The 55,022-nt window shown below is 62.5% G+C and carries 59 protein-coding genes and 1 tRNA gene (1 of these 60 running past the window's edge); 35 read left to right on the top strand and 25 right to left on the bottom strand.

Translation table 11 applies throughout. The features are described from left to right. A partial coding sequence (locus Q1W26_RS09095) for a type I restriction-modification system subunit M N-terminal domain-containing protein (RefSeq protein ID WP_300438779.1) occupies positions 1-222 on the bottom strand: 222 nt, incomplete at its 3' end. Positions 223-661: 439 nt separating this feature from the next. Here Q1W26_RS09095 and Q1W26_RS21500 point away from each other — a divergent pair. Further along, on the top strand, positions 662-964 hold the full coding sequence (locus Q1W26_RS21500) for a DUF4113 domain-containing protein (RefSeq protein ID WP_366143657.1): 303 nt from the start codon (positions 662-664) through the stop codon (positions 962-964). Here the strand turns inward: Q1W26_RS21500 and Q1W26_RS09100 are convergent. The 3 genes from Q1W26_RS09100 to serS form a co-directional block, all read right to left on the bottom strand. Beyond that, positions 950-1,039: transfer RNA gene (locus tag Q1W26_RS09100), tRNA-Ser, on the bottom strand. The genes Q1W26_RS21500 and Q1W26_RS09100 overlap by 15 nt on opposite strands. A gap of 47 nt (positions 1,040-1,086) precedes the next feature. Beyond that, positions 1,087-1,452 carry a carboxymuconolactone decarboxylase family protein gene (locus tag Q1W26_RS09105; RefSeq protein WP_300438782.1) on the bottom strand — a complete coding sequence of 122 codons (366 nt, stop codon included), beginning with the start codon at positions 1,450-1,452 and terminating at the stop codon, positions 1,087-1,089. Between the two features lie 99 nt (positions 1,453-1,551). Continuing rightward, complete coding sequence (gene serS, locus Q1W26_RS09110; RefSeq protein ID WP_300438785.1) at positions 1,552-2,838, bottom strand: serine--tRNA ligase; 1,287 nt, start codon at positions 2,836-2,838, stop codon at positions 1,552-1,554. 258 nt (positions 2,839-3,096) lie between these two features. Between serS and Q1W26_RS09115 the strand changes: the two genes are divergently transcribed. Beyond that, positions 3,097-3,360 carry a hypothetical protein gene (locus tag Q1W26_RS09115; RefSeq protein ID WP_300438787.1) on the top strand — a complete coding sequence of 88 codons (264 nt, stop codon included), beginning with the start codon at positions 3,097-3,099 and terminating at the stop codon, positions 3,358-3,360. Here Q1W26_RS09115 and Q1W26_RS09120 read toward each other — a convergent pair. The 4 genes from Q1W26_RS09120 to Q1W26_RS09135 all read right to left on the bottom strand — a co-directional run bounded on the left by Q1W26_RS09120 (position 3,332) and on the right by Q1W26_RS09135 (position 8,598). Beyond that, positions 3,332-4,684 (bottom strand): replication-associated recombination protein A, encoded by a 1,353-nt coding sequence (locus Q1W26_RS09120; RefSeq protein ID WP_300438790.1) that lies wholly within the window; start codon positions 4,682-4,684, stop codon positions 3,332-3,334. The genes Q1W26_RS09115 and Q1W26_RS09120 overlap by 29 nt on opposite strands. A gap of 21 nt (positions 4,685-4,705) precedes the next feature. Continuing rightward, entirely contained in the window at positions 4,706-5,335 is a 630-nt protein-coding gene (gene lolA / locus Q1W26_RS09125) for an outer membrane lipoprotein chaperone LolA (RefSeq protein ID WP_300438793.1), read from the bottom strand. Beyond that, on the bottom strand, positions 5,335-7,785 hold the full coding sequence (locus Q1W26_RS09130; protein ID WP_300438796.1) for a DNA translocase FtsK: 2,451 nt from the start codon (positions 7,783-7,785) through the stop codon (positions 5,335-5,337). The genes lolA and Q1W26_RS09130 overlap by 1 nt, the downstream gene beginning before the upstream one ends. Positions 7,786-7,926: 141 nt before the next feature. After that, positions 7,927-8,598 carry a Crp/Fnr family transcriptional regulator gene (locus tag Q1W26_RS09135; RefSeq protein ID WP_300438799.1) on the bottom strand — a complete coding sequence of 224 codons (672 nt, stop codon included), beginning with the start codon at positions 8,596-8,598 and terminating at the stop codon, positions 7,927-7,929. A 214-nt stretch (positions 8,599-8,812) separates the two neighbouring features. Between Q1W26_RS09135 and trxB the strand changes: the two genes are divergently transcribed. From trxB to Q1W26_RS09185, 10 genes are all read left to right on the top strand, one after another. Then, the gene (gene trxB, locus Q1W26_RS09140; protein ID WP_300438802.1) at positions 8,813-9,772 is read left to right on the top strand and encodes a thioredoxin-disulfide reductase; all 960 of its coding nucleotides are present in this window, start codon (positions 8,813-8,815) and stop codon (positions 9,770-9,772) included. Between the two features lie 114 nt (positions 9,773-9,886). Beyond that, complete coding sequence (locus Q1W26_RS09145) at positions 9,887-10,921, top strand: Smr/MutS family protein (protein ID WP_300438805.1); 1,035 nt, start codon at positions 9,887-9,889, stop codon at positions 10,919-10,921. 259 nt (positions 10,922-11,180) lie between these two features. Beyond that, entirely contained in the window at positions 11,181-13,133 is a 1,953-nt protein-coding gene (gene nosZ, locus Q1W26_RS09150) for a TAT-dependent nitrous-oxide reductase (RefSeq protein WP_300438808.1), read from the top strand. Positions 13,134-13,240: 107 nt separating this feature from the next. Beyond that, a complete protein-coding gene (locus Q1W26_RS09155) occupies positions 13,241-14,041 on the top strand; it encodes a type IV pili methyl-accepting chemotaxis transducer N-terminal domain-containing protein (RefSeq protein ID WP_300438813.1) in 801 nt (266 codons plus the stop codon). Between the two features lie 168 nt (positions 14,042-14,209). Then, positions 14,210-16,336 carry a NosR/NirI family protein gene (locus Q1W26_RS09160; RefSeq protein ID WP_300438925.1) on the top strand — a complete coding sequence of 709 codons (2,127 nt, stop codon included), beginning with the start codon at positions 14,210-14,212 and terminating at the stop codon, positions 16,334-16,336. Then, on the top strand, positions 16,333-16,755 hold the full coding sequence (locus tag Q1W26_RS09165; RefSeq protein WP_300438816.1) for a transcription regulator: 423 nt from the start codon (positions 16,333-16,335) through the stop codon (positions 16,753-16,755). The genes Q1W26_RS09160 and Q1W26_RS09165 overlap by 4 nt, the downstream gene beginning before the upstream one ends. Positions 16,756-16,840: 85 nt before the next feature. Continuing rightward, positions 16,841-17,869, top strand: coding sequence for an anion permease (locus Q1W26_RS09170; RefSeq protein ID WP_300438818.1), 1,029 nt, complete (start codon positions 16,841-16,843; stop codon positions 17,867-17,869). A 23-nt stretch (positions 17,870-17,892) separates the two neighbouring features. After that, positions 17,893-18,537 (top strand): DUF47 family protein, encoded by a 645-nt coding sequence (locus Q1W26_RS09175; RefSeq protein ID WP_300438821.1) that lies wholly within the window; start codon positions 17,893-17,895, stop codon positions 18,535-18,537. Positions 18,538-18,599: 62 nt separating this feature from the next. Further along, the gene (gene arfB, locus Q1W26_RS09180; protein ID WP_300438823.1) at positions 18,600-19,001 is read left to right on the top strand and encodes an alternative ribosome rescue aminoacyl-tRNA hydrolase ArfB; all 402 of its coding nucleotides are present in this window, start codon (positions 18,600-18,602) and stop codon (positions 18,999-19,001) included. Between the two features lie 402 nt (positions 19,002-19,403). Beyond that, on the top strand, positions 19,404-20,279 hold the full coding sequence (locus Q1W26_RS09185) for a PA4780 family RIO1-like protein kinase (RefSeq protein WP_300438825.1): 876 nt from the start codon (positions 19,404-19,406) through the stop codon (positions 20,277-20,279). Positions 20,280-20,337: 58 nt separating this feature from the next. On the opposite strand, the gene Q1W26_RS09190 is transcribed toward Q1W26_RS09185, so the two are convergent. Together Q1W26_RS09190 and Q1W26_RS09195 are read right to left on the bottom strand one after the other, a co-directional pair. Continuing rightward, positions 20,338-20,829 carry a hypothetical protein gene (locus Q1W26_RS09190; RefSeq protein WP_300438827.1) on the bottom strand — a complete coding sequence of 164 codons (492 nt, stop codon included), beginning with the start codon at positions 20,827-20,829 and terminating at the stop codon, positions 20,338-20,340. Positions 20,830-20,895: 66 nt separating this feature from the next. Beyond that, positions 20,896-21,171, bottom strand: a complete 276-nt coding sequence (locus Q1W26_RS09195; RefSeq protein WP_300438829.1) for a type II toxin-antitoxin system HicA family toxin — start codon at positions 21,169-21,171, stop codon at positions 20,896-20,898. Positions 21,172-21,359: 188 nt separating this feature from the next. On the opposite strand from Q1W26_RS09195, the gene Q1W26_RS09200 reads away from it, so the two are divergent. Together Q1W26_RS09200 and Q1W26_RS09205 are read left to right on the top strand one after the other, a co-directional pair. Continuing rightward, positions 21,360-21,662 (top strand): monooxygenase, encoded by a 303-nt coding sequence (locus tag Q1W26_RS09200; protein ID WP_300438830.1) that lies wholly within the window; start codon positions 21,360-21,362, stop codon positions 21,660-21,662. Between the two features lie 128 nt (positions 21,663-21,790). Further along, complete coding sequence (locus Q1W26_RS09205) at positions 21,791-23,446, top strand: ATP-binding cassette domain-containing protein (protein WP_300438832.1); 1,656 nt, start codon at positions 21,791-21,793, stop codon at positions 23,444-23,446. A 41-nt stretch (positions 23,447-23,487) separates the two neighbouring features. Here the strand turns inward: Q1W26_RS09205 and Q1W26_RS09210 are convergent, their stop codons facing one another. From Q1W26_RS09210 to Q1W26_RS09230, 5 genes are all read right to left on the bottom strand, one after another. Next, positions 23,488-24,117, bottom strand: a complete 630-nt coding sequence (locus Q1W26_RS09210) for a response regulator transcription factor (RefSeq protein ID WP_300438834.1) — start codon at positions 24,115-24,117, stop codon at positions 23,488-23,490. Continuing rightward, positions 24,092-27,361: a PAS domain-containing protein gene (locus Q1W26_RS09215; RefSeq protein WP_300438836.1), complete on the bottom strand. Its 3,270-nt coding sequence runs from the start codon at positions 27,359-27,361 to the stop codon at positions 24,092-24,094. The genes Q1W26_RS09210 and Q1W26_RS09215 overlap by 26 nt, the downstream gene beginning before the upstream one ends. Before the next feature lie 88 nt (positions 27,362-27,449). Next, positions 27,450-28,829, bottom strand: a complete 1,380-nt coding sequence (locus Q1W26_RS09220; RefSeq protein WP_300438838.1) for a sensor domain-containing diguanylate cyclase — start codon at positions 28,827-28,829, stop codon at positions 27,450-27,452. A 205-nt stretch (positions 28,830-29,034) separates the two neighbouring features. Beyond that, positions 29,035-29,544 carry a hypothetical protein gene (locus Q1W26_RS09225; RefSeq protein WP_300438840.1) on the bottom strand — a complete coding sequence of 170 codons (510 nt, stop codon included), beginning with the start codon at positions 29,542-29,544 and terminating at the stop codon, positions 29,035-29,037. Between the two features lie 41 nt (positions 29,545-29,585). After that, complete coding sequence (locus tag Q1W26_RS09230) at positions 29,586-29,837, bottom strand: hypothetical protein (RefSeq protein WP_300438842.1); 252 nt, start codon at positions 29,835-29,837, stop codon at positions 29,586-29,588. An 82-nt stretch (positions 29,838-29,919) separates the two neighbouring features. Between Q1W26_RS09230 and Q1W26_RS09235 the strand changes: the two genes are divergently transcribed. The 9 genes from Q1W26_RS09235 (at position 29,920) to Q1W26_RS09275 (ending at position 36,558) form a co-directional block, all read left to right on the top strand. Next, positions 29,920-30,930: an IS30 family transposase gene (locus tag Q1W26_RS09235; protein WP_300438845.1), complete on the top strand. Its 1,011-nt coding sequence runs from the start codon at positions 29,920-29,922 to the stop codon at positions 30,928-30,930. 276 nt (positions 30,931-31,206) lie between these two features. Then, positions 31,207-31,842, top strand: coding sequence for an HAD hydrolase-like protein (locus tag Q1W26_RS09240; RefSeq protein ID WP_300438849.1), 636 nt, complete (start codon positions 31,207-31,209; stop codon positions 31,840-31,842). A 62-nt stretch (positions 31,843-31,904) separates the two neighbouring features. Beyond that, positions 31,905-33,179: a nitrous oxide reductase family maturation protein NosD gene (locus tag Q1W26_RS09245; RefSeq protein ID WP_300438852.1), complete on the top strand. Its 1,275-nt coding sequence runs from the start codon at positions 31,905-31,907 to the stop codon at positions 33,177-33,179. Further along, positions 33,160-34,071 (top strand): ABC transporter ATP-binding protein, encoded by a 912-nt coding sequence (locus Q1W26_RS09250; RefSeq protein WP_300438853.1) that lies wholly within the window; start codon positions 33,160-33,162, stop codon positions 34,069-34,071. Before Q1W26_RS09245 ends, Q1W26_RS09250 begins: the two co-directional genes overlap by 20 nt. 13 nt (positions 34,072-34,084) lie before the next feature. After that, positions 34,085-34,900 (top strand): ABC transporter permease subunit, encoded by an 816-nt coding sequence (locus Q1W26_RS09255; protein WP_366143658.1) that lies wholly within the window; start codon positions 34,085-34,087, stop codon positions 34,898-34,900. After that, on the top strand, positions 34,897-35,421 hold the full coding sequence (locus Q1W26_RS09260) for a nitrous oxide reductase accessory protein NosL (RefSeq protein WP_300438857.1): 525 nt from the start codon (positions 34,897-34,899) through the stop codon (positions 35,419-35,421). The genes Q1W26_RS09255 and Q1W26_RS09260 overlap by 4 nt, the downstream gene beginning before the upstream one ends. A gap of 2 nt (positions 35,422-35,423) precedes the next feature. Beyond that, complete coding sequence (locus Q1W26_RS09265; RefSeq protein WP_300438859.1) at positions 35,424-35,693, top strand: hypothetical protein; 270 nt, start codon at positions 35,424-35,426, stop codon at positions 35,691-35,693. Further along, positions 35,693-36,064, top strand: a complete 372-nt coding sequence (locus Q1W26_RS09270) for a DUF6516 family protein (RefSeq protein WP_300438862.1) — start codon at positions 35,693-35,695, stop codon at positions 36,062-36,064. The genes Q1W26_RS09265 and Q1W26_RS09270 overlap by 1 nt, the downstream gene beginning before the upstream one ends. Continuing rightward, positions 36,061-36,558 carry a nitrous oxide reductase accessory protein NosL gene (locus Q1W26_RS09275; protein WP_300438865.1) on the top strand — a complete coding sequence of 166 codons (498 nt, stop codon included), beginning with the start codon at positions 36,061-36,063 and terminating at the stop codon, positions 36,556-36,558. Before Q1W26_RS09270 ends, Q1W26_RS09275 begins: the two co-directional genes overlap by 4 nt. A gap of 331 nt (positions 36,559-36,889) precedes the next feature. Here the strand turns inward: Q1W26_RS09275 and Q1W26_RS09280 are convergent, their stop codons facing one another. The 5 genes from Q1W26_RS09280 to Q1W26_RS09300 form a co-directional block, all read right to left on the bottom strand. Further along, positions 36,890-37,678: a hypothetical protein gene (locus tag Q1W26_RS09280; protein ID WP_300438867.1), complete on the bottom strand. Its 789-nt coding sequence runs from the start codon at positions 37,676-37,678 to the stop codon at positions 36,890-36,892. Positions 37,679-37,759: 81 nt separating this feature from the next. Continuing rightward, complete coding sequence (locus tag Q1W26_RS09285) at positions 37,760-38,296, bottom strand: transposase (protein WP_300438869.1); 537 nt, start codon at positions 38,294-38,296, stop codon at positions 37,760-37,762. Positions 38,297-38,552: 256 nt separating this feature from the next. Then, complete coding sequence (locus Q1W26_RS09290) at positions 38,553-39,032, bottom strand: TIR domain-containing protein (RefSeq protein ID WP_300438872.1); 480 nt, start codon at positions 39,030-39,032, stop codon at positions 38,553-38,555. Position 39,033: 1 nt separating this feature from the next. Continuing rightward, positions 39,034-40,464: an SIR2 family protein gene (locus tag Q1W26_RS09295; RefSeq protein ID WP_300438875.1), complete on the bottom strand. Its 1,431-nt coding sequence runs from the start codon at positions 40,462-40,464 to the stop codon at positions 39,034-39,036. A gap of 329 nt (positions 40,465-40,793) precedes the next feature. Further along, the gene (locus tag Q1W26_RS09300) at positions 40,794-41,168 is read right to left on the bottom strand and encodes a hypothetical protein (RefSeq protein WP_300438877.1); all 375 of its coding nucleotides are present in this window, start codon (positions 41,166-41,168) and stop codon (positions 40,794-40,796) included. A gap of 229 nt (positions 41,169-41,397) precedes the next feature. Here Q1W26_RS09300 and Q1W26_RS09305 point away from each other — a divergent pair, with 229 nt between their 5' ends. Then, entirely contained in the window at positions 41,398-41,880 is a 483-nt protein-coding gene (locus Q1W26_RS09305; protein ID WP_300438880.1) for a hypothetical protein, read from the top strand. Positions 41,881-42,060: 180 nt separating this feature from the next. Here Q1W26_RS09305 and Q1W26_RS09310 read toward each other — a convergent pair whose 3' ends face one another. The 3 genes from Q1W26_RS09310 to Q1W26_RS09320 all read right to left on the bottom strand — a co-directional run bounded on the left by Q1W26_RS09310 (position 42,061) and on the right by Q1W26_RS09320 (position 45,049). Beyond that, entirely contained in the window at positions 42,061-42,456 is a 396-nt protein-coding gene (locus Q1W26_RS09310; protein ID WP_300438883.1) for a c-type cytochrome, read from the bottom strand. Positions 42,457-42,773: 317 nt separating this feature from the next. Next, positions 42,774-44,120, bottom strand: a complete 1,347-nt coding sequence (locus Q1W26_RS09315) for a fused MFS/spermidine synthase (protein ID WP_300438886.1) — start codon at positions 44,118-44,120, stop codon at positions 42,774-42,776. 20 nt (positions 44,121-44,140) lie between these two features. Next, on the bottom strand, positions 44,141-45,049 hold the full coding sequence (locus tag Q1W26_RS09320; protein WP_300438889.1) for an alpha/beta fold hydrolase: 909 nt from the start codon (positions 45,047-45,049) through the stop codon (positions 44,141-44,143). Positions 45,050-45,381: 332 nt separating this feature from the next. Between Q1W26_RS09320 and pqqA the strand changes: the two genes are divergently transcribed. From pqqA to Q1W26_RS09375, 11 genes are all read left to right on the top strand, one after another. Further along, on the top strand, positions 45,382-45,456 hold the full coding sequence (gene pqqA / locus Q1W26_RS09325; RefSeq protein ID WP_300438928.1) for a pyrroloquinoline quinone precursor peptide PqqA: 75 nt from the start codon (positions 45,382-45,384) through the stop codon (positions 45,454-45,456). A gap of 81 nt (positions 45,457-45,537) precedes the next feature. Next, on the top strand, positions 45,538-46,455 hold the full coding sequence (gene pqqB / locus Q1W26_RS09330; RefSeq protein WP_300438895.1) for a pyrroloquinoline quinone biosynthesis protein PqqB: 918 nt from the start codon (positions 45,538-45,540) through the stop codon (positions 46,453-46,455). Then, a complete protein-coding gene (gene pqqC, locus Q1W26_RS09335) occupies positions 46,455-47,171 on the top strand; it encodes a pyrroloquinoline-quinone synthase PqqC (RefSeq protein ID WP_300438930.1) in 717 nt (238 codons plus the stop codon). The genes pqqB and pqqC overlap by 1 nt, the downstream gene beginning before the upstream one ends. A gap of 114 nt (positions 47,172-47,285) precedes the next feature. Next, positions 47,286-47,561 carry a pyrroloquinoline quinone biosynthesis peptide chaperone PqqD gene (gene pqqD / locus Q1W26_RS09340; RefSeq protein ID WP_300438898.1) on the top strand — a complete coding sequence of 92 codons (276 nt, stop codon included), beginning with the start codon at positions 47,286-47,288 and terminating at the stop codon, positions 47,559-47,561. 1 nt (position 47,562) lies between these two features. Next, a complete protein-coding gene (gene pqqE / locus Q1W26_RS09345) occupies positions 47,563-48,693 on the top strand; it encodes a pyrroloquinoline quinone biosynthesis protein PqqE (protein WP_300438901.1) in 1,131 nt (376 codons plus the stop codon). A gap of 56 nt (positions 48,694-48,749) precedes the next feature. Further along, positions 48,750-49,238: a hypothetical protein gene (locus Q1W26_RS09350; protein ID WP_300438903.1), complete on the top strand. Its 489-nt coding sequence runs from the start codon at positions 48,750-48,752 to the stop codon at positions 49,236-49,238. A 39-nt stretch (positions 49,239-49,277) separates the two neighbouring features. Then, entirely contained in the window at positions 49,278-49,772 is a 495-nt protein-coding gene (locus tag Q1W26_RS09355) for a GNAT family N-acetyltransferase (protein WP_300438906.1), read from the top strand. A gap of 76 nt (positions 49,773-49,848) precedes the next feature. Then, on the top strand, positions 49,849-51,423 hold the full coding sequence (locus Q1W26_RS09360; protein ID WP_300438909.1) for a peptide chain release factor 3: 1,575 nt from the start codon (positions 49,849-49,851) through the stop codon (positions 51,421-51,423). A 250-nt stretch (positions 51,424-51,673) separates the two neighbouring features. Next, complete coding sequence (locus Q1W26_RS09365) at positions 51,674-52,069, top strand: hypothetical protein (protein WP_300438912.1); 396 nt, start codon at positions 51,674-51,676, stop codon at positions 52,067-52,069. A gap of 46 nt (positions 52,070-52,115) precedes the next feature. After that, a complete protein-coding gene (locus Q1W26_RS09370; RefSeq protein WP_300438914.1) occupies positions 52,116-52,652 on the top strand; it encodes a DUF924 family protein in 537 nt (178 codons plus the stop codon). A gap of 73 nt (positions 52,653-52,725) precedes the next feature. Continuing rightward, on the top strand, positions 52,726-53,217 hold the full coding sequence (locus Q1W26_RS09375) for a hypothetical protein (RefSeq protein WP_300438917.1): 492 nt from the start codon (positions 52,726-52,728) through the stop codon (positions 53,215-53,217). A 161-nt stretch (positions 53,218-53,378) separates the two neighbouring features. On the opposite strand, the gene Q1W26_RS09380 is transcribed toward Q1W26_RS09375, so the two are convergent. Further along, entirely contained in the window at positions 53,379-54,404 is a 1,026-nt protein-coding gene (locus Q1W26_RS09380) for a hypothetical protein (protein ID WP_300438920.1), read from the bottom strand. A 22-nt stretch (positions 54,405-54,426) separates the two neighbouring features. After that, a protein-coding gene (locus tag Q1W26_RS09385) for a hypothetical protein (RefSeq protein ID WP_300438922.1) crosses the window boundary here: on the bottom strand, positions 54,427-55,022 show its 3' portion. 250 nt of this gene lie beyond the right edge of the window; the window shows 596 of its 846 coding nt (coding positions 251-846); the start codon falls outside the window, past its right edge; its stop codon occupies positions 54,427-54,429.

Raw genomic sequence — 55,022 nt, forward strand, 5'->3', positions numbered from 1 at the left:
AGAACGCGGTAATTTTACCAAGGCTGGGCGAGGCGAGGTTTTTCGAGGCGCCCTATAGGATTTGCCCTCCAGCATCACCTCGGAAGCCTTGTCCTGCTCCAGCCCGTCCAGGTATTTCAGGAAGAGCAGCCATGAGGTCTGCTCGGTGTAGTCGAGTTCGGTGGTGCAACCACTCTCTTTCCAGAGCGAGTCGTCGATATTCTTAAAGGCTTGTTCAAACATGAGCTACTGGATTCCAGGCGGTGAAGCATGAGGGCGAAGGCGTTCATTTGCCCACTATCGTTTTGGCATTTTAATGCCCATTCCCAATTAGCCCAAGCGTTACACTCAGCCAGACCAAGCAAGGTGTGAGGGGGCCATACGACGACACTGGTTGAGCCATGGGTGAAACAGTGGCCAGTCATACGGCGCGTGCGGCCGAGAGATTGCGGCCCAGCCCCACGCTGCGGGGGAGCTCACGGCGACGATACGCAGCAATCCGTTCTCAAGCCTTGGGAGCCTCAGTACAGCCGCAGTGAGGTGGTTCCTCTGCCTGAGCCGTAAGCCGATACGCTAGAACTGTTCCGGGCAGCCCTGTGGGGACTACGGGGGCTATGCCTACAAAAAAGTCGACGTGATGCAGGCGATGGACAGCATCAATGCACGATGAGGACGCGGGAGTCTGCGACTCTTGGCGACTGGATTTGATGCAAGTTGGACGATGCGCAGTGAAAAGCTCTCCCCGGCTTGGACCACACGGCAAGACGCCTTACAGAGGGTGACTGGCGAATCAAAGTGTCCCATCGAGACATCTCTGGGCCGGATGTTCATCCCTCACGCCAACACGGGAAGATCAATCACGTCCAAAACCACTCAAATCGAGCCAACATGCCGTGGCAGGCTAAATGGCAGGCTATCGGAGCACAAAAACAAAAAAGCCCTTGATTTTCAAGGGCTTATTCGTTGTTATTGGCGGAAAGGGTGAGATTCGAACTCACGGTACGCCTAAACGTACACCGGATTTCGAGTCCGGCGCATTCGACCACTCTGCCACCTTTCCGCTCGAAGCCCACTATTATATAGAGGCTTTTAGGAAGATCAAGTTTTTTATGCAGGCTTTGCTGCACGCGCTGCGGTGAATTCATCGTAGGCCCGCACGGCTTCGGCAGCGTACATCAGGCTCGGGCCGCCGCCCATGTAGGTGCAGATGCCAAGGGTTTCCATCAATTGCTCGCGGGTGACGCCAAGGCGGATCAGTGCCTTGACGTGAAAGCCGATACAGCCGTCGCAACGAACCGACACCCCGATCGCAAGGGCGATCAGTTCCTTGTCGAGAGCGCTCAGGGCCCCCGCCTTCATCGCCTCCTTGGCCATGCTGCCAAAGCCCTTCATGGTGTCGGGAATTTCAGCGCGAAGGGCTTCCATGCCTTTGGTGAGGTCGGTGGTGATCTGGACGAAGGATTTGCTGCTCATGATATCGGCTCCGTATATTAGATTTATATAATAATCTAATATACACGATCACCGAATCACTGAAAACCGGGCGAGCAGCTGCTCGCCCGGCGTGGTCACTCAGTTCGCAGGCTGAAGAACCGTGATGCCACCCATGTACGCTTGCAGCGCTGCCGGCACGCGCACCGAGCCGTCCGCCTGCTGGTAGTTCTCGAGTACCGCAACGAGCGTGCGCCCCACCGCCAGGCCGGAACCATTGAGCGTGGCGAGCACTTCGTTCTTGCCCTGGGCGTTCTTGAAACGGGCCTGCATGCGGCGCGCCTGGAAGCTTTCGAAGCACGAGCAGGACGAGATTTCGCGGTAGGTATTCTGGGCCGGCAGCCAGACTTCAAGGTCGTAAGTCTTGGCCGCGCCAAAGCCCATGTCGCCGGTGCACAGCACAATCTTGCGGTACGGCAGTTCGAGCTTCTGCAGGATGGCTTCGGCATGGCCGGTGAGTTCTTCCAGCGCATCCCAGGCTTTTTCCGGCTGCTCGATGCGGACGAGTTCAACCTTGTCGAACTGGTGCTGGCGAATCATGCCGCGGGTGTCCTTGCCGTAGCTGCCGGCCTCGGAGCGGAAGCACGGGGTGTGGCAGACGAACTTCAACGGCAGCGAATCCAGCGGCACGATCTCGTCGCGCACAATGTTGGTGACCGGCACTTCAGCGGTGGGAATAAGGTAGAACTTGCTGCCGTCCGCCTTGGGCACCGAGAACAGCTCCTCCTCGAACTTGGGCAACTGGCCGGTGCCGTACATGCTGGCGGCGTTGACCATGTAGGGCGTGTAGAGCTCGGTGTAGCCGTGCTCAGCCGTGTGGGTGTCCAGCATGAACTGGGCCAGCGCGCGATGCAGGCGAGCCAGGCTGCCCTTCATCAGGGTGAAGCGGGCACCGGAAATCTTTACTGCCGTTTCAAAATCCAGGCCGCCCAGACGGGTGCCGATATCCACGTGGTCGCGCACCTCGAAATCGAAGCTGGCGGGCGTGCCCCAGCGGCTGACTTCAACGTTGTCTTCTTCGGACTTGCCAACCGGCACGCTGTCGTGGGGAAGGTTCGGCAGGGCGGCGACGAAGGCATTGAAGCGCTCGAGCAGCTCAGCCAGGGCAACTTCGTTGGCTTTGAGTTCGTCGCCGATACCGGCCACTTCGGCGAGCACCGCGGAGGCATCCTCGCCCTTGCCCTTGAGCTGGCCAACCTGCTTGGACAAGGCATTGCGACGGGCCTGCAGATCCTGGGTGCGGGTCTGGCGCGTCTTGCGCTCGTCCTCGAGGGCCTGGAAGGCGGCGGCATCAAGGCTCATGCCGCGGGTAGCGAGACGCTCCGCAACAAAATCCAGTCGGGCACGGAGCAATTGAACATCAAGCATGACAATCCCTATTCAAATCGGAAAACCGGTGTATCGATAGCGCCACGGCCCGGAAGTTGCTTTTCGCGGACCCGGCTTTCAGTTATATTGCACCGCAACATGCGGCAATCAGCCTGCATAGCAGAAATAATGAGAACCAGAAAGTCCATAGCTCACAAAAGCCAAAATTCTTCTTGATTTTCTCAACTTAAAAACCACACTAAGAGAAAAACGTCCGCAGACGACGTCATTTCTAATTTGACTTATCAGGAGACACCCATGTTATCCATCCGCGACTGCCTGGATTACTGCGACCTGACCGACGAAGACGTCGCCATCATCGCCGAGCACCACGACATCCCCGATGCCGCCGCAGCCCAGATTGCTTGCGGGCTGGTGCAGACTCGGGAAGGCACCTTGATGCTCACGCAATTCATGCTTGATCTCGTTGATGAAGCCGAAGAACGCGGTGACCGCGCAAAGGCCAAGCGCTTCCGCGAAGCCTGCCAGCGCTTCATCGCGAGCCACCCCGTCCAGCACTGAGTTCAGACTGCCCTGCGCGGGCTTCGGCCTGCCTGTCCAGTTCGCGCAGGCGCTCCAGCTTTTCGGCTATTTTGGCCTCAAGACCACGCCCAACCGGTTCATACCAGTTGGGCTTCGTCATTCCGTCAGGCAGATAGTTTTCACCGGCTGCGTAACCGTCGGGTTCGTCGTGGGCGTAGCGATAGGCCTTGCCGTAGCCCAGCTCCTTCATGAGCTTGGTCGGCGCATTGCGCAGATGGATGGGCACCGGACGCGACACGTCGTTGGCCACAAACTTTCGCGCAGCATTATACGCCTTGTAAACCGCGTTCGATTTGGCCGCACAGGCCAGGAAAACCGCCGCCTGCGCCAGCGCCAGCTCGCCTTCCGGCGAACCCAGGCGCTCAAAGGTCGAACACGCATTGAGACAGATTTCCAGCGCCCGCGGATCGGCCAGGCCGATGTCTTCGCTGGCCATGCGCACCAGCCGGCGGCCGAGATACAGCGGCTCGGCACCGCCATCCAGCATGCGGCACAGCCAGTAAAGCGTGGCGTCGGGATCGGAGCCGCGCACGGATTTGTGCAGGGCCGAAATCTGGTCGTAGAAGGCTTCGCCGCCTTTGTCGAAACGGCGCAGGCTGCGTGACAGGGCCTCGTCGATGAAATCGGGCCCCACCGGATTGACGCCGGCGGTTTCGGCCGCCGTCTGCACCTGCTCCAGCAAATTGAGCAGACGCCGGGCGTCGCCGTCGGCAAAGCCGGTCAGTCGATCGCGGGCATCATCCTCAAAAGCCAGTTCCGGGCAGGCATGGGCACGGGCTCGCTCGAAAAGCTCGGTGAGTTCTTCGGCCGACAGCGGCTGCAGCACGTAAACCGCAGCCCGCGACAGCAGCGCCGAGTTCACCTCGAACGACGGATTCTCGGTCGTCGCGCCGACCAGCGTGACCAGGCCCTGCTCCACGAACGGCAGGAAGGCGTCCTGCTGGGCCTTGTTGAAGCGATGGACTTCGTCGACGAACAGGATCGTGTGGCGGCCGCGGGTACGGGCGGCTTCCGCCTGGGCGATCGCCTCGCGGATATCCTTGACGCCCGAGAACACCGCCGACAAGGCCGTGAAATCGGCATCGAAGGCCTTGGCCATGAGCCGCGCGAGGGTTGTTTTGCCAACCCCGGGCGGGCCCCACAGGATCATCGAATGCAGCTTGCCCGACTGGAAGGCCAGCGCCAGCGGCTTGCCCGGCCCGAGCAGGTGACGCTGGCCGATGACGTCGGCGATGTGCTGCGGGCGCATCGCCTCGGCCAGGGGAAGGCGCGGCGGGTCGAGAGAATCGAAGAGATCGGCCATCAGTTGGAAGGCGGGCGCAAGCTACTCGCCGACCACATCGGCGCCCTTGGGCGGCACGAAGCGGAACTGCCCGGCGTCCAGCGCCGGGTTGCGCTCGATCTGGCCGAACAGCAGGGTCGTGGTCTGGCCGAAGTTGTCGTGGAGCACCATGGCCTTGAGCTGGCCTCCGGCAAAACCCATGCGGATGCGCTCGAAGCTGCTGTCCTCGGCCTTGGGGGTGGCCTCGACCCATTCCAGGCCTTCCGCGCTGCCGGCATCCTTCAGCACGAAATTCTTGTCGAGGGAATTGTCGCCGGCCAGGATGGCCGCCGGCGTGCTGCCGAGCGCCTGGCCGAGCTTTTTGGTGGTGACCTGGTTGAGCTCCTGGTCGTAGGCCCACAGCTTGCTGCCGTCGCCCACCAGCACCTGAGCGTAGGGCTTTTCGTAGACCCAGCGGAACTTGCCGGGGCGCGAGAAGGCAAAGGTGCCGCTGGCCTGCTGCGGCTTGCGGCCGGATTTGGAATAGACCTGCTGCGAGAACGTCCCCCGCGCCGTGCGGGTGCCGTCCATGAACTGCTTGAGCTGGGCCAGCCCGTCGGCGTGGGCCGAGCCAGCAGAAACCACCAGCGCCAGCCCGAGGGCACGCAGGATGTGGGCAGGTTTGCGAATCATCATTCTCCTTCGCGGGGCGGCGTGACGACGTCCCGGTTGCCATTGCTACCCATCGGCGTCACGAGACCGGCGCGCTCCATCTGTTCGATCAGGCGCGCGGCCCGGTTGTAGCCGATGCGCAGGTGACGCTGAACCAGCGAAATCGATGGCCGACGGGTCTTGACGACGATTTCCACGGCCTGGTCGTAGAGCGGATCGGCCTCGCTGCCCTCCCCGCCGCCTTCGCCGCCACCGAGCAGGTCGCCGCCTTCTTCTTCATTGGGCGCAAGAATGCCCTCCACGTAGTCGGCCTCGCCGGTGGCCTTGAGGTATTCGACCACCTTGTGCACTTCATCATCGGCCACGAAGGCGCCGTGCACCCGCACCGGCAGGCCGGTGCCCGGCGCCAGGTAAAGCATGTCGCCCATGCCCAGCAGCGCCTCGGCCCCCATCTGGTCGAGAATCGTACGGGAGTCGATCTTGCTGGAAACCTGGAAAGCCATGCGGGTCGGGATGTTGGCCTTGATGAGGCCGGTGATCACGTCCACGCTGGGGCGCTGGGTGGCGAGAATCAGGTGGATGCCGGCCGCCCGCGCCTTCTGGGCCAGGCGGGCGATGAGTTCTTCGATCTTCTTGCCGACGACCATCATCAGGTCGGCCAGCTCGTCGATGATCACCACGATGTAAGGCAGCTTGCCGAGGGGCTCGGGGCTTTCCGGGGTGATCGAGAACGGGTTCTTGAGCGGCGAGCCGGCCCGGGCCGCGTCGGCCACGGCCTTGTTGTAGCCGGCCAGGTTGCGCACGCCCAGCGCCGACATCAGCTTGTAGCGCTTCTCCATCTCGGCCACGCACCAGTTGAGCGCGTTGGCGGCGTGCTTCATGTCGGTCACAACAGGCGCCAGCAGGTGCGGAATCCCTTCGTAGATCGACAGTTCGAGCATCTTCGGATCGACGAGGATCAGGCGCACGTCGGTGGGTTCGGATTTATAGAGCAGCGACAGGATCATCGCGTTGATCCCTACCGATTTGCCCGAACCCGTGGTGCCCGCCACCAGCAGGTGGGGTGTTTTTGCAATGTCGGCCACCACCGGCTGACCGCCGATATCCTTGCCCAGCGCCACGGTGAGCGGCGAGTGCATGTCGTGGTAGGCCTTGGAGCCAAGAATCTCGGACAGGCGCACGGTCTGGCGCTTGGGGTTGGGCAGCTCGAGCGCCATGCAGGTCTTGCCCGGCACGGTTTCGACAACGCGAATGCTCACCACCGACAGCGCACGGGCGAGATCCTTGACCAGGTTCATCACCTGGCTGCCCTTGACGCCCACCGCAGGCTCGATCTCGAAGCGGGTAATCACCGGGCCGGGGTAAACCGCCAGCACCTTTACCTCGACGCCAAAATCGGCGAGCTTGCGCTCGATCAGGCGGGAGGTGAATTCCAGGGTTTCGGGCGGCGGCGGTTCCACGTCGTGAGACGGCTCGTCCAGCAAGGCCAGCGGCGGCAACGGCCCGCCGGGGATTTCAGTGAACAGCGGCTTCTGGCGTTCCTTCTCGACGCGAGGAGATTTTTCGATCTCGATGTGAGCCGGCTCGACCCGCACATGCCGGTCGATCTCGACAATCGCCGGGTCGACGCGAACGGCTTTTTCAAGCGCACCGATCGTCGGCTCGGCGTGCACCGGGGTGTCGGCATCGTCAAACACCGGCTCCTTGCGCACCGCCATCTCGACCTCGGTGAAAGCAGGCTCAATGCGCAGCGGCGAGGCCGGCTCGGCCTCTTCCTTCTTGCGCTTGATCTCGACGACCTCCTCACGCTTGTGGGCCACCTCGCGGCCGATGCGGCGGTCCTGCCAGCCCTGGTAGACATTGGTGACAACGGCCCACACCCTCTCGAGGACGGTGCCGAGGGCTTCGGAAGCCTCCACCCAGCTGATGCCCGAAAAAAGGCTCAAGCCGCCGGCGATCAGTGCCAAAAGCAGCAGGGTGCCGCCAGTGAAGCCGAGGTACTGGAAGATCAGCGTGCCCAGCTCCAGGCCAATCAGGCCGCCGGGTTCGAGAGGCAGGGTTGCCTTGATCGAATGGAAACGCATCGACTCCAGCCCACTGCTCGCCAGCAGCACCATCACAAAGCCGATCACCACGATGACGAACGAGCGCCGGTCGGCGCCGAAGAATTTGTGCAGGCGCCGAAAACCGACCGCCAGGCCGAGGCCCAGGAAAGCCACCCACCACCAGGCCGACAGGCCGAAAAGGTAGAGCAGCAGGTCGGACAGCCAGGCGCCGAAGCGTCCGCCGGGGTTGCTGACACGCTCCAGCTGCACGGCGTGGGACCAGCCCGGATCACCCTTCGAGTAGCCGAAGAGAATCATCGCGACATAGAGGGCCAGCACACCGAGAAGCAGCCAGCGAGCTTCCTGCAGCAGGCTGGCGATTTTTTCCGGGAGGGGAAGCGGACGAGTGGAAGGACGATTGAGCATGAGTTGGCGGTACAAGGCCTTGCAGGGCGCAGCAAAAAACAAAAGCGCGGTGAAGCACCGCGCTTTTGATTATAAACCAGGGTCTCTGGTTGCCCCCTCCCCGTCTCTATCCGAAAGAGTGAGGAAGGATTTCCGGACCAGTCACAAATCGATGATTTTTTCCCGGAGGATGATGCCGCCGTCGGTTTCCTCGATGAGGCCGCGCAGGCCCAGATCTTTCATGACCCGGCTGACCATCTCGCGGGAGGCGCCGATCATCTTGGCGATATCCTGCTTGGAGATCTTTTTCTTGACGACCTTGAGACCGTCGATTTCCTCGGACATTTCGAGCAGCAGACGGGCCACACGGCCATAAACATCCATCAGCGCAAGGCTTTCGATCTTGCGGTCGGCGTCGCGCAGACGGCGAGTGAGATTGCACATCACGTGCCACGCGAGTTCGAAGTTATCCTGCATGAGGCGCTTGAAATCGGTTTTGGCGATGGTCACCAGATCGGACGGGGATACCGCAACCACGGAAGCCGAGCGCGGGCTGTCTTCCAGCACACCCATTTCGCCGAACATCTCGCCCTGACCAAGAATGGTCAGGATGACTTCACGACCATCCTCGTCGCTCACCATTACCTTAAGGTTGCCGGTAAGAACGAAGTAAACGAAATCGGTGCGATCACCCTCGTGCACCACCGCGGCACCCCGCGGCACCCGTCGCATCATTGCGCAACGCGCAACGGCCGCCAGCCGGTCATCGCCCAGGCCCTGGAAGATGGGAAAAGTTCGCAGGGCGATCGTGGACACGGAGCTGGTAACGGTCATAAAGCCTCTCCTCAGCAAGAGCTAGATTGTTTCTTGGCGTCGTGACGAAATTGTCATGCGCTTACTACGGACAAGTATAAAGCAAACTTGAGGTTCTCCGGACGGGAGGGGCCGTGGCCCGGCGTGATCGCGGCCCCATTTCGGGAAGTCACGGAGGAAGCCGGCGCCTTATAATCAGCCCTTCCTGCCCCAGACCTCAGAGAGATCCACCACGATGGCCACTCGTCACATCAAGCTGCTCATCCTTGGCTCCGGCCCCGCCGGCTACAGCGCCGCCGTCTACGCTGCCCGCGCCAACCTGAACCCCGTGCTCATCACCGGCATCGCCCAGGGCGGCCAGTTGATGACCACCACCGAAGTGGACAACTGGCCCGCCGACGCCGACGGCGTGCAGGGCCCGGAGCTGATGGCCCGCTTTGAAAAGCACGCCGCCCGCTTCAACACCGAAATGATTTTCGACCACATTCACACCACCTACCTGGCCGAAAAACCGATCCGCCTGGTGGGCGACGAAGGCGAATACACCTGCGACGCGCTGATCATCGCCACCGGCGCCAGCGCCCAATACCTGGGCCTCCCCTCCGAGGAAGCCTTCTCCGGCAAGGGCGTGTCGGCCTGCGCCACCTGCGACGGTTTCTTCTACCGCAACCAGGAAGTCGCCGTGATCGGCGGCGGCAACACCGCGGTCGAAGAGGCGCTCTACCTCGCCAACATCGCCAGCAAGGTCACCCTGGTGCACCGCCGCGACAAGTTCAAGGCCGAGCGCATCCTGATCGACAAGGTCAACGAGCGCGTTGCCGCCGGCAAGATCGTGCTGGAACTCGACTCCACGCTGGACGAAGTCCTTGGCGACAACACCGGCGTGACCGGCATGCGCGTGAAGAACGCCAAGACCGGCGCCGCCAAGGATATCGCGCTGAAGGGCGTGTTCATCGCCATCGGCCACAAGCCCAACACCGACATCTTCGAAGGCCAGCTCGAGATGGAAGGCGGCTACATCGTCACCCAGGGCGGCAGAAAGGGTAACGCCACCGCCACCAGCGTGCCCGGCGTGTTTGCGGCCGGTGACGTCCAGGACCACATCTACCGCCAGGCCGTCACCAGCGCCGGCACCGGCTGCATGGCTGCGCTCGACGCCGAACGCTACCTCGACAGCCTCGGTCTGGCTGGCTGACAAGGTCGAACAGATCTACCGCGCGGCCAGATCCCGCACTCTCGTTGCAGGTTCGGGCCGCTCAATACGATTTCTTCGCCCTGTTCATCATTTGAAAAAACCAAACCGCGTTCCATGAGCCATCGCAAGCAGCCTTCCGGGCTCGACGCCCTCAAGGCCATCCGGGACCGCGTCCCGAACAGCGTGCTGAAAACAGTCATCGGCCGCCCCGGGCCGGCAACCGGAACAGCGCCCGCCAAGACCTCCAAGTCACCCGCAACCACCGAGCCCGCCCCACCCGCCGAACCCGACGACGGCGCGCTGTTTCGCAGCCAGGTCGGCCGCATCCAGCCGCTCAAGACCGCGGCCCACGCCGAAATCGCACGCCCCAAACCGGCTCCGGTGCCGCGCCCGCGGCAGCTCGGGCCGGAACCCGAAGCGCCGCGGCGCGCCCCGCGCATCGACGAAAACGATCCCATGGCGCTGTTTCGCGCCTCCCTTGGCGACGTTGCCCCGATCCGCGACTTCAATCGCGTCGATCTCAGCGCCCAGCGCCAGCAGGTGCATCCCCAGGTCCGGGCAATGAGCCACGTGGAGCCGGCTCCGCTGGCCATCGACGAGCGCCTGCTGCACGACCCGCAGGCACTCTTCCGTCACGCCGCCGGCGAGGTGGCGCCGCTCAAGGACAAGAACCTGGCCAGCGTTGACCGGCCGCTGCCGGCACCGCTGCCGATCAAGCGCGAACAGGACGAACGGAACGTGCTGCGCGAAGCCCTCGAATCGCCCATCAGCTTCGAGGATCGCCTCGACATGGGCGACGAGGCCGCCTATCTGCGCGTCGGCCTGCCCCGCCGCGTCCTCACCGACCTGCGCCGCGGGCGCTGGGTCGTGCAGGGCGAACTCGATCTCCACGGCCTGACCCGCGACGAAGCGCGCGCCAGCCTCTCCCGGTTCATTGCAGCCGCGCTCCAGCAGGGCCGCCGCTGCCTGCGCATCATCCACGGCAAGGGACATGGTTCGCCGGGGCGCATTCCGGTGCTCAAGCACCTTTCCCGCGGCTGGCTGGCCCAGCGCGAAGACATCCTCGCCTTCTGCCAGGCCCGCCCCCACGACGGCGGCGACGGCGCACTGCTGGTTTTGCTTCAGGCCGGCAGCGCCGGCAACGGCTGAAACCGGGCGCGTCCTGCGCCTGGCATTTGACGCAAAACGGGGTGCCCAACCCCGTCAATTGGCCTGTTTACAGGGGTAAATCAGCAGTTCTTGTGCCTCGTCAATTTTTTTCCCGCCACCTGGATCTAGAGTGACCTGCGACAGATTGCCGCAGGGGCAAAGTGCCGCAGGGCGCGCTTTCCTCCCTGCCTGATCTTGGCGCCGCAGACTGAAGTTCGCGGCCTTATCGCTTTAGCCCAGGGAAGAACGGAGACCAATAATGAGCACCGATGACATCAAGCACGACGACCAGACCCTCGTTCCGGGACGTCGCAAATTCCTGAACACCGCCGCCCTCGCCGGGCTGGCCGGTGCCGGTCTGTCCGTGGGCCTCTCGTCCTGCAAGCAGGAAGCCGCACCCACCGCTGCAGCGCCTGCCGCCGCCCCGGCCCCTGCCGCCCACACGGCCGGCGCGGGTGACCTGAACCTGCACCCGGCCCCCGGCCAGCTCGACACCTACTACGGCGTGTGGTCCGGCGGCCACTCCGGTGAAGTCCGCGTCCTCGGCCTGCCCTCCGGCCGCGAAATCAAGCGCGTGCCGACCTTCAACATCGACTGCATGAGCGGCTGGGGCATCACCAACGAATCGAAGGCCATCATCGGCACCAAGGCCGACGGCAGCCTCAAGTACAAGACCGGCGATACCCACCACATCCACGGCTCGTACGTCGACGGCACCTACGACGGCAAGTACTTCTTTGTGAACGACAAGATCCACGGCCGCATCGCCCGCGTCCGTGGCGACATCTTCGAGTGCGACAAGATCACCGAGATCCCGAACATCCAGGGCTTCCACGGCATCTTCCCCGACAAGCGCGACCCGGTCGACCAATCCATCAACCGCACCACCCGCGTGTTCTGCGGCAACGAATTCCACATCCCGCACCCCAACGACGGGCGCGACATGGATGACCCGACCAAGTACAAAACGCTGTTTACCTGTGTCGATGCCGAGACCATGGAAGTGCGCTGGCAGTGCCGCGTCGATGGCAACATGGACCTCGTCGCCACCTCGTACAACGGCCGGCTGGCAGCCGCCAACCAGTACAACGTCGAAGGTGGCGCCCACTACGAGGACATGATGTCCGCCGAAAAGGATGCCTGCGTGTTCTTCGACGTGGCGCGCATCGAACAGGCGATCAAGGACGGCAAGTTCGTCACCATCGGCGACAGCAAGGTGCCCGTTGTGGATGGCACCAAGGACGCCAACAAGGATCCGAAGACCGCCCTCACCTGCTACGTGCCGGTTCCCAAGAACCCCCACGGCGTCAATGCCAGCCCGGACGGCAAGTACTTCATCTGTTCCGGCAAGCTCTCGCCCACCGCCACCGTCATCGAACTGACCAAGGTCGAGGAATTCCTCGACGGCAAGCTCGACGACCTGAACAAGAGCATCGTCGCCGAAGTGGAAATCGGCCTCGGCCCCCTGCACACCACCTACGACGGCCGCGGCAACGCCTTCACCACCCTGTTCCTCGACAGCCAGATCGTCAAATGGAACATCGACGCCGCCATCAAGTTCCACGCCGGCGACAAGGCCGCCAAGTACGTGGTCGATCGCATCGACGTGCATTACCAGCCCGGCCACATCAGCGCGGACATGGGTGAAACCAAGGAAGCCGGCGGCCAGTTCCTCGCCGTGGGCTGCAAGTTCTCGAAAGACCGCTTCCTGCCGGTCGGCCCGCTGCACCCCGAGAACGAACAGCTCATCGACATCCGCGGCGAAAAGATGGTGATGCTGGCCGACCACCCGGTCTACCCCGAGCCCCACGACTTCGTCATCGTCAAGCGCGAGAAAATCAAGACCCGCCAGGTGTTCAACGTCGATGACTTCCCGCTGGCCATCAAGGATCCGAAGGATTCCGGCGTGTTCCGCACGGGCAACAAGGTCACCGTCAAGCTGGTGTCCCAGGCCCCGGCCTACAGCCTGCGCGAGTTCAAGGTGAAGAAGGGCGACGAAGTCACCCTGATCCTCACCAACCTGGACAAGGTGGAGGATCTGACTCACGGCTTCGCGATTCCGAAGTACGACATCAACTTCATCGTCAACCCGCAGGAAACCAAGTCCGTCACCTTCAAGGCCGACAAGCCGGGTGTGTACTGGTGTTACTGCACGCACTTCTGCCACGCGCTGCACCTTGAAATGCGCACGCGCATGATCGTCGAGAAGTAATCGACGCCTCTGCAACAGATCGATAAGTGAAGTGATTGGGGGAGGCGCTTGCGTCTCCCCATTTTTTTACAGCGCCCCACCGCCTACCGACGCCAGGAGATAGACCCATGCGCCTTGCCCCTGTTTTTGCCACCGCCGCCACCGCGGCCTTTCTCGCCCTGGGCTGCGCCTCCACGGCCCTTGCCAGCACAGGCGCCGCCCACGAAGCGACGGCCGAACTCGCCGAGCAAGGCCGCATGCTCGGCCAGCGGGCCACCAAGGCCTACCTGATGACGCTGCAGGGCGTCAGCCCCGATGCCGGCCGCAGCATCCTCGCCGACTCGGTATCCCGCTTCGAGCGCAACCTGGCCGCACTCCGGGCCGGCAAGCTCGACGACAGCGCACGCGCCAAGCTCGCCGCCGTGGACAGCACCTGGATCGAAGTGCGCGCACTGCTCACCGCAGCGCCCAGCGCCAGCGGCGCCAAGGCGCTGTACGACAGCACCGCCGCCCTCGATCAGGCCAGCCAGCATCTCGTGATGGCGATCAACGACCGGGGGCCCGAAGAGTCACGCCGGCTGATCCTCGCCTCCCGGATGCGCATGCTGTCCCAGCGCATCGCCATGCATTACCTCTACCGCGCCAGCGGCCTGATGACGCCCAACGCCCCCCAGATGGAGCTGACCTACGCCCGCAGCGAATTTGCAGCCAACCTCTCCCGCAGCACGCAGAACAACGCCTTCCCCGCCGAAACCCGCGAGGCGGTCGCCAAACTGGCCGGGATCTGGCCCGCCTACCAGGGCGCCGCCGGCAAGACCGGCGAACCCGTGGCCATGCTCAGGAACGCCCCGGCGGTGATGGAAATGAGCGAACAGGTTCTCGGCGCCACCGATAAGGTCGTCGGCAGCCTGCTCGCCCCGGCCCGGTAGAAAAAAGCTTTCGCGGCGGATTGACTCAGCTTAAGGATAAGGCGACGCAGCTACATCAGAATTCCATGAAACGCTGATTTACCGGAGCACCCCATGAGATTCGATCTTTTATCCCGCCTGCGCCACCGTGGCACCGCCCTGCTTGCGGCAACGCTGGCAGGACTCGCCATGAGCAGCGGCGCGCTTGCCGACACCTACGAAGTCAAGCTGCCGCCCGAGCTGTCATCCTCGCCAAAGATGTGCGACTACGCGCCGTGCAAGGACGTGATGCCCGGCGCCACGTCCTTCTCCGAGCGCAAGGGGCAGCCGCCCTTCGTGGAAGCCTACAAGGATGAAGCCGGGCAGAAAAAGCTCCTCGGCTACGTGATGCTGTCCACCGACATCACCGACACCCCGGCCTATTCCGGCAAGCCGGTGGTCACCCTGATCGGCATGGACACCACCGGCAGGTTCACCGGCGTCAAGATCCTCAAGCACTCCGAGCCCATCCTGCTGCTGGGCATTCCCGAGTCGGCACTGATCAAGTTCAACAACCAGTACCTCGGCCAGTTCGTCGGCGACAACATCGAGATCGGCAAGTCACGCTCCGAAGAACACCTCATCGGCCTGGATGCCATTACCGGCGCCACCGTCACCGTCATCGCCCAGAACCAGGTGATGATGACCTCGGGCAGCGCGGTGGCCAAACAGGTCGGCATCCTCAAACCGGTGATCCGCCCGCAGGCAAAATTTGCGGCCACCACCGCGGCGCCCACCTGGGCGCAACTGGTTGAAGACGGCAGCGTGCAGCGCCTTGTCGTAAAGGCCGAGGAAGTCGGCCTCAAGAGCGACGGCCGTCCCTACATGGATCTGTGGTTCGGCTACCTCAACCAGCCCACCATCGGCCAGGCCATTCTCGGCAAGGACGGCTACGCCGGCCTGATGGCCCGCCTCAAGGAAGGCGAGCACGCCATCTTCATCATCAAAACCGCCGGCATGGACTCCTTCAAGGGCTCCGGCTTCGTGCGCGGCGGCATCTACGACCGCGTGCAGGTGCGCCAGGATTCCGACAGCTTCACCTTCCGCGACCTCGATTACGTCAACCTGTGGGGCGTGTCCGCCGCCGGCTCGCCGGCCTTCGACGAATCGGCCATCTTCATCATCCGCGGCAAGGGTTTCTCGGGCGCCTTTCCCTGGAAACTGGTTTTTCTCGGTAACAAGATCGACAAGGAAACCTCCACCAAAACCTTCGCCAACTTCGACAAGGAATACTGGCTCGACGCCAAATATCTCGAAGGCGGCCGCCCGGTGGTCATCAAGCCCGACCCCACCTGGCTCAAGGTGTGGAAGGAGCGCGCGCTGGAGATCGGCGGCTTCATCGCCTTCCTGCTGGTCATTGCCGCCGCCTACGCCAGCCGCGACGCCCTGGTGCGCCGTTCGAGCCGCCACAACAAGTGGCCGGTCAATGTCTTCAAATACACCGGCTGGGTGGTGAGCATCGGCTTCGTCGGCTTCTACGCCATGGCCCAGCCATCCATCACCCAGGTCCTCACCTGGTTCCACTCCTTGCTGTTCCAGTGGAAGTGGGAACTGTTTTTGTCCGATCCGCTGATCTTCGTGTTCTGGATATTCATCATCCTCAGCACCTTCCTGTGGGGCCGCGGGCTCTTCTGCGGCTGGCTCTGCCCCTTCGGCTCGCTCTCCGAACTGCTCTACAAGATCGGCGGCGCCATCGGCCTCAAGCGCTTCCAGTTCCATCTGCCGCAGGCCGTGCACGACAAGCTCAAGTGGGTGAAGTACGCGGTGTTCTTCGGGCTTCTGGCGGTGTCCTTCTTCAGCATGGGCCTGGCCGAAAAGCTCGCCGAAGTCGAACCCTTCAAGACCACCTTCCTCGTCGGCATCACCAACCGCAGCTGGCCCTACAGCCTATTTGCCGCCGGCCTGCTGGGCCTGGCGATCTTCATGGAGCGGCCCTTCTGCAAGTACCTCTGCCCGCTGGGCGCCGCGCTGGCCATGCCCACCACGTTCCGCTGGTTCGGCCTCAGGCGCAAAGACGAATGCACCAGCTGCAAGGCCTGCGCAAAGGGCTGCGGCTCGCTGGCCATCGACACCAAGGGCAACATCGACCAGCGCGAATGCATGCTCTGCCTCGACTGCATGGTGCTCTATTACGACGACCACGCCTGCCCGCCGCTGGCCCAGGAGCGCAAGCGCCGCGACAAGGCCGGCCAGCCGCTCACCCCGATCAACGGCAAGGGCTACTTCATCCCGATCCACCCGGTTCCGGCCGACACAAAGAAAGGCGCCGCAGCATGACCATCGCCGACAAGAACGAACTGCGCCAGCCCGCCTACGGCAACGCGAGCGGCCCTGGCTGGCTGATCGCCGAAATCGTTGATCACCTGTGGCCCTGGGCCGGCAAGGGTCAGCCGGCCAAAAAATCCATCCAGCTGGCGGGCTTCGCCCTCGCCATCGCGGCCACCATCGCCTGGGTGCTGGCCGCCCTCGGCCGCCTCGAAGCCGGCGCCATCATCGGCTGGTGGTTCGGCTGGAGCGTCTTCGAAATCTTCGTTCGCCTCGACGCCAAGCCCTACGTGAAGGAAGGTCCGTGGTGGGGCCACCTATACCGCCGCGCCACGGTCATGGACATGATCTGCTACGTGAGCTTCAAGAACCTGCTGATCGGCGCCGCGCTGTTCATCGGGCTCAGAACGCTGGGCATCGTTCAGGTGTAAGACACCCCGCCCCCGCTGCACCGCAGCATGTGTCGCCCGCCGGACAGTCGTAAGATGAAGCACTGACTCTGCCGCGAGGCCACGCATGGACCCCCTTCTGTGGCTCACCCTGTGCGCCGTGCTGACGGTGCTGCTCTTCGATTACACCAATGGTTTTCACGACGCGGCCAACGTGGTCGCAACGGTGATCGCGTCGCGGGCGATGAGCCCGGCGATGGCTGTCAGCGTGGTTGGCGTGTTCGAATTTCTCGGCCCCCTGCTGGGGGGCACGGCCGTCGCCAACACCATCGGGGGCGTCGTCGATCTGGCGCCCCTGCCCCGCCCGCTGGCGCTGCTCGTGCTGGTATCCGGGCTGCTCGGCGCAATCATCTGGAACCTGATTACCTGGTGGAAGGGAATTCCGTCCTCGTCGTCCCACGGCCTGGTGGGGGGGCTGGTCGGCGCGGTGCTGCTCGCTGCCGGCAGCGGTCACGTGGTGTGGGGCTGGCCGCCCGAAGGCCATCTCGTCGGCGTGGCAAAGGTGCTGCTGGCCCTGGTGCTCTCGCCGGTGCTGGGCTTCGTCGTGGGTTACACGGTGCATAAGCTGTCCCACCTGCTGACCCGCGCCGCCCACCCCCGCATCAACCAGAAGCTGCGCCTGGCCCAGTATGTAACCACCGCGGCCCTGGCGTTTTCCCACGGCGCCAACGACGCCCAGAAAAGCATGGGCGTGCTCACCCTCGTGCTGGTGCTGGGCGGCTTCATCCCCCGCTTCGAAGTGCCGTTCTGGGTGATGCTGGCCTGCGCCACCGCGATCACCGCCGGCATCCTGTCCGGCGGCTGGCGCATCGTGCGCACGCTGGGTTTTGCCGTCTTCAAGGTGCGCCCCCTGCACGCGCTGGATTCCCAGCTCACCTCCGGACTGGTCATCCTTTCCGCATCAATGATGGGCGCCCCGGTATCCACCAGCCACGTGGTCGCGACGTCGATCATGGGCATCGGCGCCTCCGAGCGCCCCCGCCGCGTTCATTGGGGCAAGGCCGGCGAGATCGCAACAACCTGGCTGATTACCCTGCCCGCCTCCGCGGCCATGGGTGCCCTGGTGCTGCTGGCCCTGCGCCCCTGGGTGGGCTGAAGCTGCAAAACGGAGAGCAAACAATGGACAACAACCGCCACCGTTCCATCGTGCGCCGCGTGCTGGAACGCATCTTTCCCTCCGCGCCGGATTTCTACTCCCTGCTGGCCAGCCAGGCCCAGCAAGTGGAGCACACCGTCAATCTGCTGGTGGACTTCATGGAATCACCGGAGGCGGCCATTGCCAAACAGATCAAGAAGGACGAGCACACCGCCGACACCCTCAAGGTCGAAAACATCCACACCCTCAACGAAGCCTTCTCCACCTCCATCGACCGGGAGGACATCTACCGGGCGATCATGGCGCTGGACGAGGTGGTTAACTACTGCAAGACAACGGTCAACGAGATGGACATCCTCGGCGTCAAGCCCGACATCTACACCCACGAGATGGCGGTGTGCCTTGCCGAAGGCGTCAGGGCGCTGACGGCCGGCTACCACAAACTCGGCAAAGCGCCGCTCGAGGCCGCCACCCATGCGGACATCGCCCGCAAGGCCGAGCGACGCGTGGAAAAAATCTACCGCAAGGCCCTCGCCGCGCTGTTTCAGGGCGACGACTACCTCAACATGCTCAAGCGCCGGGAGATCTACCGCCACCTCTCCAACGCCGCCGACCGCATGGCCGCCTGCGCCAACACCCTGCACGACATCGTCGTCAAGCTCACCTGACCCAGGCGGCCTTGCGCGCCGGACATCGCAGGCCCGGTGGCCCGTGCGGTAAAGTGCCACCCATGCGCTCCGCCCACCCCATCTCTGAAAACGAAGTCGAGCTCACCGCCATTCGCGCCCAGGGCGCCGGCGGACAAAACGTCAACAAGGTTTCCAGCGCCGTACATCTGCGCTTCGACATCCTGGCCTCGTCCTTGCCCGAACACCTGCAGGAGCGCCTGCTCAAGCTGGGCGACCAGCGCATCAGCAAGAGCGGCGTCGTCATCATCAAGGCCCAGGAATACCGCAGCCTCGAAAAGAACCGGGCCGAAGCCCTGTGCAGGCTGCAGGAGCTGATCGACAGCGTCTCGGTCGTACAAAAGGCCCGGCGTGCCACCAAGCCCACCCGCGGCTCGGTCACCCGTCGCCTCGAAGGCAAGGCCAGACGCAGCACCATCAAGGCCGGCCGGGGGCGTGTCGAATGACAAGCTCCAAGAGCTTGTCCCTGAATAGGAGGCCGAGGCCTGGGAGGTGAATCGCCGCCAATGCCAGGCGCGCTTTCGCAGCTTGGGTGGTGCCCAAGCAAGGAAGCGCAACAACGCAGTGGCGGTGATTCGGCCCCAGGCCGACGCCGGGTTATTTACGGACAAGCTCCACAAGGCCAGAACCCGGCCCGATAGGCGATAATCACGGCCTCGGTTTTCAACTTGGCGCCCTCCGGCTTCACACCCGAACTCCCTGTTTCGCGCCCACCCGGCGCCCCTCGCCACGTCGGCCACCCCGACAGGCGGTTTTCCCCTTCACGCCCTACCGGGCAGGAACATCACCGTGCTCCCAAAAACCCTGCTGGCCCTGGCCATCGGCGACGACAACGCAAACGCAAACGCATGAAAACACCTGAAAGACTCGAACCGCTGGTCACCGACGGCCTGGTGGACAGCGTCCTGCGCCAGCTCATGAGCGGCAAGGAAGCCACGGTATATGTCGTTCGCTGCGGCGACGACATACGCTGCGCCAAGGTCTACAAAGAGGCCAACAAGCGCGGCTTTCACACCGCGGTGGATTACACCGAAGGGCGCAAGATCAAGAACAGCCGCCAGGCCCGCGCCATGGCCAAGCGCTCCCGCTACGGCCGCCAGGAACAGGAAGCCGCGTGGCAAAGCGCCGAGGTCGACGCCCTGCGCCGCCTTGCCGCGGCCGGAGTGCGCGTGCCCACGCCCTACAACTTCCACGAAGGCGTGCTGCTGATGGAGCTGGTGGCCGACGAGGACGGCGAACCTGCGCCGCGCCTCAACGACCTCTCCCTCAGCGAGGAAGATGCGCTGGCCTACCACGCCGTGCTCATCCGCCAGGTGGTGCGCATGCTGTGCGCCGGCATCGTCCATGGCGACCTCTCCGAGTACAACGTGCTCGTGGATGCCGGCGGCCCGGTGATCATCGACCTGCCCCAGGCCGTGGATGCCGCCGCCAACAACAACGCCAAGCGCATGCTCGGCCGGGACGTGGACAATCTGGCCGACTACTTCGGCCAGTTCGCCCCGCAACTCCTGACCACCCGCTACGGCGACGAAATCTGGGCGCTCTACGAATCCGGCGCGCTGCATCCGGATAGCGAACTCAGCGGCCACTTCGAGGAGGCCGCCGGCGACGTGAACCTGGACGAAGTCATGCAGGTCATCGAAGCCGCCGACGAAGAGGAGGAAGAACGCCTCGCCCGCCAGGCGGCTGCCCGGGCAGAGGGCGAATGGCGCGAAGGGGAATGATTCAACCCTGACCCGCCGGCCGGGGGCATCCACAGCTCCCGGCCGCTGCAACGGGCATTCAGTTGCCCGGTGCGCGCAGGCCGGCTTTGTCCAGACGATCTTCCAGCTCGCCCACACACGCGGCGAGACTGTTGGCAGACTGCTCGATCACGACCCGAAGATCCCGGTCGAGCTGCCCGACCCGTTCCAGCACCGCATCCTGCGACTCGCCCTTGTGGCCGCCCCGCCGTGCAAACTCCGCCTCCAGAAAGCTGCGCAGCTCGGTAAAGCGCGATGCCTCCGCCTGGTCCGCCAGCTCCCGGCTGGCCTTGATCTCGCGGGCCTGACGACGCGTTTCAAGCAGAACAGAAGTCTGCAGATACACCACGAACACCAGAAACAGCGCGGTAATCAAAACCAGCAAACCCACCAGCACCAGCCCCAGAGGCATCTTGACGATGGCGATGCCAATCGACAGATCAGCCGGCGCCACGACGGCTTCCCAGTTCAGCGTGACAAAGGCGGCCGTTGCGGCCAGAACCAGAAACAGTAAAAGCGTGCCAGCTTTCATGTCGGACTTCCTCGGAAAACTACGGTTGATCTACGGTTGATGAAAGCCTGGCCGTCAAGCCGGGCTTCATGCCTGTGCGTCGTAAGTCGACAGCGACACCCCCGACGCAGCAAGGCATTCACGCAGATGCTTGATCTCCGTCTTCGCAAATTCGTTGCCGTGGTGCGGGTGATGCACAAAGAACTCGTGCTTGTTGAGCAGGACACGAAAACGGGCGCCATGGCTGGCTTCGACCGTGGCGCCCAGATGGGTCAGCAGGGATTCCACCTCGCGCCACTGGATGTTGCTGCTGACAGGGTCGCGAAAAATCGCTTCGAGAACATTCCGGTGCTTGTGGCTCATGGCTTGATCCTCCCGTTGATTGTCCCCGACATTCTTGCACCATGACGGCAGCACAGGTATTGCCGCAACCAAAATTGAGCAAACTGTTGACCTGAAGCCAATCCAGTTCCGGCCCGTTCAGACTTTGCCCGCCCGCCCCCATCCGGGGTAGCCTTGGCGCCGACATTCACGCAACCGAGGACGCATCCATGCCCGTACTCCTTCAAGTCGATTTTCCGTTTTCCGGCCCCTGGGGCGACGACATGACCCATACGCTCAAGGGCCTTGCCGAGTCCATCGCACAAGAGCCCGGCCTGATCTGGAAGATCTGGACCGAAAACGCCGCCACCCATGAGGCGGGCGGCATCTACCTGTTCACAGACCGCGCCAGCGCCGAGGCTTATCTGGCGATGCACACCGCACGGCTCAAGGGTTTCGGAGTGCCGCAGGTCAATGGCAAGCTGTTCGACGTGAATGCCGATCTATCGGCAATCGACCGGGCGCCGCTGTAAAGTTTTTTCTACCCGGCCTGGCGGGCGGGGCCGATCAAGGCCCATTCCGCCCGCCTCCCGGAAATATTCATAGGCCAGCCTCCCTCCGGTCGCTATCATGCTCGGTTCTCCGCAGCATTTCCCCGCTCATGATCACCCTCAAAAACGTCACCTTGCGCCGCGGCGCCAAGGTGCTGCTCGACAGCACGTCCGTCACCCTCAACCCCGGCGAGAAGGTCGGCCTGGTCGGGCGTAACGGCGCCGGCAAGTCCACGCTCTTCGGCCTGCTCAACGGCAGCCTGCATGAAGATGGTGGCGACTACTCCATCCCGACCCAGTGGCGCATGGCCCAGGTTGCGCAGGACATGCCCGAGACCGAGCAAAGCGCCACCGACTTCGTCATCCAGGGCGACACCGTCCTGCTTGCCGCGCAAGAAGAAGTGAGCGCCGCCGAGGCCAGCGACGACGGCATGCGCATGGCGCACGCCTACATGGAACTCCATGACGCCGGCGCCCACGATGCCGAAGCCCGCGCCCAGGCGCTGATCCTCGGCCTCGGCTTCAAGATTTCCGAGCTGTCCAATCCGGTCAACAGCTTCTCCGGCGGCTGGCGCATGCGCCTGCAACTGGCCCGTGCACTGATGTGCCCGTCGGATCTGCTGCTGCTCGACGAACCCACCAACCACCTCGACCTCGACGCCCTGGTGTGGCTGGAAGCCTGGCTCAAGCGCTACACCGGCACCCTCATCGTAATCAGCCACGACCGGGAATTCCTCGACGCCATCACCACTGTCACCCTGCACATCGACAACGCCAAGCTGGTGCGCTACGGCGGCAACTACAGCGCGTTTGAAGACATGCGCGCCGAACAGCTGCTGCTGCAGCAATCGGCCCTGGCCAAGCAGGCCGAAAAGATCGCCCACCTCAAGAAGTTCATCGACCGCTTCAAGGCCAAGGCCAGCAAGGCCAAGCAGGCCCAGAGCCGGGTCAAGGCCCTCGATCGCATGGAGAAGATCGCCCCGGTGCTGGCCGATGCCGAGTTCACCTTCGAATTCCAGGAGCCCGCCAACCTGCCCAACCCCATGCTGTCGATGGTGGATGTGAGCTTTGGCTACCCGCCCGCCGACGATGCGCCCGCCGGCACGCCGCCCACCACCATCGTGCACAACATCAACCGCTCGGTGCACGCCGGCCAGCGCCTCGGCATTCTCGGCGCCAACGGCCAAGGCAAATCGACGCTGGTCAAAACGGTGGCCCGCGCGCTGGCCCCGATCAGCGGCGAAATCACCGAAGGCAAGGGCCTCAACATCGGCTACTTCGCCCAGCAGGAACTCGACGTGCTGCGTCCGCTGGATACGCCGATGGAGCACATGATCCGTCTCGCCAAGGACACCATCGCCGCCGGCCGCAGTGGCTGGGTGGCCGGCCGCGAGCAGGATCTGCGGGGCTTTCTGGGCACCTTCAATTTCAGCGGCGACATGGTCAAGCAGCCGGTGGGCACCATGAGCGGCGGCGAAAAGGCCCGTCTCGTGCTGTGCATGATCGTGTGGCAGCGCCCCAACCTGCTGCTGCTCGACGAGCCGACCAACCACCTCGATCTGTCCACCCGCGAAGCGCTCAGCGTGGCCCTCAACGAGTTCGAAGGCACCGTGATGCTGGTCAGCCACGACCGCGCGCTGCTGCGCGCCGTGTGCGACGAGTTCTGGCTGGTGACCCGCGGCGGCATCGAACCCTTCGACGGCGACCTGGACGACTACCAGCGCTTCCTGCTCAACGAAGCCAAGCGCTCCCGCGAGGCAGGCTAAGCGCAGCGCCCCCGGCTTGGCCGGGGGCCGCTAAGGCCCCGTCACCCCAGGCGGTGCTCGACGACGTAGCGGGTCAATTCGGCATTCGATTGCAGGCCGAGCTTTTCGATGATGCGGGCCCGGTAAGTGCTCACCGTTTTGACACTCACGTGCAGAATTTCGCCGATGCGCGTCAGCGGGGTGCCCTTGCTGAGCATCAGCAAGACTTCGGTTTCGCGGCGGGACAGGGTTTCGTGGGCCAGCTTGCGACCGGACGGCGCAACGCCCGCCAGCAGTTTTTCGGCCAGGGTCGGGCTGAGGTAGCGCGCCCCGCCCACCACCGTGCGAATCGCGGTAAGGATCTGGTTCGGCGGGCTGTCCTTGTTGAGGTAGCCGGACGCACCGGCCTCGAGGGACGGAATGGCGAATTCGTCCTCCGAGAACATGCTGAAGATCAGCACCGGCAGGTTCGGGCGCAGGCGCTTGATCTGCTTGAGCACCTCCAGCCCGTTGAGATCCGGCAACGCAATATCCAGCAGCACGAGGCTCCAGTCGCCGTCCTCGACCAGCGCCACCGCCTCGAGCCCGCTCGCCGCTTCGGCCGTTATTTCCAGGTCGTCGGTGTCGGCAAGAAACTGCCGCAGCCCCCCACGCACCACCGCGTGGTCATCGACTATCAGTACGGTCGCCATCACCTGTTCTCCAGCCTTGTGCCCAGTCTTCAAGCGGAATGTGCAGGGTCAGGCACGTGCCCTCGCCCGGCTGGCTGCATATCGACAGCCAGCCGCCCAGATACTGGGCCCTTTCCTGCATTCCGATCAAACCAAAGGAATCGTGTTTGTAGCGTTCGCTCTCGGCCAGACCAATTCCGTTGTCCCGGATTTTTACGTCCAGCATGCCCTTGACGATTTCCATGCTGATCGAGGCCTTGCTGGCCCGGGCGTGCCGGGCGATGTTGGTCAGCGCCTCCTGGACAATCCGGAACACCGCGGTGTCGCGGACCACCGAAAGCTTGAGGTGCTCCGGCATGCTGACTTCCGTCGCGATGCCGGTCATGCGTGAAAAATCAGCGGCGTACCAGTTTACCGTCGCCACCAGTCCAAGCGTGTCGAGCAGGGCCGGTCGCAGGTTGGCCGAAATGCGCTTCACGGTTTTCAGGGCGGAATCGACCTGTTCCAGCAATCGCTCGAAGCGTGCCTGCGTGTTTGGCGGCAATTCAAGCCCGCTCACCGTGGTGGCAAGGCCGAGCTTGAGCATGGTCAGTGTTCCGCCGAGTTCATCATGCACTTCGCGCGCGATGGTCGCGTTCTGTTCTTCGCGCACGGTTTCCAGGTGGGCGCCCAGCCGCTTGAGGCGCGCCGCACTCTCGGCCTGCTCTTCAGCCGAACGTTTGCGCTCGGAGATGTCCTTGTGCATGGCAACGACACGCAATGGCCCGCTCCCCGGAAAGCAGCTCAGGCTCAGGAGAAACCAGCGCCGCTGGGTTGGAGAGGAACATTCGTATTCAATCGAGATCTCCTCCCGGCTCCCGGCGCAGGCCGCACGAATCGCCGCCGCCACCTCGCCGGCAACCTGGCATTCGGCCTGCGCGGCCACATCGCAGACCGCCAGATAATTTGCCCCCTCGCTCACCCGCTCCGGAACTCCGCCATTGGCGAGGGCGAAGTCACGCCAGGCCTTGTTGACCGCAATGATCGTTCCGCCGGCATCGAGCACGCACAGCGGCACGTTGAGCGCATCGATCGTCGCCCGGGTGAAACGCTCGGACTCCAGCAACGCACGGGCGCGCGCCTCAGCCTCGGAAGTCCGTTCGGCAACCTTCTCTTCGAGCGTGTCGTTCATGCGCAAGAGCGCGGCCTCGGCCTCCTTGCGGGCGCTGATGTCGGTCAGGCTGCCCACCAGGCGCACCACCCGCCCGGCGGCGTCCCGGATGATGCGGGCGCTGTCCGAAACGTGCACCCACTTTCCGTCATGGCGCCGCACCCGGTATTCCACGTGAATACGATCGCTGCGCGCCTTGAGACAGCGGACGACTTCCGGCCGGATCAGGCGCAGATCATCCGGATTGACCCGCGCGCGCCACCCGTGCCGGCCAAATTGCGCGTCCGGCCCGCCCTCCCCGAACACCTGCCTGAGCCCCGTCGAGCAATACACCGAATCGGCCTGCCGGTCCCAGTCGTAGACCACCCCCGCAACCGCCTCCATGGCCAGCCGGAAACGCGACTCGCTGGCCGCCAGGGCGGCATCGGCACGCTTCTTCTCGGTAATATCCTGGGTGCAGCCAAGACCCCCAAGCAGCGTGCCCTCGGCATCGAACTCCAGCTCGACCCGCTCCCTCACCCATCGAATCTCGCCATCGGCAACGACGCGATGCTCGATGTCGTAGGGCTCGCCACGCAGGGCGGCCTGCCAGGCTTGATCGACGAAGGCCCGGTCATCGGGATGAATCGTCGCCAAAAAGATTTCGTAAGTCAGCGGCACCCCTTTGGGAACGCCGAAGATGCGATGGCTTTCGTCCGACCAGTGCAGTTCGTTGCGCCTGACATCCAGCCGCCAGCTGCCTGTACGGGCAACGGCCTGGGCGCTCTGGAGTTCGGCCTCGCTGTCACGCAGCGACTGCTCAACCCGCTTGAGACGCCCGATGTCGAGGTTGATGCCGGCCCAGTGGGTGATCTCGCCGCGCTCGTTGCGCACCGGCACCCCTCGGGCCAGCACATCGTGCCAAAGTCCGTCGGCGCCGCGAAAGCGGTGTTCCACATCCCATACCGCGCCGTTCAGGACGCACTCCATCCAGGCCTTGAGGGTGCGCTCGGCATCGTCCGGATGCAGCAGGCTGGACCAGCCGAAATCCGAACACTTTTGCTGGCTCATCCCCACCAGCTTGAGGAATGACTCACTGGCGTAAATGTTCCGGCCATCCGCGGCGCACACCCACACACCGTAATCGATCGACTCGCCAATGGCGCGATACAGGCGTTCGCTGTCGCGCAGGGCCGCCTCCATCCGCTTCCTCTCGGTCACATCCATGAGGAAGCCATGCCACAGGATGCTGCCGTCCGGCTCGCGTTGCGGCATCGAATGGCCTTCGACCCACAGCGTCCCCTTGCGCGGATGCAGCACCCGATACTCCGCGCGCCAGGCGGTCATGCTCCTGGCCGACGCAGAAATCGTTTCCTGAACATAGCCGATGTCGCCGGAATGAATCCGTTCGAGCAAAGGCGTCGCGTCCTCGCACACGTCTTCCGGCCGCAGTCCGTAAAGCGCGTCCAGCGCCGCGGTGGCGTAGGGCATGGCCACGCTGCCGTCCGGCCGCAACTTGAACGAGCAGATCACGCCAGGCACCGTTGCGGCGATCTTGGTCAGCTGCCCCTGCAGGTCGAGGTTCTCGCGCGTCACCGCCTCGGCCTTCTTCCTGACGCTGATGTCCTGGATCACCGCAATCGTACTCAGCGGCCGGCCCTGCTCGTCGCGCAGCGCCTTCACCTGCACATTCACCCAGACGATTTCGCCGTTCTTGCGCAGGTAACGCTTGTCGCTGATGTAAACATCCAGCTTGCCTGCCACGAGATCGAGAAGGCCGCTCCAGCACGCCTGCCGGTCATCCGGGTGGGTGATCTCGATAATCGACTTCCCGAGCAGCTCGTCCGCGTCGTAGCCGGTGATCTCGCACAGCTTGCGGTTGACGTGCAGGAGACACCCGGTAAGTGGATCGGTTTGTGCGCTGCCCACCATCGACAGCTCGAACAGATTGCGGAATTCGGCTTCGCTGCGATGGAGAGCCCCTTCCGTCGCATTACGCTCGCCCTCTGCCTGACGCAAACCGGCGTTCTCGATCTCCAGCTCGGCCTGGCGCGCGCGCAGCGCATCCAGCACACCGCCGGCCTCCCCGACGCCCGCCTCGAGAGCGTTTTTGTCAGGCTTGTCTTCCTTGGTCATTCTGCGCATCCGTCGTTCGCCCAATCGTAATTATCTCGCTGATTCGACTCCGATCGGTGGAACGCGCGGCCCGCGTGATGCAGCGCGCTCAGCTCGAGCAGGCCTCATGGCATAGCACCACCTTGTTGCGCCCTTCGTGCTTGGCCGCATAGCAGGCAGCGTCGGCGGCCTTCAAAACGGCGGCCGTGTCGGGCACGGTGTCGTTGATGACGGCCATGCCAAAGCTTGCGCTCACCTTGAAACACCGGCTTTCCCAGTTAAAGCACAATGCCGCGATCGCCTCGCAGAGCCCCTCGACAAGACGCCGTGCATCGTCGGCGCTGCAGGCTCGCAAAATGATGGCGAACTCGTCGCCCCCGACGCGGCAGACCAGATCCTGGGCGCGCACCCCTTGCAGGATCAATTCAGAAACCTCGCACAGCAGGGCATCCCCTGCCGCATGGCCCCCCACGTCATTGACGGTCTTGAAGTAGTCGAGATCGATGAAGCACAGCACGCCTTGATCCGACATGCGCCGCGCGTTCGACACCGCGTCGTCCAGCGCCCTGTCGAACGCGCGCCGGTTGGGCAGCCCGGTCAGGTGATCGTGCAGGGCCTCGTGGGCAAACCGGTCGGTCGCCTCTTCCATTCTGGCCTGCATCGTCCGGCGCACCTCGTCGATGCCCCCGGCCAGCGTATTGAAGCCTTCCTGCAAGCTTCGCAATTCGCGGCTCGCGGCATCGACGGGCACCCGCGCCTCTTCCTGGCCGGCGCGGATGCGTCGCGCCGCTTCGGCCAGCCGCGCCACCGGGTCTCCCACCGCATGGGCCAGACGCAATGCGGCATACGCACCGCCAAGCAAGGTGGCAAAGGCGAAAAACAGATTGACCAGCACGAATTTATCGCCGTAAAGCGTCGTGGCGCCCGGATCGATTTCCAGATAAACCCAGCCAATGGCCGGCAAGGCCGCATACGTGCCGGGTGGCTCGTCGTGGCGGTCCAGCCTGGCAAGAAGAATCTGTCCGGGCTCCACGGGCGCGGCAAAGGCCAATCGCCCGGCCTGCTCGTGCAGGAACCCGGCGCTGCGAACGCTGGCAATGCGGCCCGGTGCCGGAAGATCCGGGTGCCCCCTGACCACCAGGGGTTCGCCCGATCGCTCGTAAATGGCTACGGCCGCCACGCCATCCAGCGCACGCACGGCTTCAACCATGTGCTCGAGCTGCCGCGGGCTTTTGAAATAAACGCCGGATTCGGCCGCCGACGCCAGCAGGCGGACGGAGGCCAGGCCACGCTCCAGGTCGCCCTGCTCATGCGGGCGGGAACGCGCCATTTCGTGAAGCATGAGCAGCGCCGCCAGCAAAAAAGGCAGCGGCGCAAGCGCCATCAGCAGAAGGTGCTGGGTCAGCGAGCGCCCCTCTATCCATCGGGTGCAGACCGCAAGGAAAGTGCCGGGCCATTTGTCATCATGAACAAACTTGAGCAATTCCATCGCCTTCACGGCCTCCTGCAGCACTTCCGAAGCGCTCTGGGGAACTCCCGGCACGCGAGCGCGCACCTGGAGTGAGCCCGGCCCCGGGTTCGTCGATCGAGTAGAACCCTTGTTTGAAAGTAGCGCGACAACACGGGGCCTCACGCCCCTCGCATCACACGCCCCGGCCGTGCGCCGAGCCGTGTGACGCGACGATCTGGCGGTGTTACGCAGCCGCTCTGGTGTCGGAAGCCTGAGCCCGCCCTTTAGCCACGAGCGTGGTGCCGGAAATCTGGCGAGAGGTGTCGATCACGTTCTCGCACGCCTTTTTCGCTGCATTCAATGCCGAATTCAGCACTTCCGAATACTTTGAAGGGTCTGCCGGCAGCACGTTGACCAGTTGCTCGAATTGCGCAGCCAGTTGCCGGGCAAACACTTCGGCATTGGCCGAACCTAGCGTAAAGACTTCGACCTGGGACTTGACCCAGACATCGCTGATATCCCGAAAGTAAGCGCTGGCAAGCTCAAGCTGCTTGGCTTGTGCAGCAAACTGCTCCTGATAATTCGAGCCGCCTTGATGCGTCACGGCCCCTTCAAAAAAAGAACGGGCAAAATCAGTGTTCAGCGAAAAAACCTGTTCGCTCGCCTTCAGCGCCACTTCGTAAATGGACTTGAAGGCATTTCCGTGGCCGGCAGCAGCTTCGGAAAATTTTTGCAGGGTATCGGTGAGGTTCATATTGCGGTTCTTTTCCATAAAAATGAAATAAATGCAGTTGTTTAAAGCAGGCCCAGAGCGCGTGCACTGGTCCGCATGAAACTCACTGCGTAACGGTTGCTATAAGGGCCGAACGCACACAATGCCGTCAAATTGGTGCCTCCTTTTTTCTGTTTTCGATGCTGGATCGGAAACAGGAAAAAATAACGGTTCAACACGCGTATATCAGACTCGTCGGGTAATTCATCGCCCATCATGGATGCGATGAAACCCATCTTCGGCACGCTGGCCACCGGATTGCCATGTGTGTGCAAGGCTGTCTCCTCCACCGTTCACATTTTTTGATCGGCGCGCTCTAGACTGAAGTGCAACACCCCGATTTGGTAGGGTGTATGCATGGGAAATCACTACAGCCAGTTGTCGATGGACGAACGTAATCAGATTCATCGGTGCAGCAATGAGGGATTGAGTCTTCGGGCAATTGCCCGAAGACTCAATCGGCCGACCTCCGCAGTGTCGCGCGAAGTGGCGCGGAACACGGTGGGCAAGAGCTACGATGCCGCCCGTGCCGAGCGCGCGACGCTGGCGCGCAGGCGGCGCGGAACGATCAAGCTGAAGAGCGGTTCTGTGCTGCTCAACCGGGTTCGCGCGCTGATGGCCGAGGGCTGGTCGCCGGAGCAGGTTGCGGGCAGACTGCGCCGGATGAACCCTGACGATCCTGCCTTGCACGTCTCACACGAAACGATCTACTGCGCCATCTATGCCGTGCCACGGGGCGAGCTGCGCGCCGAACTCATCGCCCAGCTGCGCTTCGCCCACAAGGCACGCATGCCTCGCGCGCGAGGCCAGGACCGGCGCGGCACGCTGCCGAACATGACCTCCATTCACCAGCGCCCGATTGAGGTGGCGGCCCGCCTCGTGCCAGGGCACTGGGAAGGCGATCACATCAAGGGGCCGGGCAACCGCAGTTCGGTGGGCACCCTGGTCGAGCGCAAGAGCCGCTACCTGATGCTGGTCAAGCTGCGTGACGGCTCGGCCGAGGCCACTCTGGAAGGCTTCACGCGCAAGTTCCGCCATGTCCCGCTCGCCATGAAAAAGTCGCTGACTTACGATCAGGGCAGGGAGATGGCCCGCCACGAGATTCTCGCCAAGCGGGTCAAGATCGACGTCTATTTTGCCGACCCGCACAGCCCCTGGCAGCGGCCGACCAACGAGAATACCAACGGCTTGATCCGCGAGTATCTTCCCAAGGGCCTGGATTTGGCGCCGATCTCCCAAGGCTACCTCAACGCAATTGCCCGACAATTAAACAACCGCCCGCGCAAATGCCTCGACTTTGAAACACCGGCGGAGGTCTTTGCGAGGGAAATCATGAACTTTCAACCCGGTGTTGCACTTCAGACTTGAAACCGCCATCCGAAACACCACGGAGTAAATGACACTCACGCTCCCGGCTTTCTGTGCGCCCTTGCTGGAGCCCGGTGATCTTATTTGTGGGACGAATAATCTCATTACGCAAATTAATAGTCTGTCGGCACCCTGCCCGATCTGCGTCGGAATTCGACAAGCCGTTTGTCAGAAATTTCTGACACAAGCCGGCACACACACTGGCGCCCCCCGGGCTGGCGCGCAGCAATCAAAAAAGCGATCCTTGCAGGCTACTTAGCAGTGCCTTTATCCCCAATGACTTGCAAGCTCGCCGTCTTCGATTTCGACGGCACCCTCGCCGACTCCTTCGACACGTTTCGCCGCTGTCTCAACGAGGCAGCGGCACATCATGGCTTTCGCGGAATCGCCGACGGCGAGGACGACACGGTGCGCCGCATGTCGAGCCGGCAATTGATGGCCCACCTGGGCGTACCGCTCTGGAAGGTGCCGACGCTGGCCATCGACATGCGCCGCCGCATGCTGGCGCGCATCGACGAAATACGCCCCTTCGCAGGCGCCGGAGACACCCTGCAGCAACTGGCCGACCAGGGCATCCAGCTCGCCCTCCTGACCTCCAACACCCGCAATGCCGCACGCCAGGTGCTCGGCGACGCCACCCTGCGGCTGTTCCACCACGAACACTGCGGCACCTCGATGTTCGGCAAGCGCTTCAAGCTGCGCGAGCTGCTGGGCACCACCCGCCTCAGGCCGGCCGAGCTGGCCTGCATCGGCGATGAAATCCGCGATGCCGACGCCGCCCGTGCGGTGGGCGTCGCCTTCATCGGCGTTGCATGGGGCTACACTCACCCCGCTGCCCTGCAGCCGCACAGTGCAAGGCCGCTGCTCCCCAGCCTTGCCGGGCTGCCCGGCGTGCTTGCCGACTTCACATAAATCAAGGCTGGCTGCGGCATTTCGCCGCACACTGGCACGCATTCCGGATCCGCTCTCACTTCATGCATCCAAGCCGTTTTTCCCTTCGCCCGATCCTCGCCCTGCTCTTTGCCGGGCTGGCGGCAAGCGCCCACGGGGCCGAGTGGCAAATCAGGCCGGGCGAGTCGATCCAGGCGGCCATCAACAAGGCCGCCCCCGGCGACACGCTGCGCGTGGCCCGCGGCATCTACCCCGAAAACCTGCGCATCGAAAAGCCGCTGAAACTCATCGGCGAAGGCCGCCCGACCATTGACGCCGGCGGCAAGGGCGACACGGTGCGCATCGTGGCCACCGACGTCAGCTTCGAGGGCTTCATCGTCGCGGATTCCGGCGCCGACCTGGGTGCGCAAAATGCCGGCGTGTACATCCAGCCCGGCGCCCACCGCGCCCGGGTGGCCCATTGCGACTTCACCTACACTTTGTTCGGCCTGTGGATCGAAAAGGCCCAAGACGTGGTGATCGAAGGCAACCTCATCACCGGCAAGCGTGACCTCGGCTCGTCCCAGCGCGGCAACGGCATCCAGCTCTACAACACCACCGGCGCGCAGATCATCGGCAACAACATCAGCTTCGTGCGCGACGCCATCTACGTGGATGTGTCCCACCGGGCGGTGTTTCGCGGCAACAAGATGCACCACAGCCGCTACGGCACCCACTACATGAACTCCTACCACAACCTGTGGGAGGACAACGACACCTACTACAACCGCGGCGGCCTCGCGCTGATGGAAGTGCGCGACCAGATCGTGCGCAACAACCGGGCCTGGGGCAATTCCGACCACGGCATCATGCTGCGCACCATCCAGGACGCGGTGGTCGAGGGCAATATCGTGGCCGGCAACGCCCGCGGCTTTTTCATCTACGACGCCGAATACAACGTGCTGCGCAACAACCTGGTGGTGGACAACCAGGTGGGCGTGCACCTGTGGGCCGGCTCGACCCGCAACGTGGTCGAGAAGAACGACTTCATCTCCAACCGCGAGCAGGTCAAATACGTGGCCTCGAAAGACGAACCCTGGGGCGTCAAGGAAGGCAACCACTGGAGCAACTACGTGGGCTGGGACCGCAACGGCGATGGCCGTGGCGACGTGCCCTACGAGGCCAACGACATGGTCGACCGGCTCTCCTGGCGCCACCCGATGGTCAAGCTACTGATGGCCAGCCCGGCCATCCAGACATTGCGCCTGATCGCCCAGCAGTTTCCGCTGCTGCGCGCGCCCAGCATCGTGGATAACAATCCGCGCATGCGCCCCGAACATTCCGACTGGAGAAAATGGCTTGGCAAGCAATATCGTTGAAGCCCGCGGGGCGACCAAGGATTTCGGCACCGTGCAAGCGGTAAAGGGTGTCGACCTCACCATCGCCGCGGGCGAGCTGTTCGGCCTCATCGGCCACAACGGCGCCGGCAAGAGCACCCTGTTCAAGATGATGCTCGGCCTCATCACTATCACCTCCGGCGACATCCTTCTGGACGGCGAAAAGGTGAATGGCCCGCGCTTTCGCGAAACCCGGCGCAAGATCGGCTACCTGCCGGAAAACGTGGTTCTCTACGACAACCTCACCGGCATCGAAACCCTGTATTTCTTTGCCGACCTCAAAGCCGTGCCGCGCAAAGACTGCCCCGCGCTGCTCGAAAAAGTCGGCCTCAGCCACGCCGCCAGCCGGCGAGTGCGCGAATACTCCAAGGGCATGCGCCAGCGCCTCGGCTTTGCCCAGGCCCTGCTCGGCACGCCGCGCCTGCTGTTTCTCGACGAGCCCACCACCGGGCTCGACCCCGGCGCCATCCGCGACTTCTACCGCATCCTGCGCGAACTGCGCGATGAAGGCGTGACGATGGTCCTCACCTCCCACATCCTCGCCGAAATCCAGGAACGCGTGGATCGCCTCGCCATCATGGAAGGCGGCCTGATCCGGGCCACCGGCACCGTGCAGGATCTGCGCGAAGGCATGAACCTGCCGCTCACCCTCGAGATTGCCGGCGGCGCCGGCCTCGCCGAGCAGGTCACCCGCGTGCTCCAGGGCATTGCCATCGAAAGCATCGAGGAGGCCGGCAGCATTCTCCACATCCGCCTCTCCCGCGATTCCAAGATGCCTGCGCTGGCCCGCCTCGCCACCCTCGGCGACACCATGCGCGATCTCCACGTCCGCGAACCGTCCCTCGAAGACGTGTTCTTCGGCTACCGGAACTAAGCCCATGCTCTCCATCGACTTCAGACAGATCGGCATCATTGCCGGCAAGGAATTCTGGGACCGCATCCGCAACCGCTGGGTGCTCGCCGTGGCGGTCGTATTTACCGTGTTTGCGCTGGTCATCGCCTACTTTGGCGCGGCCCAGCAGGGCGCGGTGGGGTTTCGCTCCATCGACGTCACCATCGCCTCGCTGGTCAGCCTGGTGATCTACCTCATCCCGCTGATCGCCCTGATCCTCGGCTTCGACGCCATCGTGGGCGAGCGGGAACGCGGCTCGCTGGACTTGCTGCTCACCCTGCCAATCACCCGCAAGGAACTCATCCTCGGCAAATACGCGGGCCTTGCCGGGGCGCTGGCCTTTTCCACCATCGCCGGCTTTGGCGCGGTGGGGCTGATCCTCTCGCCCCAGCTCAACCTCAACGCCCTCTTCCACTACGCCGGCTTCATGGGCTCGGCCATCCTGCTCGGCTTCGCCTTTCTGAGCATTGCGGTGATGCTCTCGGTGTTCGCCGCGGATCGCACCCGCGCCTCGGGCCTGGCCATCGGCACCTGGTTCTTCTTTGTGCTGGTCTTCGATCTGCTGCTGCTGGGCGCGCTGGTGGTTACCGCCGGCGACTATGGCGGCGCGATCTTCCCCTACCTGCTGCTGGCCAACCCCGCCGATGTCTTCCGCGTGCTCAACGTGTTCAGCCTTGACGAAGTGCGCACCCTTTATGGCCTCGCCACCGTTTTCCCCGAAGCCCTGAGCAACCCCGCCACCCTCGGCGGCGTCATGCTCGCCTGGATCGTCGGCCCGCTCGCCGTGGCCATCTGGAGATTCGAACGATGAAAATTCCGCCGCTTGTTGCCCACACCGCCGCGCTGCTGCTGGCCGTCAGCCTGCTAACCGCCTGCGGCCAGAACACCGACACCCGCGTCGCCCCGGTCGAAATCGGCAAGGACACCTCCTGCTCCCTCGACGGCATGCTCCTTGGCGACTACCCCGGCCCCAAGGCGCAAATCCACTACGACGGCACGCCCGAGCCCGAATTCTTCTGCGACACGATGGAAATGTTCTCCCTTTACCTCAAGCCCGAACAGGCCCGCAAGGTCAAGGCCATCTACGTGCAGGATCTCGACAAGACCACCTGGGAAGCCCCCACGGGCGCCTGGATCGACGGCAAAGCCGCCTTCTACGTGGTCGGCTCCAAAAAGCGTGGCGCAATGGGCCCGACGATTCCGTCCTTCGGCACCCGCGAAGGCGCGCAAAAATTTACCGAGAGCAACGGCGGCAAGGTCTACCCCTTTGCCGAAATCACCGCCGAAATGGCCCGCCTCGACGGCGGCGCCCTGCACGACCAAAGGATGTAGTCATGCACGTTTTCTACGAAAACCTGGCCACGGATGACGCCATCGAAATCGAACAACTGTCGCGCCTGATGTACGAAATCCGCGTCTCCCGCGACGCGCTGCTGGCCCAGCTCGGCGCCGCAAGCCCCGAGCAAGCCCTCGCCCGCATCGCCGCTGGCGAGCTGCCCGAACACCCCGCCTACGAGCACTACCTGTCACTCCGCACCCTCGCAGAACTGCACGGCCAGGTTCGCGCCGACCTCGCCGAGCGGCTCAAGGAGACGAACACATAATGAGCACCCACATCGACCTCGCAGCCCGCATCGAAGAAACTTTCGGTGAACACCTGGAAAGCCCGGTGGACGTGAAGCTCGACGCCCTCATCGTGCAGCTCGACAACGGCGCCACCCTCGAAGCCCGCATCGCCGCCCCCGACGCCTACGCCATCGCCTGGGCCTGGGGCGAGGCCGAACTGCGCATCGACACCGCCCCGCTGCACGAACAACTGGAAACCTTCCCCAACCACCTCCACGCCGCCGACGGCAGCCTGCAGCGCGACCCGCTAACCCATTGCAACGCCGCCCCGTGGGACAACCTGCGCGCCGTCATCGAAGCCATCCTCATCGACCCGCTGCTCGAAAACCTCACCGGAGCCGCATCATGATCCGCCGCCTGCTGCCCCTGCTCACCGCCGCGCTAATGCTCGGCCAGCCCCTCACCACCAGCGCCGCCGATCTATCACCCCAATACGTACAGCGCTCGACCCGCTGCCCGGTGTGCGGCATGTACCCCTACCGCACCCCCCAATGGACGGCCCAGATCGTCTTCAACGACCAAACCGCCAGCAGCTTCGATTCACCGGTAGACCTGTTCCGCTTCCTGAACAACATGGTGGTCTTCGACAAACAGCACAAGCCTGCCGACATCGGCGCCATCTACGTCGCCGACTACAGCACCAAAGCCTGGGTGGACGCCAAAAAAGCCTTCTTCGTGATCAGCTCGAAAGCCCTCGGCCCAATGAACGACCCCAACCTCCCCGCCTTCGCCACCCGCGAAGCCGCCGACGCCCACATCAAGGCACAAGGCGGCAAGGTGCTGCTGTTTGGGGAGGTGACGCGGGATGTCATCAAGAGCCTGGCGGGTGGGCACAATCATTGAGGTAGCAATGGCAGGCTGATGCGGTCGAGAAGGCGGTAAGTGGCTTTCTCTTCTCCGGGTGCGTTCGGAGAACCTGGCACTGAAAAAATAAAATCGGGCTGGTCATCCTTTAAGACAGGATGACCAGCCCGATTTTATTTTGGGGAATTAAAGAGGCTGATTGAGTGAGAGGTTATTTCGGCAGGGATTTGTGATGATGCAGACTGAAATTCCGCGACCCTAAGCGGAAGTAGCTGGTTTGAAGAAGCAGACGTTCAGGAAACGCAGAAGTGAGCGGACTGCGCGGCTTTTGTGCAGGTCCACTCGACTGCCGGGTTGGGCTTCAATCTGTTCATGAGAGTTGCATCGCGGAACTTGCCTTTATCGCAGACGTAACGTCCGGGCGTCTCGGCGTAATAACTGCGTCGAACATCTCTTGGATAAATGGGGCAACCCAATACTGCGAATCCTCCTCCGGTTGCATGCCGCACTCAAGTGCATCCATGTGGTCACCGGACATCATGTAATGATCGTTCAAGAAGAAAATGTAGCCTAGGTGAAGAATGAATAGGTCTTGCGCGTCCTCAGAAAAGCGGTCAAGCCACCAGCCCCGATTTTCTATGTACACTTCATTGTCATTCAGCATTGCGTGGCGATAAAAATTGTAATGCGTGTGATCGTTACACCTGTCGCGGAGCCTCTTGTATCGATCATCGATACCAAACACGCCATTGATTGGTTTGAGGGCGTCGGAGGTCCTTATGTATTGGGACATCACGCGGTATTCCGGTAGCTTCTCTTTTCCTTGGAGCCAGTTGCTTATCTTTTCGACGATGAAATTTTCGATGCTGAAATTATTGCGAAGATACAGATTCGAATAGATATTAATTACTGCGGAGTCGTGGTACTTCCGAAGCAATGTATAGGCGTCGTTGATGCGACCTGCGAGAAGAATTGTTCTCATCGACTCCAATGTACCCTGCATTGAGGAATAAACGTAAGTGTCGATATTGCAGATGGCCTTTGTACCCATAGTCGCGAACGAGAAAACGGACATGGAAAATTGCCCGTAGAAATCCATATAACGCTGAAGTTCAGCGAATACACGATGCTTTTGGTATGTTTTGTCTGTTACTTGCACGGGTGATGCTCCGCATTAATTGAGGCCCAACAGTCCGTAGGTCGGGTTAGCGCAGCGTAACCCGACATCGCACCATCAGCCCTACTCATGCCCGACGCCTTCAAAGCACATTGAATCGCCCCCCCAATCCGACGCATAAACACCCGCTTTCACAAAGCGGCCGAAGCTGGAGTAAGGCCAATCCAGCGGTGATCGGGCCAGGCCGTGTTTGACCGGATTGTAATGGATGTAATCGACATGGCGGGCAAAGTCGGTTTCATCGCGTATCTGATGTTCCCAATATCGATGTTGCCAGATGGCTTGTTCGCCTTTCTTCAGCCGCGTTGCGTCGGGTGTGCGCCGGAGTGTGTCCGGGCAATGTTTGGAAAACCAGGTTTTAATCAGGCGCCAACGGGTGGAGAAGTCGGTATCGTCAGGCGGTAAAGTCCAGATGCAATGAAGATGATCGGGCATGACGACGATAGCATCGATTTCGAATGGACGCGATTGACGAACAGATCGGAAAGCATTGCGCAGGACATCGACGGCTTCATCCGAAGCCAGAATGGGGCGGCAGCGATCCGTCACAAGAGTAAAGAAGAAGGTGCCGCCGGGAACGATAGAGCGCCGATATTGCATGGGAAATGTCGGGTTACGCTGCGCCAGCCCGACCTACTTAAAACTGTTGCATCCATCGGTTGAATCCACAACCCTAATGAGTCATTCGTCTTTCGACGCTATTAAGGTCGGCTATGCAACGAACCACTGACGTTAGGTTGCATGCATACAGAGTTGCTCGGAGCGATGAATCTGGGCGTCAGAGTGAAGTCCTGATAGTGCCCAGATTGTTTTCCAGAGACGGACAAAGATTAATATTGAGCGAGAGAGATACGCCCTAACCGTTCCGCTGCTTAATCGCAGCTTCTACCCAGCCCGACAGATTTGTCGCAATATCGTTGTAAGCATCGCTCGATTTTGGGTCATAGACCTTCGGCACAACCGCTTTGCCATCCAGCGTAAAATTGATCGCGTCAAATGGGTTTGTCCCCTTAGAGCTTTTTCCATTGTTCGGACAGGTCAGATTATGAATATGAATCCCCAACAGACCTTTTCCATCTTTCCATGCTTTTTTAATTTCGTAATTGACCCAAGGTCGTTTGTGGGTATCGGTGCCTATCAAGACGATCACACATGACTTTCCAAACATGTTGTCATCGATCCACTTTTCGACGGCAGCATTGCCTTTTTTCTTCACTTCCTCCCAATTATTTGGTGATACCGGCGTATTGCCTTCAACAACCCCCATGTTTCTCACTTGTTGCACGCGCATAACGTCGTTATCAAAGTGAAAACTATAGAATATCTTTCGTGCCATATCATTTCCCCAGTCGTTGAACAATCTCGATCAGTTTTTTCACCAGCTCGGTTCGAGGGACGGCTGGATTTGAAAGCTCTTGGATCATCGGCACAATCCATTCGACGCCTGTGTAGTACTCGTCTGGCGCTCCTAACACTTGAGCCGCAATTTTCTCGGCAGCGAATCCAGTGACTCCTACTGGTACGGGAATGCGGCCGTGGCTTACGGCAATCTCAAATTCCCGGATCATTCCATTTGCCACAACGATGCTTCCATCAGTCGCAGCTTTGTTGCCAAATATGAATATTGCGATGCCTGATAATGCGATCATCCTTTGGCGATACTCTTCCCACAAACTCGGGAGGTCTTGGTCTCTCGTGGGAAATTGTGGAAAGGGGCGCATTACTAATTGCTCCTCCGAGTATTTTTCTGGATTTGCGTAAATCGCCTCCAAGGCACCATTGATCACTGCACTACCAATTCCCCACCCGAACCCATTCACGACCCGCAGGTCGGATCGAATAAGACTTCCAGTAAGTGAGTGCACAAAATTTAGGGCTTCCTGGCGCTCCCAGGCGCCGTACGTCTCTGCGCTGCCAGCGATAAAGACTGTCTTCTTTAAAAACCTAGCTTTAATGGCTTCCAAGATTTTGGGGATATCAGAGTACTCGTCAATCAAAAGGGTTTGGATGCCGTATCGCTTTAAATCATCAACACGCAAGTCTTGCTTTCTTGCCCTGTATTTATTTAGCTCCTCGTCTTCCGCAGTATCGATTTTTTCCTTTCTCATGAAGCAATAGTGATTTCGCTTTGTGCTTGTATGAAGTCGACTGAGAACGTAATCGAGGTTGGGGTCGGTGAAACTAAAACCAATAAATAGGAAGGTTTTTGAAACCAAATCACCCATTAAGGCGGTTACAAACGGAGCGTGAGATTGGTAGTACTGCTCATACTGTTCCTTATACAGAATTGCTTTATTGGCGTGATGCACATCGCCGTGCATCTTGTAAACGACCACATCTCTTTTCGGCCGGGTTGTACTTAGCTGGTCAACATCGTGCTTAACGTCCGGCACTTTGAAGGCCGCTTTGATCGCATCCTCAATTAGCGTGTCGTAATTGGTAGTCCAATATGTCCTTATCGGAAGTTGAGCCAGAATTTCGTGAGTGGGTGAGGATTCAGCTTGGTGAGAAAACTCCTCCACAATGCGCCGGGTGAGCTTTGCCGAGCCTCTCAATTGGTTGACGTGGAATTGAGCAAGAGAGATAAGGTCCTGCTCGCGGTCGACATCGAGTCCAATTTCTGACGCGATATCACGCAGCAGCTCAGGCCAATCTACATAGCCCGAGCCCTTCGACATGCCCGCACCTGCGAATACGGCCGCATTGCCAGCATCTAGATCTTTTGCAAAGTCTCTGATGAAGGCTTCGACTTCGTTAGAAAATGACATCCTGCCTCCTGCCTTCCCGCGACCAAATAGCACGGGGATGCTATGAATATATGGAAAGAGACAAGGCTACGCGTTTTGCATCATTAATTCAATAAAAACTGCCCATAGCATTACCCCAAACGCATACTCTCAGTAGAGGGCTATGACAGTGACCGATTTCTGAAACGTCCGCTGCCTGTGGCCATGCTGACGTTCAAATGTATAGCTTCAGGGGGCCGGCGAGAGGCCGCTTCTGGCCGATAGCTATCACCCTCCTATCCGCCATCTATTCAATCCCAACCCCCGACCAGCCCAATCCGCACCGCCCGGGGTTCGCGACGCTTCATTTTTTACCCCTCGCTCGCCCCCTTCTTCACCCCTCTATTCCCTGTCTTTTTCTCGGACTTCTTCTTCAGCCCCAGCGCCGCCAGCTCGTCGGAGTCTTCGCCGTAGATGGCGCGGACTTGGGTTTTGGCGCCGGTGATGGCGTCGTGGAAGGTGCTTTCGGTGATGGCGAGGGCGTCGCGGGCGGCGGCGAGGGCTTTTGCGGCGATGGCTTCGGCTTCGCGATGGGTGCGGTAGGCCTCGTAGGCGCGGGTGACGGCCTCGAGGGTGTAGGCGTCATTGGGCGGTTTGTAGCCGGTGATGGTCTTTAGGCCGAAGTAGGCATCTTCGTCGGCGCGAAGGACGGACGCGGGGACGCCTTTGAGCTGGATTTTCTGCATGATGGTTTCCGTTGCGGGTTGAACGTGTCGTGGGCTACCACGCTCAAATCTTATAGTTGCATGACATTTTGTGAAATATGTCATTCGATATAGCAAGGCGGAAAAACCCCAAAAATATTCAGCATCTGGCACGGGTGGCGCGGCTCGCGGATGACAGCGGCGGCTTGGGGGATTCTGCGGCAAACGGGCGAGCCCGGCGTGAGAACGCGCGGGGTTTGTGCGCTGACGCATGAACACGCTGTGCGGTGGTAGGGCTGTGTGCAGCTTGCGCAGCGCTTGTAGCGGGGTGGCAAGTTTTTCGCGCGGCGGGCGATTGCCTTATTCCTTGGCCGGAATGCCTTCTTTGGTGGGTGCGCGCGAACCTGTGAGGGGCGGATGGCTTTTGTTCAGCCCCGAAATAAAGATGTTTGCACCCGAACATCTTCATTCTGGCCTCGAACATCTTTTGTTTGCATTCGAACATCTTCATTCGGGCAGTGAACATCTTTTGTTTGTGGCCGAAATGCTTTTACTCACCCAAGAAATGCTTTATTCGAGACGCGAGCAGCTTCTACCTGGCCATGAGCAGCTTTATCTCAGCGCTGTACATCGTCTTTCGCGGCGCGGAATCTTTCATTCCAGATCACGCATTCGTGCTTTTTACGGCGAGGGCTTTTCTGAGACTTCTCGCGCCCTTTCCTCACGCATCTCACTGATGCAAGGATCTCCATGATGATCTGCTGCGGGAGCGCCGATGCGCCGTGGAGATCGGGCCACCGCTCCGCTCTTGTTCCCGCATGACCCACCGAAGGCGCCTGCCATCCCAGGCACCAGACGAAAAAAACCCGGCCGCAATTGAGGCCGGGTGGTGGCGCGCGGGGGGATGCGCGCCGAGGTGAAACAGCAGTGAGGCTTATTCGGACTTGGCGACCATGAAGTCGACGATTTCCTTGACTTCGTCGTCCTTGAGCGCGGGGTTGCCGCCCTTGGCCGGCATGGCGCCCTTGGCGCCGTTGTAGCCTTCGGTGGCGTGCTTGTAGAGGGTGTCCTTGCCCTGGGCGATGCGCGGGCCCCAGTCGGCCTTGTCGCCAAGCTTGGGCGCGCCGGCCACGCCGGTCTGGTGGCACATGGCACAGGTTTTCTTGAACAGCTCGGCGCCCTTGCCGGCGTCGACGGCAGCCTGGGCGACGGGAGCCGGGGCTGCCGCAGCGGGTGCAGGTGCCTGGGCTTCGGTCTTGGGGGGTTCGGATTTGCCGCAGGCCGCCAGGAGGCCAACGAGGATCAACGGGAGCAGTTTGCTTGCACGCATGGAATTTTCTCTTTTATCTGGATTGGGGGAGGCTTCGCCCATGGAGCGAAGCATGGGTTAATCGTAACCCGCCCCCCCGCCCGGCTCATTGACCCGAATCAAATTGCCGGTTTTGGGCTTCAATTCAGGCTCTGTCATCGTTGAATATGGACATTCATCAAGCCGACGATGCGCCCTGTGCGGTACAGGGGCCATGTGGGGGCGACTTCAGTCGCCCATCCGCGCGTTGAATCACGACCATTCGTTGATCGGAGTCCGCGGGCGACTGAAGTCGCCCCTACAAGTCGCCCCCACATGAAGCGTGCCCGTAAAAGCCCCTAGCGCGACCGGGCCAGATCCACGTCGGCGCCATTCTTCTCGTCGGTGTAGGGCGTTTGCGGCCGGGGCTGGCTGCCGGCGTAGCAGCTCACGATCACGTTGGAAAGCGGCTTGGCCTTGTGCAGCACCTCGACGGCGCAGCGCCCGAAAACGCTGTCCAGCGTGGCCAGCAGGTTGCGGGCGTAAGGCGTTTCGAGGCGGCCGTCGAGGATCAGGTTGGCGAGCAGCACGCCGTCCGGCGCCAGTGCCCGGCGGGCATCCAGCCAGAATTCGCGGGTGACCAGATGACCGGGAATGGAGGTGTGGCTGCTGAACACATCCACCACCACCCCGTCGTAGCGCCTAGCCGTGGTGCGCACGTAGCGGCGGGCGTCATCCACCACGAATTCGCCGCGGATTGGCGCCTTGAGAAAGCGCGTTTCAGCAATCTCGCGGATCTGCGGATCGATATCCACGAAGGTGTAGCGGTTGGCCGGCTCCCGGTGCGACAGGGTGAAACCACCAGCGCCCAGCACAAGAATCTCGCGGTTCTTGAAGGCCAGCTCGTTCAGCAAAACGTGGCGCAGGTGCTGCACGTAGCGGGCATAGCGGGGCGGCTCGCTGTCGTCGATCAACGAGGCGAGCGAATTGTTCACGAAGAAGGCGCGGGGGTCGACATGCCCGGCGAGCGCCACCGGCGCCACCGCGTAATCGGCATAGGCCGTGTCCTTGACCTCGGAAGGCGGAAACAGGTTGATCGCCAGCGCGGCGGCGCCCGTCAGCCCCAGCGCGCCCCAGCTGCGCCAGCCGCGTGCGGCAAGTCGCAGGCTGCCCAGCACCAGCAGCAGCGCGCAGATCACCACCGCGGCCGACACACCGAGCCACTGCATCACGCCCAGCGACAGGCTTACCGAACCGAGAAAGCTGCCCAGCGTGGACCAGTACAGCGCGTAGCCGCTCGCCTCGCCGGCACGCATGTGCTTCATCAGATTGGTGAGCACCGGCACGGTCTGGCCGAGCAGCCAGGCCAGCGGGCACAGCACGCCGCCGATGAACATCACGTAGGCGACGCCCACCGGCTGCAGGTGGGCGAACAGCCCATCCACCGTAAGCCGCGCCAGCCCGATGCCGGCAAGGAGCGCCGAAATCAGGAAGTTGCGCGCCACCACGGCCGTGAAGCGTTCGCTCACCTTTGCCCCCGACGCATAACCCAGGGCCAGCGCCAGCAGAAAGAAGCCGATAGTCGGCGCCGTCACCACGATGGAGCTGCCCACATGGGGCACCAGCCGGCGCAGCGCGATGACCTCGGCGCCCAGCGAGCAGAAGCCTTCAATGAAAACGATCAGGTAGAGCAGGTGTCGGGGCATGGTCGAATCTTTAAATGATTTCAGCAGGTGATGAGCAAGGCTTGCCGCCAGGCGCTGACCATTGCCGGGTGAAAGGCCTCGTGGCCGCAGCCCTCCACCCACACCAGCCGGCTGCCGGCGATGCGGGCGTGGATGCGCTCGGCGTTGGCCGGTGGGCAAACCTGGTCGAGGCGGCCGTGGATCAGCGTCACCGGCAAACCGGCCAGCGTTTCGCAGGCAGAGAGAAAGGCGGCTTCGTCGAGAAAGCAACCGGCCCGCAGGTAATGGGCCTGAAGGCGGTACTTGAGGACCAGCCGATCAAGCTCGGCGCTGCCCGGCAGCCAGTCGTCAAGCGGGGCCGAAGGCTCGGCGAGCGCGCGCTCGTAACGCGCCCAGGCCAGTGCGGCGGCGCGGGCGGCCGCGTGGTCGGCAGCGTTCAGGCGCACCTGCAGCGCCGCCAGCAGATCATCCCGCTCGCCCTCCGGCACCAAGGCCGCCAATGCCTGCCAGGCGGCCGGGCTCACCTCGGCCAGATCTTGGAAAAACCAGCGCACATTGGCCGCGCCCGGCATGAAAGTGCTGCGCAGCACCAAGCCGGATGTGGCCAAAGGCGTGGCCGCCGCATACGCCAGCGCCAGCGTCGCCCCCCACGACCCGCCGGTAACACGCCAGCGGGCGATGCCCAGGTGGCGGCGCAACAGCTCGATGTCGGCGATCAGGTGGGCCGTGGTGTTGGCGCGGGTTTCGCCGGCAGGCGTCGAGCGTCCGGCCCCGCGCTGGTCGAACAGGATGACCCACTGCCGCGCCGTGTCGTACAGCTCGGCCAGGCGCGGGCTGCAGCCGCTGCCCGGCCCCCCGTGGAGCACCAGCACCGGCTCGCCGGACGGGTTGCCGAGGGTTTCGAAGTACAGCCGGTGCGTGTCCCCGGCGTCGATAAATCCGTTGCTCATCAAAAAAGGCGATGTAACCGTTAGCTGTGGAGTTTTTGCGTCGGTAGCAGGTGCGTTGCTGTGCCTGTGTGGGGGCGACTTCAGTCGCCCATCTGCGCGTGGAATCACAGGCAAGCCGTTATTCAGCCTCCGCGGGCGGCTGAGTTCGCCCCTACATGGCGCCTGCATTTCCACAGACAACGATGACAGAGCCTCAAAAAATGCCCACCCCGACCTGGCCCGAAAATCACGATTTTCGTGAGGCGCGAGTATGCCGCCCTTTGCAACACTGTGCGCCACGGTCATGCCGCCCGGCAGGCCGACAACCGCAATCAAGAATACGGAGACTTCTCATGACCTGGACCACCCCGCAAGCCTGCGACCTGCGTTTCGGCTTTGAAATCACGATGTACATCGCCGCCCGCTAAACCGGCGCTGGCCGTCACCACCCCCCTGGCGGCCAGCCAGGTTCAAAGGCCCGTCATTCACTCCTTGCCTCGCCCATCACCATGCTCATCCGCGTTCTCGGTTCTGCCGCCGGCGGCGGTTTTCCCCAGTGGAACTGCAACTGCGCCAACTGCCGGGGTGTGCGTGCCGGCCAGCCCAATTACCGTCGCCGCACCCAGTCGTCCATCGCGGTGAGCGCCGACGGTGCCGCCTGGACACTCGTCAATGCCTCGCCGGACATCCTGCAGCAGTTCGGGAATTTTGCCGGCAGCTGGCCGGCAAACGGGCTGCGCGGCTGCGGCATCGAATCGGTGGTGCTCGTGGACGCCCAGATCGACCACACCACCGGCCTCTACATGCTGCGCGAAAAAGGCAGCCCGTGGCCCATCTGGACGACCGACCCGGTTCTTGAAGACCTGACCCGCGGCAACCCCATCCTGCACCTGCTCGAACACTACTGCGGCGTAGCCCGCCAGCCGGTGCCGCTCGACGGACGCAGCTTTCACCCGCAGGGCGCCGCCAGCCTCGATTGGCGGGCCATGCCGCTGCTGTCTGCAGCGCCGCCCTACTCGCCCCACCGGGGCAATCCGGTGCCCGGCGACAACATCGGCCTGACGATCCACGACCCGGCCAGCGGCCGCCGCGTGTTTTACGCCCCCGGCCTGGCCGAAGTCGACGATGCGGTTTTCGACGCCATGGCCACGTCCGATTGCGTGATGGTGGACGGCACCTTCTGGACCGACGACGAGATGATCGGCCTCGGGCTGTCAAAGAAGCGCGCCCGCGACATCGGCCACCTGGCCCAGAGCGGCCCCGGCGGCATGATCGAGCAACTCGCCCGCCTGCCAAAGCACGTGCGCCGCATCCTCATTCACATCAACAACACCAACCCGATCCTCGACGAGGACTCGCCCCAGCGCGCAATCCTCAGCGCCGCCGGCATCGAGGTGGCCTTTGACGGCATGGAGATCGAACCGTGATGGAACAACACGCCTGGACACCCGAAGAGTTCGAAGCCCAACTGCGCGACAAGGGCGCGGCCTACCACATCCACCACCCCTTCAACGTCATGCTCAACACCGGCAAGGCCACGCGGGAGCAGATTCAGGGCTGGGTGGCCAACCGCTATTACTACCAGATCATCATTCCGCAAAAGGATGGCGCGGTGCTTTCCAACTGCCCGGACAGGGAAGTGCGCCGCGAATGGATCCAGCGCATCCTCGACCACGACGGCCACGGCGATGACGCCGGCGGCATCGAAGCCTGGCTGCGCCTCGGCCAGGCTGTGGGCCTCACCCGCGAGGAAATCGTCGACCAGCGCCACGTGATTCCCGCCGTGCGCTTCGCCTGCGACGCCTACCTCAATTTTTGCCGCCAGCGCCCGTGGCAGGAATCGGTGTGCTCCAGCCTCACCGAACTCTTCGCCCCCACCATCCACAAACAGCGCCTCGCCAACTGGCCCGAGCACTACCCGTGGATCGAAACCGACGGCCTGCAGTACTTTCGCAACCGCGTCACCCAGGCCCGCCGCGACGTGGAACAAGGCCTCGCCGTCACGCTCGCCTACTTCGACACCCGCGCGCAGCAGCTCAAGGCGCTGGACATCCTCAAGTTCAAGCTCGACATATTGTGGTCGATGAACGACGCGATGATGCTGCGCTACGGCCTCGAAGGCAGCTGCAAGGGCAATGTGTAGGAGCGATGTAGGGGCGACTTCAGTCGCCCATCGGTGCCTGATCAACGAAAAGGCGGGCGACTGAAGTCGCCCCTACAAGTCGCCTCTCCCCCATTGCACAAGAAGGCACCCGGCATGACATCCTCACTCGCCCGCCCGCGCATCAACCGCCTGTTCCGCTTTCAGTGGGAGCCGGCCCAGCAGGCCCACGTGCTGCTCTACCCGGAAGGCATGGTCAAGCTCAACCAGAGCGCCGGCGAAATTCTCAAGCGCTGCGACGGCAGCACAAGCGTGGCCGAAATCGTCGCCGACCTGGAAAGTGCCTTCAACGCAAGCAACCTCGCCGCCGACGTGGACGCCTTCCTGATCATGGCCGACGCGCAAAACTGGATCACCTGGAGCGAAACCTGAAATGAACGCCCCGCTCCTGATCCCCCAGCGTCCCGGCCCCCTGTGGCTGCTCGCCGAAGTCACCTACCGCTGCCCGCTGCACTGCGCGTTTTGCTACAACCCGGTGGACTTCACCCAGGCCGGGCCGGAACTGAGCACCGACGACTGGCTCAAGGTAATCCGTCAGGCGCGCGAACTCGGTGCCGCTCAGTTCGGCATCTCCGGCGGCGAGCCGCTGCTGCGGGACGACATCGAAATCCTCGTCGCCGAGGCGCGCCAGCTCGGCTTCTACACCAACCTCATCACCTCCGGCGTCGGCCTCACCGAAGCCCGGCTCGCGGCGCTCAAGGCAGCCGGGCTCGATCACATCCAGTTGTCCTTCCAGGACGCCACCCGCGAAGCCAACGATCTCATCACCAACACCCGCACTTTCGATCTGAAGCGCAAGGTCGCGGCCATGACCAAGGCCGCCGGCTACCCCACGGTGATCAACTGCGTGCTCCACCGCAGCAACATCGACCACCTCGACCGCATCATCGAAATGGCCGTCGAAATCGGTGCCGAATACCTCGAACTGGCCAACACCCAGTACCACGGCTGGGCCTTCCTCAACCGCCAGTCCCTGATGCCCACCGAAGCCCAGCTGGCCGAAGCCGAAGCCGTCACCGAACGCTGGCGCCAGCGCCTGGGCAAGACAATGCGCATTCTCTTTGTCACGCCCGACTATCAATCGAAAAAACCCAAAAAGTGCATGAACGGCTGGGGCGAAGTCTTCCTGTCCGTCACCCCCGACGGCCTCGCCCTGCCCTGCCACACCGCGCGCATGCTGCCGGGGCTGGAATTCCCCGACGTGCGCGAGCATGACATCGACTGGATCTGGCACGAATCGCCGCTGTTCAACCGCTTCCGCGGCACCGCCTGGCTGCCGGAAACCTGCCAGAGCTGCGACGAAAAAGACAACGACCACGGCGGCTGCCGCTGCCAGGCCTTCATGCTCACCGGCGATGCCGGCGCCACCGACCCGGTGTGCCCCAAATCCCCCGATCACGCCCTCATCGACGCCGCGCTGGCCGAAGCCGAGCGCCCCGGCACGGTCAAACCCCTCGTTTTCCGCGACCCGAAAAACGCCGTCAAGCTGGGACGCGCCTTCTGACAAGCAGACGGCCGGGAGCGCCATGTTAAAATTGCCGGAAGTTCACCTCTACTTCCATGCCTTTTTTCAGACTCCGCCCCACCCTGATTGCCGTCGCGGCAGCCCTTGCCGCCAGCGCATGCACCACGTCCCCCGTGGCCCCGGCAGCCCCCGCCACGCCAGCCCCCCAAGGCCCTGAAAAGCCGCCCAGCGCGGGCGCGCCCACCAGCCGTCCGCCCCCGGTTGCGCCGCCCAAGGCCAAAGCTGCGCGCAGCGACAAGTACATAACCCCACGACCGGACAAACCGGGCAGCCGCGCCGATTCGGCAGGCGACGACGACACCCCCGAGGCCCCGTTCCGCGGGCCGGCATGGCTGTCCCTGTGCATCAACCGGCAGACCGAAGCCGGCCTGGTTCGCTGCGACGCCAACGATCTCATCACCCAGCCGTCACCCCAGGTCAAGGTCTTCACCCGCGATCCGGCCGCCGCCATCCGCACCGCAAGCGGCACCATCCAGCTGCGCACCAACCTCCCCTACAAGTACCGTTTCTTCGTCGTTCCCTGACACGCGCCGGCAACATGGCTGCAACACAGCGACGATTCAATGGCATCGACACTTGGCCAGCTGCGCCAAAAGGGAGATGCCATCACGCACGAACTCAGCATTACCGCGCTCGAGCCCGGCGACGACGCCAGCCGGGATGCGGCCGCCCACATCCTGTTCGTCGCCTTCGACAACCCGGAACGCTACAGCCGGGCGCGCATCACCGAACAGCTGACGCCCGCCGTGCAGCCCTTCTACCGCCACTTCCTCATCGCCCGCCACGGTGACGAGGTCGTCGGCATCGGCGGCATCAAGGCCGCCGACTGGGCCAGCGACACCCACATCCTGTATCTCTCGGCCGTTACCGAACACGCCCGCGGCCAGGGCATCGCCCGCGCCCTGATCGCCGCACGCATTGCCTGGGCCATGGAAAACTTCACCGCTGGCCGCCTGCTGGTATCCACCGCCCGCCCGCGGCGCTTCGCCCGGCTCGGCTTCCGGCTGATGGGCAAACGGGAAGCCGCCGGACGCCGCCTGATGCTGATGGAGTTCTAGCCCCCACAGCGAATTCCGGTGCTGCGCCAAGGCCTTGTATAATCGCGGGCTTTCCAGCAATCGCCGCACCCAAGCCATGTCCGCAGCCGTCCAGCAAATCGCCCGCCGTCGCACCTTCGCGATCATCTCCCACCCTGACGCGGGCAAGACCACGCTGACCGAAAAGCTGCTCTGGTTCGGCGGCGCAATCCAGGTCGCCGGCGAAATCCGCGCCCGCAAGGCCGCCCGCCACGCCACCTCCGACTGGATGGAACTCGAAAAGCAGCGCGGCATCTCGGTCACCTCGTCGGTGATGCAGTTTCCCTACCGCGACTGCGTCATCAACCTGCTCGACACCCCGGGCCACGAAGACTTCTCCGAAGACACCTACCGCACCCTCACCGCCGTCGACTCCGCGGTCATGGTGATCGACTCGGTGAACGGCGTCGAAGCGCAAACCATCAAGCTGCTCGCCGTGTGCCGCCTGCGCGACACGCCCATCATCACCTTCATCAACAAGCTCGACCGCGAGGGCCGCGAGCCCATCGACCTGCTCGACGAAATCGAATCCGTGCTGGGCATGCAGTGCGCCCCCATGACCTGGCCGATCGGCATGGGCAAGCGCTTCCGCGGCGTCTATCACCTCTACAACGACACCATCCAGTTCTTCGACCCGCAGGCCGAAAAAGGCACCTCGGAAATCATCCAGGGCCTCGACAACCCGCGCCTCGACGAAGTGATCGGCGACCAGGCGATCGAGCTGCGCACCGACATCGAACTGGTGCGCGGCGCCTCCCACACCTTCGACCGCGAAGCCTACCTGGCCGGCAAGCAGTGCCCGGTGTTCTTCGGCTCGGCGGTCAACAACTTCGGCGTGCAAAGCCTCCTCGACGCCGTCGTCGATCTTTCGCCCGCGCCGCTGCCGCGCCCGGCCAAGAGCCGCAAGGTCGAGCCCATCGAGCCCAAGTTTTCCGGCTTCGTGTTCAAGATCCAGGCCAACATGGACCCGAAGCACCGTGACCGCATCGCCTTCATCCGCGTCTGCGCCGGCCGTTTCGAACGCGGCGGCAAGCTCAAGCAGGTGTCCACCGGCAAGAGCCTCGCCATCAACAACGCCATCACCTTCATGGCGCAAGACCGCAACACCACCGACGAAGCCTGGGCCGGCGACATCATCGGCATTCCCAACCACGGCACCATCCACCTCGGCGACACCTTCACCGAAGGCGAAGACCTGCAATTCACCGGCATCCCCAGCTTTGCCCCGGAATACTTCCGCCGCGCCCAGATCAAGAACCCGCTCAAGATGAAGCAGCTGCAAAAAGGCCTCGAGCAGCTCGCCCAGGAAGGCGCCACCCAGCTCTTCCGCCCCACCACCACCAACGAACTCATCCTCGGCGCCGTCGGCACCCTGCAGTTCGACGTGGTGGCCCACCGGCTCGAGTTCGAATACGGCGTCGATGTCATGTTCGAATCCTGCAGCTACGCCACCGCCCGCTGGCTGCGCGGCTCCGAAGCCGACCTGCGCGCCCTGGCCGACAAATCCCCGGCCAACATGGCCTTCGACGGCAACGGCGACTACGTCTACCTCGCCCCCAACCGGGTCAACCTGCAAATGGCCCAGGAACGCTTCCCGAACATCAAGTTTCTGGAAACGCGCGAGATTTACTGAAATCCCGGAAGCGGGCTACACCCTGTGGGGGCGACAGAAGTCGCCCCCTTTTCGTTGATCCGGCACCGATGGGCGACGCAAGTCGCCCATCGCAAAAGCGTTGTTGCATAACTCTTGCGAAAGCAAAGTAGCCCCAACCCCATCACCGGCATGCCAAGCCGGTTGAACGTATTCAGAATCGCGCAGCGCACATGCACCTCGGCAGCCTGCCCCTCCCCCAATAACTTGAAGCGCCGCAGTGTGGGATAGCTTGACGCTGGGCATCGGGAGAAAAACTGTGACACTTCATTACTTCACTTCAACCGAACGTCAGCAGCAACTCCGCACGCTGGCCGAGGCCCTGGAGCGATTCCTGGCTGAATTGGAGTTGTCCGGCCACTATCAAGAGCAACTTTCCGCCTACCAGGCCTCTTTTGCGGAGGCACGGCGCCTGTTGGAAAATGGCTTCAATCAAGAAGACCTGAGTTCCCTCAGTCGCAATGTTCCGCGGCTATTCTGGTTACACAAGGATTGGTTGCCTCCGCTTGAAAAATCCAAAAACAAAGACGGCGGACTTTCAGAGCCCGCATGGTTTCAGCGGCTCGCCCCCGTTGAGGAGCAGGTCAGCGCTGCCGCAGAAAGACTGAGAGTCATCGGTGAGTATTGAAGGCTCAATGCCCAGCCCTCTAACTTCAAAAGGAACCCAAGCAATCATGCACAACTCAGTTCTTGCATTCTGGTTTGAAGAAATCGAACCGAAGATGTGGTGGGTGGCGGATGCGGTGTTTGATGATCAGATCCGACAGCGGTTTGGCTCACTGCTGGCTCAGGCTTCGCAAGGTGAGTTGTATGTTTGGCGCAATGAGGCAAAAGGTCGACTCGCGGAAATCATCGTGCTGGACCAGTTTTCCCGAAACATTCATCGCAACACTCCGGCTGCGTTCTCGCAGGATTCAATGGCGCTGGTTCTGGCTCAGGAGGCGGTCGCGGCGGGTTTTTATACGCAGCTATCCGAAACGGAGCGGGCATTCTTGTTGATGCCGTACATGCACAGTGAGTCAAGGCTCATCCATGTAGAGGCTGAACGCCTGTATCGCGAATACGCTCCGGCCGGCAACTATCAATTCGAGCTTAAACACAAGGCCATCATTGACCGTTTTGGACGTTACCCGCACCGCAACCAGATACTTGGCCGCGAATCCACGTCAGAAGAAATCGAGTTTTTGAAACAGCCGGGCTCGCGTTTTTGAGTGTCCGGTTTTTTTGTGGGTTTGACGCGGGCCAATCCCCTTACGCACAGCACAGGCATCGTAAAAATCACCCATGACCGGACTTGTTGTTTTAGCGCTCGCAGCGGCTTGGTTGTTCGTGTCCGCCAGGGTTGCGCGCTGCGTGGCTCGTGCGATCAGACGGCCATATGTCTCGTTCATCAGTGCCGTCTTCACCTTTCTTGCTCTTACAATACTTCCCTTTGTGGACGAAATAGTCGGCCGTTCGCAGTTTCAGCACCTTTGCGCACAAGAGGCAGCGGTATGGGCAAGCCCTGACGCTGCCAGGGTGATCGCGGCAAAGCAGCGCATTAGTTTTTCCGACCGCAAGGGATTGATTTTCCCGGTTCGGGAACAGACAAGCGCATACATCGATTCGGCGACCGGAATGGTCTTCTACTCCGTCACGTCCTTCCACACTCCGGGTGGATTCTTGATGCGAGGGGGGCTCGGCATGGGGAATTCAAAGTCATGCTGGCCCGAAACCCGGAGTGAAAAGGAATTGGGCCTGGATATCGACGCGATGCTGAGGCGCGGCGAGCGGTGATGCGCAATATTTTCAACGATCAGATTTACGACCGCCCGGACGTTTCATTCGGCGATGACTGCGCCCACACCCGACAGGCGCCCCGAAAATCGGGGATCGCCGGCCGCAAGCGAAACCACGCTGCGTTGTTCCCCCTCACGGCCGGTGATGCCCCGCCCCGTTCAATTCGGCGCGGTCCCCTTGTCTGCTCCCGCACTATCTCCGCCGGAGGCGTCCACGAAGGGCGGGCTGTCCTGTAGCAGATCCGAGTAGTACACCTGCCCGGCATCGGTGCGATAGCCGTCGGCGGTCTTGATGGCCTGGGGTTCGACGCCGATCTTCAGCGACGGCACATACACGCCGGGCTTGTCCGGGTCGACCGGGCGCAGCACGACGGCCATGCGCACGCTTACCGGCACGCCGCGGGAATCATTGGCGATGCGCTTGGTGACATCGTCCAGCATGTCCTTCGGCGCGCGCAGCGCCCGCCCCGCTCCGTCTGCCAGTTGCACGCGGGGCCAGGTGGCTTTTACGAGGCTCATGCGTTTGGCGTCCGCCGAACTCACGCGCAGATAGCTGCCTTCGACCAGCACACCGCCCACCGCACGCAGCAAGGTGGTGGTGCCGCCTTCGGCCATGATCGGCGTGCCGGCGGCGGTGGCTGCCGTTGGGGTCGCCGCGCGGGGATCGGTCTTAGTGAGGATCTCCCGGAAGTCGGTAAACATCACCTGCTCGGCCGGAATGCCGAGCTTTTGGGCCAGCGCGTCGTGGGATGCGCGGATGCTCTTGATGCGGCGCGTAAAGGTGCTCCGCGCAACGGGCTTCACGTCTGTCATGCGCCAGGCCACGTAGATGCGCCCGGCTTTCGGCTCGAACTTATAGACCGCGTCGCCCGCGTCGACGAAGTCGCCGGACTTGTCGGGGTCGCGGCTGCGCAAACTGAAAAATTTTTCAAGTTCGGCGCTGTTGGTGATCGCCAGCGGCTTTTCGTTGGCGGTAGCTGCGCGCACCCGCTCCATCACGCGGGCAAGCTCGGCGCTGTCGATGGGCGGCAAGGCCATGCGCACGGCCTCCGCGTAGTTTCTGGAAAACTTGCCGACCGCTGCGGCCGGCGTGCCCAGCGGGTTGTCCGGGCTTTGCGCCCACGCGGGTGCCCCGGCCGTCGCAAAGGCCAGCACCAGCAGGGATGCGATATATCGCGTTTTCATGACCAATCCTCCTGGTGTCGGGTCAGTTGGGCAGCGCCGGGCCGTCATCCGGGTTGCAGCCGGAATTCCAGCGCGTGTGCATCCAGTTGGGCGTGGGGTGGGCCCAGTGGCCGTTGTAGGTTTCGTCGTGGATGGCCTGGGCTGCCGCTGCCGTTGCGCCAAAGCCGACCGCAACCGGACAGATGGTCTTGTAGGAGTTGTACCAGTGGTCCACGTGGTGCATGTTGTCGAGCCAGGCGCGGGCAACGCCGCGGGAGTTCATGGCCTCGCTGGCCAGATCGCGGTATTCATCCACGTACGACGAGCCGATGTACATGAGGCCGTGAAAGCCTGTAACCACATGCACTCCGGCAGCCGCATCGAACCATTGGGTGCGCTGGTCGTAGCGGATGCTGTTGCACGACGAGAGGTGCATGAAGCGCAGCCAGCCGCCGGAACTCCAGCCCAGCCGCATCTTGCTGGAACTGGCCGAGCAGCTCCCGTCGGCGTCTTTGTCGTAGATCGTGCCGGTCCAGCGGCCCGAACCCCAGCCGCCGTGCAGGCACATCAGGCCGGCGTCGTTCCAGTCGATGCCGCTGCCGGTGTCGTCGATGCCCCAGGGCTTGGCACTGTTGTCGG

The organism is Zoogloea sp. (assembly GCF_030157465.1).
Lineage (GTDB): Bacteria > Pseudomonadota > Gammaproteobacteria > Burkholderiales > Rhodocyclaceae > Zoogloea.

Bases quoted from the DNA above. Each gene is read 5' to 3' on its own strand.
- Q1W26_RS09315 (WP_300438886.1), bottom strand. From the start codon at position 44,120: ATGCCCCGACACCTGCTCTACCTGATCGTTTTCATTGAAGGCTTCTGC.
- Q1W26_RS09300 (WP_300438877.1), bottom strand. From the start codon at position 41,168: ATGCAGAAAATCCAGCTCAAAGGCGTCCCCGCGTCCGTCCTTCGCGCC.
- Q1W26_RS09240 (WP_300438849.1), top strand. From the start codon at position 31,207: ATGACTTGCAAGCTCGCCGTCTTCGATTTCGACGGCACCCTCGCCGAC.
- nosZ (WP_300438808.1), top strand. From the start codon at position 11,181: ATGAGCACCGATGACATCAAGCACGACGACCAGACCCTCGTTCCGGGA.
- Q1W26_RS09135 (WP_300438799.1), bottom strand. From the start codon at position 8,598: ATGACCGTTACCAGCTCCGTGTCCACGATCGCCCTGCGAACTTTTCCC.
- arfB (WP_300438823.1), top strand. From the start codon at position 18,600: ATGCGCTCCGCCCACCCCATCTCTGAAAACGAAGTCGAGCTCACCGCC.
- Q1W26_RS09130 (WP_300438796.1), bottom strand. From the start codon at position 7,785: ATGCTCAATCGTCCTTCCACTCGTCCGCTTCCCCTCCCGGAAAAAATC.
- Q1W26_RS09105 (WP_300438782.1), bottom strand. From the start codon at position 1,452: ATGAGCAGCAAATCCTTCGTCCAGATCACCACCGACCTCACCAAAGGC.
- Q1W26_RS09235 (WP_300438845.1), top strand. From the start codon at position 29,920: ATGGGAAATCACTACAGCCAGTTGTCGATGGACGAACGTAATCAGATT.
- lolA (WP_300438793.1), bottom strand. From the start codon at position 5,335: ATGATTCGCAAACCTGCCCACATCCTGCGTGCCCTCGGGCTGGCGCTG.
- Q1W26_RS09275 (WP_300438865.1), top strand. From the start codon at position 36,061: ATGATCCGCCGCCTGCTGCCCCTGCTCACCGCCGCGCTAATGCTCGGC.
- Q1W26_RS09290 (WP_300438872.1), bottom strand. From the start codon at position 39,032: ATGGCACGAAAGATATTCTATAGTTTTCACTTTGATAACGACGTTATG.
- Q1W26_RS09380 (WP_300438920.1), bottom strand. From the start codon at position 54,404: ATGAAAACGCGATATATCGCATCCCTGCTGGTGCTGGCCTTTGCGACG.
- Q1W26_RS09165 (WP_300438816.1), top strand. From the start codon at position 16,333: ATGACCATCGCCGACAAGAACGAACTGCGCCAGCCCGCCTACGGCAAC.
- Q1W26_RS09355 (WP_300438906.1), top strand. From the start codon at position 49,278: ATGGCATCGACACTTGGCCAGCTGCGCCAAAAGGGAGATGCCATCACG.
- Q1W26_RS09205 (WP_300438832.1), top strand. From the start codon at position 21,791: ATGATCACCCTCAAAAACGTCACCTTGCGCCGCGGCGCCAAGGTGCTG.
- Q1W26_RS09190 (WP_300438827.1), bottom strand. From the start codon at position 20,829: ATGAAAGCTGGCACGCTTTTACTGTTTCTGGTTCTGGCCGCAACGGCC.
- Q1W26_RS09295 (WP_300438875.1), bottom strand. From the start codon at position 40,464: ATGTCATTTTCTAACGAAGTCGAAGCCTTCATCAGAGACTTTGCAAAA.
- Q1W26_RS09310 (WP_300438883.1), bottom strand. From the start codon at position 42,456: ATGCGTGCAAGCAAACTGCTCCCGTTGATCCTCGTTGGCCTCCTGGCG.
- Q1W26_RS09220 (WP_300438838.1), bottom strand. From the start codon at position 28,829: ATGGAATTGCTCAAGTTTGTTCATGATGACAAATGGCCCGGCACTTTC.
- Q1W26_RS09185 (WP_300438825.1), top strand. From the start codon at position 19,404: ATGAAAACACCTGAAAGACTCGAACCGCTGGTCACCGACGGCCTGGTG.
- Q1W26_RS09195 (WP_300438829.1), bottom strand. From the start codon at position 21,171: ATGAGCCACAAGCACCGGAATGTTCTCGAAGCGATTTTTCGCGACCCT.
- pqqE (WP_300438901.1), top strand. From the start codon at position 47,563: ATGAACGCCCCGCTCCTGATCCCCCAGCGTCCCGGCCCCCTGTGGCTG.
- Q1W26_RS09360 (WP_300438909.1), top strand. From the start codon at position 49,849: ATGTCCGCAGCCGTCCAGCAAATCGCCCGCCGTCGCACCTTCGCGATC.
- serS (WP_300438785.1), bottom strand. From the start codon at position 2,838: ATGCTTGATGTTCAATTGCTCCGTGCCCGACTGGATTTTGTTGCGGAG.
- Q1W26_RS09210 (WP_300438834.1), bottom strand. From the start codon at position 24,117: ATGGCGACCGTACTGATAGTCGATGACCACGCGGTGGTGCGTGGGGGG.
- Q1W26_RS09115 (WP_300438787.1), top strand. From the start codon at position 3,097: ATGTTATCCATCCGCGACTGCCTGGATTACTGCGACCTGACCGACGAA.
- Q1W26_RS09285 (WP_300438869.1), bottom strand. From the start codon at position 38,296: ATGCAATATCGGCGCTCTATCGTTCCCGGCGGCACCTTCTTCTTTACT.
- Q1W26_RS09215 (WP_300438836.1), bottom strand. From the start codon at position 27,361: ATGACCAAGGAAGACAAGCCTGACAAAAACGCTCTCGAGGCGGGCGTC.
- pqqB (WP_300438895.1), top strand. From the start codon at position 45,538: ATGCTCATCCGCGTTCTCGGTTCTGCCGCCGGCGGCGGTTTTCCCCAG.
- Q1W26_RS09320 (WP_300438889.1), bottom strand. From the start codon at position 45,049: ATGAGCAACGGATTTATCGACGCCGGGGACACGCACCGGCTGTACTTC.
- Q1W26_RS09145 (WP_300438805.1), top strand. From the start codon at position 9,887: ATGAGCCATCGCAAGCAGCCTTCCGGGCTCGACGCCCTCAAGGCCATC.
- Q1W26_RS09170 (WP_300438818.1), top strand. From the start codon at position 16,841: ATGGACCCCCTTCTGTGGCTCACCCTGTGCGCCGTGCTGACGGTGCTG.
- Q1W26_RS09370 (WP_300438914.1), top strand. From the start codon at position 52,116: ATGCACAACTCAGTTCTTGCATTCTGGTTTGAAGAAATCGAACCGAAG.
- Q1W26_RS09260 (WP_300438857.1), top strand. From the start codon at position 34,897: ATGAAAATTCCGCCGCTTGTTGCCCACACCGCCGCGCTGCTGCTGGCC.
- trxB (WP_300438802.1), top strand. From the start codon at position 8,813: ATGGCCACTCGTCACATCAAGCTGCTCATCCTTGGCTCCGGCCCCGCC.
- Q1W26_RS09120 (WP_300438790.1), bottom strand. From the start codon at position 4,684: ATGGCCGATCTCTTCGATTCTCTCGACCCGCCGCGCCTTCCCCTGGCC.
- Q1W26_RS09175 (WP_300438821.1), top strand. From the start codon at position 17,893: ATGGACAACAACCGCCACCGTTCCATCGTGCGCCGCGTGCTGGAACGC.
- pqqC (WP_300438930.1), top strand. From the start codon at position 46,455: ATGGAACAACACGCCTGGACACCCGAAGAGTTCGAAGCCCAACTGCGC.
- Q1W26_RS09200 (WP_300438830.1), top strand. From the start codon at position 21,360: ATGCCCGTACTCCTTCAAGTCGATTTTCCGTTTTCCGGCCCCTGGGGC.
- Q1W26_RS09375 (WP_300438917.1), top strand. From the start codon at position 52,726: ATGACCGGACTTGTTGTTTTAGCGCTCGCAGCGGCTTGGTTGTTCGTG.
- Q1W26_RS09350 (WP_300438903.1), top strand. From the start codon at position 48,750: ATGCCTTTTTTCAGACTCCGCCCCACCCTGATTGCCGTCGCGGCAGCC.
- Q1W26_RS09155 (WP_300438813.1), top strand. From the start codon at position 13,241: ATGCGCCTTGCCCCTGTTTTTGCCACCGCCGCCACCGCGGCCTTTCTC.
- Q1W26_RS09270 (WP_300438862.1), top strand. From the start codon at position 35,693: ATGAGCACCCACATCGACCTCGCAGCCCGCATCGAAGAAACTTTCGGT.
- Q1W26_RS09265 (WP_300438859.1), top strand. From the start codon at position 35,424: ATGCACGTTTTCTACGAAAACCTGGCCACGGATGACGCCATCGAAATC.
- Q1W26_RS09245 (WP_300438852.1), top strand. From the start codon at position 31,905: ATGCATCCAAGCCGTTTTTCCCTTCGCCCGATCCTCGCCCTGCTCTTT.
- Q1W26_RS09225 (WP_300438840.1), bottom strand. From the start codon at position 29,544: ATGAACCTCACCGATACCCTGCAAAAATTTTCCGAAGCTGCTGCCGGC.
- pqqD (WP_300438898.1), top strand. From the start codon at position 47,286: ATGACATCCTCACTCGCCCGCCCGCGCATCAACCGCCTGTTCCGCTTT.
- Q1W26_RS09305 (WP_300438880.1), top strand. From the start codon at position 41,398: ATGAACACGCTGTGCGGTGGTAGGGCTGTGTGCAGCTTGCGCAGCGCT.
- Q1W26_RS09160 (WP_300438925.1), top strand. From the start codon at position 14,210: ATGAGCAGCGGCGCGCTTGCCGACACCTACGAAGTCAAGCTGCCGCCC.